Source organism: Gammaproteobacteria bacterium, assembly GCA_034522055.1.
GTDB lineage: Bacteria > Pseudomonadota > Gammaproteobacteria > JAABTG01 > JAABTG01 > JAABTG01.
Genome location: JAXHLS010000002.1, coordinates 3,591,411 through 3,647,431, shown reverse-complemented (window position 1 = coordinate 3,647,431; position 56,021 = coordinate 3,591,411). Strand labels below are relative to the sequence as shown.

The 56,021-nt window shown below is 65.0% G+C and carries 60 protein-coding genes, 1 tRNA gene and 2 pseudogenes (2 of these 63 cut by a window edge); 26 read left to right on the top strand and 37 right to left on the bottom strand.

Features of this window, described 5'->3' with window-relative positions; translation table 11 throughout:
- From U5S82_17695 to U5S82_17610, 18 genes and pseudogenes are all read right to left on the bottom strand, one after another.
- Positions 1-212: the 5' portion of a restriction endonuclease subunit S gene (locus tag U5S82_17695; GenBank protein ID MDZ7753420.1), read on the bottom strand. It extends 1,057 nt beyond the left edge of the window; only the first 212 of its 1,269 coding nucleotides appear in the window; the start codon lies at positions 210-212; its stop codon lies off the left edge, out of view.
- Positions 209-1,730: pseudogene (locus U5S82_17690) on the bottom strand (N-6 DNA methylase). The gene U5S82_17695 and the pseudogene U5S82_17690 overlap by 4 nt, the downstream one beginning before the upstream one ends.
- A gap of 97 nt (positions 1,731-1,827) precedes the next feature.
- Complete coding sequence (locus U5S82_17685; protein MDZ7753419.1) at positions 1,828-2,388, bottom strand: NAD-binding protein; 561 nt, start codon at positions 2,386-2,388, stop codon at positions 1,828-1,830.
- A gap of 31 nt (positions 2,389-2,419) precedes the next feature.
- Positions 2,420-3,391 carry a cation diffusion facilitator family transporter gene (locus U5S82_17680; GenBank protein ID MDZ7753418.1) on the bottom strand — a complete coding sequence of 324 codons (972 nt, stop codon included), beginning with the start codon at positions 3,389-3,391 and terminating at the stop codon, positions 2,420-2,422.
- 84 nt (positions 3,392-3,475) lie between these two features.
- On the bottom strand, positions 3,476-3,814 hold the full coding sequence (locus U5S82_17675) for a hypothetical protein (protein MDZ7753417.1): 339 nt from the start codon (positions 3,812-3,814) through the stop codon (positions 3,476-3,478).
- A gap of 42 nt (positions 3,815-3,856) precedes the next feature.
- Positions 3,857-4,891 carry an MBL fold metallo-hydrolase gene (locus tag U5S82_17670; GenBank protein ID MDZ7753416.1) on the bottom strand — a complete coding sequence of 345 codons (1,035 nt, stop codon included), beginning with the start codon at positions 4,889-4,891 and terminating at the stop codon, positions 3,857-3,859.
- The gene (locus tag U5S82_17665; protein MDZ7753415.1) at positions 4,875-5,363 is read right to left on the bottom strand and encodes a hypothetical protein; all 489 of its coding nucleotides are present in this window, start codon (positions 5,361-5,363) and stop codon (positions 4,875-4,877) included. Before U5S82_17665 ends, U5S82_17670 begins: the two co-directional genes overlap by 17 nt.
- 38 nt (positions 5,364-5,401) lie before the next feature.
- Positions 5,402-6,067, bottom strand: a complete 666-nt coding sequence (locus tag U5S82_17660) for an FAD-binding oxidoreductase (GenBank protein MDZ7753414.1) — start codon at positions 6,065-6,067, stop codon at positions 5,402-5,404.
- 15 nt (positions 6,068-6,082) lie between these two features.
- Positions 6,083-7,450 carry an NAD-dependent succinate-semialdehyde dehydrogenase gene (locus tag U5S82_17655; protein MDZ7753413.1) on the bottom strand — a complete coding sequence of 456 codons (1,368 nt, stop codon included), beginning with the start codon at positions 7,448-7,450 and terminating at the stop codon, positions 6,083-6,085.
- Between the two features lie 59 nt (positions 7,451-7,509).
- Positions 7,510-7,800, bottom strand: a complete 291-nt coding sequence (locus U5S82_17650; GenBank protein ID MDZ7753412.1) for a coiled coil domain-containing protein — start codon at positions 7,798-7,800, stop codon at positions 7,510-7,512.
- A gap of 66 nt (positions 7,801-7,866) precedes the next feature.
- The gene (locus tag U5S82_17645) at positions 7,867-8,187 is read right to left on the bottom strand and encodes a TusE/DsrC/DsvC family sulfur relay protein (protein MDZ7753411.1); all 321 of its coding nucleotides are present in this window, start codon (positions 8,185-8,187) and stop codon (positions 7,867-7,869) included.
- Positions 8,184-8,624 (bottom strand): Hsp20/alpha crystallin family protein, encoded by a 441-nt coding sequence (locus U5S82_17640; protein MDZ7753410.1) that lies wholly within the window; start codon positions 8,622-8,624, stop codon positions 8,184-8,186. Before U5S82_17640 ends, U5S82_17645 begins: the two co-directional genes overlap by 4 nt.
- 165 nt (positions 8,625-8,789) lie before the next feature.
- Complete coding sequence (locus U5S82_17635) at positions 8,790-9,560, bottom strand: Crp/Fnr family transcriptional regulator (GenBank protein ID MDZ7753409.1); 771 nt, start codon at positions 9,558-9,560, stop codon at positions 8,790-8,792.
- 90 nt (positions 9,561-9,650) lie between these two features.
- A complete protein-coding gene (locus U5S82_17630) occupies positions 9,651-9,878 on the bottom strand; it encodes a hypothetical protein (protein MDZ7753408.1) in 228 nt (75 codons plus the stop codon).
- A 3-nt stretch (positions 9,879-9,881) separates the two neighbouring features.
- Complete coding sequence (locus U5S82_17625) at positions 9,882-10,559, bottom strand: gamma-glutamyl-gamma-aminobutyrate hydrolase family protein (protein MDZ7753407.1); 678 nt, start codon at positions 10,557-10,559, stop codon at positions 9,882-9,884.
- Complete coding sequence (locus tag U5S82_17620) at positions 10,532-11,533, bottom strand: amidoligase family protein (GenBank protein MDZ7753406.1); 1,002 nt, start codon at positions 11,531-11,533, stop codon at positions 10,532-10,534. Before U5S82_17620 ends, U5S82_17625 begins: the two co-directional genes overlap by 28 nt.
- Positions 11,534-11,556: 23 nt before the next feature.
- Positions 11,557-11,895, bottom strand: coding sequence for a hypothetical protein (locus tag U5S82_17615; GenBank protein ID MDZ7753405.1), 339 nt, complete (start codon positions 11,893-11,895; stop codon positions 11,557-11,559).
- A 124-nt stretch (positions 11,896-12,019) separates the two neighbouring features.
- On the bottom strand, positions 12,020-12,643 hold the full coding sequence (locus tag U5S82_17610) for a DUF1028 domain-containing protein (GenBank protein ID MDZ7753404.1): 624 nt from the start codon (positions 12,641-12,643) through the stop codon (positions 12,020-12,022).
- Between the two features lie 341 nt (positions 12,644-12,984).
- Here U5S82_17610 and U5S82_17605 point away from each other — a divergent pair, with 341 nt between their 5' ends.
- The 5 genes from U5S82_17605 (at position 12,985) to U5S82_17585 (ending at position 15,983) form a co-directional block, all read left to right on the top strand.
- Positions 12,985-13,917, top strand: a complete 933-nt coding sequence (locus U5S82_17605; GenBank protein ID MDZ7753403.1) for a CHAD domain-containing protein — start codon at positions 12,985-12,987, stop codon at positions 13,915-13,917.
- Between the two features lie 20 nt (positions 13,918-13,937).
- On the top strand, positions 13,938-14,417 hold the full coding sequence (locus tag U5S82_17600) for a hypothetical protein (protein MDZ7753402.1): 480 nt from the start codon (positions 13,938-13,940) through the stop codon (positions 14,415-14,417).
- A gap of 123 nt (positions 14,418-14,540) precedes the next feature.
- Entirely contained in the window at positions 14,541-14,777 is a 237-nt protein-coding gene (locus tag U5S82_17595; GenBank protein ID MDZ7753401.1) for a hypothetical protein, read from the top strand.
- Between the two features lie 112 nt (positions 14,778-14,889).
- Positions 14,890-15,552 (top strand): biliverdin-producing heme oxygenase, encoded by a 663-nt coding sequence (locus tag U5S82_17590; GenBank protein MDZ7753400.1) that lies wholly within the window; start codon positions 14,890-14,892, stop codon positions 15,550-15,552.
- A 149-nt stretch (positions 15,553-15,701) separates the two neighbouring features.
- Positions 15,702-15,983 (top strand): DUF3623 family protein, encoded by a 282-nt coding sequence (locus U5S82_17585; protein MDZ7753399.1) that lies wholly within the window; start codon positions 15,702-15,704, stop codon positions 15,981-15,983.
- On the opposite strand, the gene U5S82_17580 is transcribed toward U5S82_17585, so the two are convergent.
- Positions 15,968-16,348: an HIT family protein gene (locus tag U5S82_17580; protein MDZ7753398.1), complete on the bottom strand. Its 381-nt coding sequence runs from the start codon at positions 16,346-16,348 to the stop codon at positions 15,968-15,970. The two genes, U5S82_17585 and U5S82_17580, sit on opposite strands and share 16 nt — an antisense overlap.
- A 184-nt stretch (positions 16,349-16,532) precedes the next feature.
- On the opposite strand from U5S82_17580, the gene U5S82_17575 reads away from it, so the two are divergent.
- The gene (locus U5S82_17575; protein ID MDZ7753397.1) at positions 16,533-17,219 is read left to right on the top strand and encodes a hypothetical protein; all 687 of its coding nucleotides are present in this window, start codon (positions 16,533-16,535) and stop codon (positions 17,217-17,219) included.
- Complete coding sequence (locus U5S82_17570; GenBank protein MDZ7753396.1) at positions 17,216-18,073, top strand: helix-hairpin-helix domain-containing protein; 858 nt, start codon at positions 17,216-17,218, stop codon at positions 18,071-18,073. Before U5S82_17575 ends, U5S82_17570 begins: the two co-directional genes overlap by 4 nt.
- 346 nt (positions 18,074-18,419) lie before the next feature.
- On the opposite strand, the gene U5S82_17565 is transcribed toward U5S82_17570, so the two are convergent.
- Positions 18,420-19,544, bottom strand: coding sequence for a Fic family protein (locus U5S82_17565; protein MDZ7753395.1), 1,125 nt, complete (start codon positions 19,542-19,544; stop codon positions 18,420-18,422).
- A gap of 488 nt (positions 19,545-20,032) precedes the next feature.
- Between U5S82_17565 and U5S82_17560 the strand changes: the two genes are divergently transcribed.
- From U5S82_17560 to U5S82_17550, 3 genes are read left to right on the top strand one after another with little or no spacing between them, the layout of a single operon-like run.
- Positions 20,033-20,527: a DsrE family protein gene (locus tag U5S82_17560; GenBank protein ID MDZ7753394.1), complete on the top strand. Its 495-nt coding sequence runs from the start codon at positions 20,033-20,035 to the stop codon at positions 20,525-20,527.
- A gap of 19 nt (positions 20,528-20,546) precedes the next feature.
- Positions 20,547-20,924 carry an alpha/beta fold hydrolase gene (locus U5S82_17555; protein ID MDZ7753393.1) on the top strand — a complete coding sequence of 126 codons (378 nt, stop codon included), beginning with the start codon at positions 20,547-20,549 and terminating at the stop codon, positions 20,922-20,924.
- Positions 20,925-20,942: 18 nt separating this feature from the next.
- On the top strand, positions 20,943-21,788 hold the full coding sequence (locus U5S82_17550; protein ID MDZ7753392.1) for a dihydrofolate reductase family protein: 846 nt from the start codon (positions 20,943-20,945) through the stop codon (positions 21,786-21,788).
- A gap of 2 nt (positions 21,789-21,790) precedes the next feature.
- On the opposite strand, the gene U5S82_17545 is transcribed toward U5S82_17550, so the two are convergent.
- Complete coding sequence (locus tag U5S82_17545) at positions 21,791-22,543, bottom strand: MBL fold metallo-hydrolase (protein MDZ7753391.1); 753 nt, start codon at positions 22,541-22,543, stop codon at positions 21,791-21,793.
- A 177-nt stretch (positions 22,544-22,720) separates the two neighbouring features.
- Between U5S82_17545 and U5S82_17540 the strand changes: the two genes are divergently transcribed.
- Positions 22,721-23,575: a dienelactone hydrolase family protein gene (locus U5S82_17540; protein MDZ7753390.1), complete on the top strand. Its 855-nt coding sequence runs from the start codon at positions 22,721-22,723 to the stop codon at positions 23,573-23,575.
- Between the two features lie 231 nt (positions 23,576-23,806).
- Entirely contained in the window at positions 23,807-24,820 is a 1,014-nt protein-coding gene (locus tag U5S82_17535) for an XdhC family protein (protein ID MDZ7753389.1), read from the top strand.
- Between the two features lie 29 nt (positions 24,821-24,849).
- Here the strand turns inward: U5S82_17535 and U5S82_17530 are convergent, their stop codons facing one another.
- Entirely contained in the window at positions 24,850-25,455 is a 606-nt protein-coding gene (locus U5S82_17530; GenBank protein ID MDZ7753388.1) for a nucleotidyltransferase family protein, read from the bottom strand.
- A gap of 136 nt (positions 25,456-25,591) precedes the next feature.
- On the opposite strand from U5S82_17530, the gene U5S82_17525 reads away from it, so the two are divergent.
- The 3 genes from U5S82_17525 to U5S82_17515 all read left to right on the top strand — a co-directional run bounded on the left by U5S82_17525 (position 25,592) and on the right by U5S82_17515 (position 27,801).
- On the top strand, positions 25,592-26,029 hold the full coding sequence (locus U5S82_17525; protein MDZ7753387.1) for a hypothetical protein: 438 nt from the start codon (positions 25,592-25,594) through the stop codon (positions 26,027-26,029).
- A 1,132-nt stretch (positions 26,030-27,161) separates the two neighbouring features.
- The gene (locus tag U5S82_17520) at positions 27,162-27,401 is read left to right on the top strand and encodes a CopG family transcriptional regulator (GenBank protein ID MDZ7753386.1); all 240 of its coding nucleotides are present in this window, start codon (positions 27,162-27,164) and stop codon (positions 27,399-27,401) included.
- Positions 27,382-27,801 (top strand): pilus assembly protein, encoded by a 420-nt coding sequence (locus tag U5S82_17515; protein ID MDZ7753385.1) that lies wholly within the window; start codon positions 27,382-27,384, stop codon positions 27,799-27,801. The genes U5S82_17520 and U5S82_17515 overlap by 20 nt, the downstream gene beginning before the upstream one ends.
- 210 nt (positions 27,802-28,011) lie before the next feature.
- Here U5S82_17515 and U5S82_17510 read toward each other — a convergent pair whose 3' ends face one another.
- Positions 28,012-28,242: a hypothetical protein gene (locus tag U5S82_17510; GenBank protein ID MDZ7753384.1), complete on the bottom strand. Its 231-nt coding sequence runs from the start codon at positions 28,240-28,242 to the stop codon at positions 28,012-28,014.
- Between the two features lie 762 nt (positions 28,243-29,004).
- Here U5S82_17510 and U5S82_17505 point away from each other — a divergent pair.
- The 3 genes and pseudogenes from U5S82_17505 (at position 29,005) to U5S82_17495 (ending at position 30,673) form a co-directional block, all read left to right on the top strand.
- Positions 29,005-30,171, top strand: coding sequence for a DUF3596 domain-containing protein (locus U5S82_17505; GenBank protein ID MDZ7753383.1), 1,167 nt, complete (start codon positions 29,005-29,007; stop codon positions 30,169-30,171).
- Between the two features lie 38 nt (positions 30,172-30,209).
- Entirely contained in the window at positions 30,210-30,620 is a 411-nt protein-coding gene (locus U5S82_17500; GenBank protein MDZ7753382.1) for a hypothetical protein, read from the top strand.
- Positions 30,569-30,673 (top strand): annotated as a pseudogene (locus U5S82_17495) (ATPase). Before U5S82_17500 ends, U5S82_17495 begins: the two are co-directional and overlap by 52 nt.
- Before the next feature lie 84 nt (positions 30,674-30,757).
- Here the strand turns inward: U5S82_17495 and U5S82_17490 are convergent.
- The 8 genes from U5S82_17490 to U5S82_17455 form a co-directional block, all read right to left on the bottom strand.
- Positions 30,758-31,753, bottom strand: a complete 996-nt coding sequence (locus U5S82_17490; GenBank protein ID MDZ7753381.1) for a site-specific integrase — start codon at positions 31,751-31,753, stop codon at positions 30,758-30,760.
- A gap of 88 nt (positions 31,754-31,841) precedes the next feature.
- Positions 31,842-32,690, bottom strand: a complete 849-nt coding sequence (locus tag U5S82_17485) for a site-specific integrase (GenBank protein ID MDZ7753380.1) — start codon at positions 32,688-32,690, stop codon at positions 31,842-31,844.
- Complete coding sequence (locus tag U5S82_17480) at positions 32,687-33,805, bottom strand: site-specific integrase (GenBank protein MDZ7753379.1); 1,119 nt, start codon at positions 33,803-33,805, stop codon at positions 32,687-32,689. The genes U5S82_17485 and U5S82_17480 overlap by 4 nt, the downstream gene beginning before the upstream one ends.
- A 286-nt stretch (positions 33,806-34,091) precedes the next feature.
- Positions 34,092-34,241, bottom strand: a complete 150-nt coding sequence (locus tag U5S82_17475) for a hypothetical protein (protein MDZ7753378.1) — start codon at positions 34,239-34,241, stop codon at positions 34,092-34,094.
- A gap of 389 nt (positions 34,242-34,630) precedes the next feature.
- A tRNA-Ser gene (locus U5S82_17470) sits at positions 34,631-34,720 on the bottom strand.
- Positions 34,721-34,850: 130 nt separating this feature from the next.
- Positions 34,851-36,368, bottom strand: coding sequence for a MarR family transcriptional regulator (locus tag U5S82_17465; protein ID MDZ7753377.1), 1,518 nt, complete (start codon positions 36,366-36,368; stop codon positions 34,851-34,853).
- A gap of 138 nt (positions 36,369-36,506) precedes the next feature.
- The gene (locus tag U5S82_17460) at positions 36,507-36,983 is read right to left on the bottom strand and encodes a L,D-transpeptidase (GenBank protein ID MDZ7753376.1); all 477 of its coding nucleotides are present in this window, start codon (positions 36,981-36,983) and stop codon (positions 36,507-36,509) included.
- Positions 36,980-38,512, bottom strand: a complete 1,533-nt coding sequence (locus tag U5S82_17455) for an ABC transporter substrate-binding protein (protein MDZ7753375.1) — start codon at positions 38,510-38,512, stop codon at positions 36,980-36,982. The genes U5S82_17460 and U5S82_17455 overlap by 4 nt, the downstream gene beginning before the upstream one ends.
- Positions 38,513-38,688: 176 nt before the next feature.
- Between U5S82_17455 and U5S82_17450 the strand changes: the two genes are divergently transcribed.
- From U5S82_17450 to U5S82_17440, 3 genes are all read left to right on the top strand, one after another.
- Positions 38,689-39,066 (top strand): hypothetical protein, encoded by a 378-nt coding sequence (locus U5S82_17450; GenBank protein MDZ7753374.1) that lies wholly within the window; start codon positions 38,689-38,691, stop codon positions 39,064-39,066.
- 84 nt (positions 39,067-39,150) lie between these two features.
- A complete protein-coding gene (glcE, locus tag U5S82_17445) occupies positions 39,151-40,215 on the top strand; it encodes a glycolate oxidase subunit GlcE (protein ID MDZ7753373.1) in 1,065 nt (354 codons plus the stop codon).
- 86 nt (positions 40,216-40,301) lie between these two features.
- Complete coding sequence (locus tag U5S82_17440; protein ID MDZ7753372.1) at positions 40,302-41,483, top strand: alanine--glyoxylate aminotransferase family protein; 1,182 nt, start codon at positions 40,302-40,304, stop codon at positions 41,481-41,483.
- Positions 41,484-41,604: 121 nt separating this feature from the next.
- Here the strand turns inward: U5S82_17440 and U5S82_17435 are convergent, their stop codons facing one another.
- The gene (locus tag U5S82_17435; protein ID MDZ7753371.1) at positions 41,605-42,213 is read right to left on the bottom strand and encodes a hypothetical protein; all 609 of its coding nucleotides are present in this window, start codon (positions 42,211-42,213) and stop codon (positions 41,605-41,607) included.
- A gap of 127 nt (positions 42,214-42,340) precedes the next feature.
- Here U5S82_17435 and U5S82_17430 point away from each other — a divergent pair, with 127 nt between their 5' ends.
- The 5 genes from U5S82_17430 to U5S82_17410 all read left to right on the top strand — a co-directional run bounded on the left by U5S82_17430 (position 42,341) and on the right by U5S82_17410 (position 49,721).
- Positions 42,341-43,489, top strand: a complete 1,149-nt coding sequence (locus U5S82_17430) for a tetratricopeptide repeat protein (protein MDZ7753370.1) — start codon at positions 42,341-42,343, stop codon at positions 43,487-43,489.
- A gap of 111 nt (positions 43,490-43,600) precedes the next feature.
- On the top strand, positions 43,601-44,593 hold the full coding sequence (galE, locus tag U5S82_17425; GenBank protein MDZ7753369.1) for a UDP-glucose 4-epimerase GalE: 993 nt from the start codon (positions 43,601-43,603) through the stop codon (positions 44,591-44,593).
- 22 nt (positions 44,594-44,615) lie between these two features.
- Positions 44,616-47,393, top strand: a complete 2,778-nt coding sequence (gene prsT, locus U5S82_17420) for an XrtA/PEP-CTERM system TPR-repeat protein PrsT (GenBank protein ID MDZ7753368.1) — start codon at positions 44,616-44,618, stop codon at positions 47,391-47,393.
- Between the two features lie 703 nt (positions 47,394-48,096).
- Positions 48,097-48,552, top strand: coding sequence for a hypothetical protein (locus tag U5S82_17415; GenBank protein MDZ7753367.1), 456 nt, complete (start codon positions 48,097-48,099; stop codon positions 48,550-48,552).
- 173 nt (positions 48,553-48,725) lie between these two features.
- Positions 48,726-49,721, top strand: a complete 996-nt coding sequence (locus tag U5S82_17410; GenBank protein MDZ7753366.1) for a transposase — start codon at positions 48,726-48,728, stop codon at positions 49,719-49,721.
- A 438-nt stretch (positions 49,722-50,159) separates the two neighbouring features.
- On the opposite strand, the gene U5S82_17405 is transcribed toward U5S82_17410, so the two are convergent.
- The 5 genes from U5S82_17405 to U5S82_17385 form a co-directional block, all read right to left on the bottom strand.
- Positions 50,160-52,067, bottom strand: coding sequence for an ATP-binding cassette domain-containing protein (locus tag U5S82_17405; GenBank protein ID MDZ7753365.1), 1,908 nt, complete (start codon positions 52,065-52,067; stop codon positions 50,160-50,162).
- Between the two features lie 241 nt (positions 52,068-52,308).
- On the bottom strand, positions 52,309-53,196 hold the full coding sequence (locus U5S82_17400) for a DUF6279 family lipoprotein (GenBank protein ID MDZ7753364.1): 888 nt from the start codon (positions 53,194-53,196) through the stop codon (positions 52,309-52,311).
- 336 nt (positions 53,197-53,532) lie between these two features.
- Positions 53,533-54,513: a sulfite dehydrogenase subunit SoeC gene (soeC, locus tag U5S82_17395; GenBank protein MDZ7753363.1), complete on the bottom strand. Its 981-nt coding sequence runs from the start codon at positions 54,511-54,513 to the stop codon at positions 53,533-53,535.
- A 1-nt stretch (position 54,514) separates the two neighbouring features.
- Positions 54,515-55,246, bottom strand: coding sequence for a 4Fe-4S dicluster domain-containing protein (locus U5S82_17390; protein MDZ7753362.1), 732 nt, complete (start codon positions 55,244-55,246; stop codon positions 54,515-54,517).
- Positions 55,247-55,316: 70 nt separating this feature from the next.
- Positions 55,317-56,021: the end of a molybdopterin oxidoreductase family protein gene (locus U5S82_17385; protein ID MDZ7753361.1), read on the bottom strand. It continues 2,187 nt past the right edge of the window; the window shows 705 of its 2,892 coding nt (coding positions 2,188-2,892); its start codon lies beyond the right edge, outside the window; its stop codon occupies positions 55,317-55,319.

The window sequence follows — 56,021 nt, the reverse complement described above, 5'->3', positions numbered from 1 at the left end:
ACGTCACCATCAGCAAAATACGTATAACTGCCAGAAACCGATCTAAAGGGTCGATCTTCTGTTGCGTTCAACCCTTTCTCCCGAATGCCAAGGTCACTCATCGGCACAAATGAGACCATGTCACCGGGCGATAGTAAGTCGCGGACCTGCTTTTTTGGCGGTTTTATTTGGCAGCAATCCCGAAGTGCACTGATCTTCCACCCCTCCCTCATAACATCCCCCTAATCCCTTCCAGGATCTCCTCGCTCTCCCGGTCCAGGGTCTCGATCTCGTTGATGATCACCTCGGGATCGCGCAGGGGGGCGGCCTCGGCCTTGTTGGGGTTCTTCACCGAGAGATCGACGCTGGCGGGGTCGATTGCGGCCACGTTCACCGTCCAGGAGTTATCCGACGCCTCGAACGCCGCCTGGCGGGCGACGAAATCGGCCAGGTCGTCGTCGTTGAGGGGGTTGGTCTTGCCCAGGCTGCGGCCGGGGTCGAGCTGGTAGTACCAGATGCTGCGGGTCGGTGGAGGCGCCCTTCTCGAAGAACAGCACCACGGTCTTGACCCCGGCGCCGAGGAAGGTGCCGCCGGGGCAGTCGAGGATGGTGTGCAGGTTGCAGCTGGCGAGCAGCTCCTTGCGCAGGGCGCGGGAGGCGTTGTCGCTGTTGGACAGGAAGGTGTTCTTGATGACGATGGCCGCGCGGCCACCGGACTTCAGGTACTTGATGAAGTGCTGCAGGAACAGGAAGGCGGTCTCGCCGGTCTTGATGTCGAAGTTATGCTGGATCTCCTTGCGTTCTTTGCCGCCGAAGGGCGGGTTGGCGAGGATGATGTCGAAGCGGTCCCGCTCCTGGACGTCGGCCAGGTTCTCGGTGAGGCTGTTGGTATGGAGGACGTTGGGGGCCTCGATGCCGTGGAGGATCATGTTCATGATGCCGATGACGTAGGGCAGGCTCTTCTTCTCCTTGGCGGTGAAAGTGCGGGTCTGAAGGGTTTCCAGATCCTGGGTGGAGAGCCTGGGTGATTTCATCCCCTCACCCTGGCCCTCTCCCGGAGGGAGAGGGGATTCTGCGTAGCGGCCATCGCCATAACGCTGGTAGTCGTAGGCTTCGCACAGGAAGCCGCATGAGCCCGCCGCGGCGTCGTAAATGGTTTCGCCGATCTTCGGGTCGGTTACCCGGATCATGGCGCGGATCAGCGGGCGCGGGGTGTAGTATTCGCCGCCGTTGCGCCCGGCGTTGCCCATGTTGCGGATCTTGGCCTCGTAGAGGTGGGAAAGCTCGTGCTTCCTGGCCTGGGAGCGGAAGCTCAGGCCGTCGATGAGCTCCAGGGCATCCCGCAGGCTGTAGCCGCTGGCGAACTTGTTGCGGATCTCGCCGAAGATCTCGCCGATCTTGTATTCGATGGTGTCCGGCCCCCTGGCACGCTCGCCGAAGCCCTCGAGGTAGGGGAACAGCTCGCCGTTGACGAAGGCGATGAGGTCGGCGCCGGTCAGGACCGTGTCATGGTCGAACTCACCATCCTCGGTCTTCGGCGCGGCCCAGTCCGACCAGCGGTAGGGCTCGTCGATGATGGGCCGGTAGGACCTGCCCACCAGCTCGGCCTCCTGGGCGCGCTGATATTCCAGGTCGTCCAGGTACTTCAGGAACAGCATCCACGAGGTCTGCTCGGTATAGTCCAGCTCGGTGGCACAGCCGGCCTCCTTCCAGAGCACGTCGTCGATGTTGCGAAAGGTCTGCTCGAACATGAATGCCTCCCGGCTCAGCCCCCCAACAGCCTGCGCTCGGCACGTTCCAGCGCCGTGGGGCCGCCCTCCGGCACCACGGCGTCGGCGCCGGCCCGGGTCAGGTCCTCGCAATCGCGGTCGCGCCGCGCCCGCACCACGGTATGGATGTGGGGGTTGACGTCGCGGGCGGTGGCCAGCGCCCGTTCCACCGCCTGGGGGTCGTCGAAGCTGATGACCATGGCCCGGGCCCGCTGAATACCGGCGGCGCCCAGCAGCCTGCGTTGGGCGGCGTTGGGCGGCATTGGGCGGCGTTGCCGAAGTATACGGGCTCGCCGGCGTCGCGGGCCTCGTGGACCACCTCGGCGTTGAGGTCCAGGGCCTCGTACTCCACGTTGAGGATGCGCAACAGGGCCGCCACGTTCTGGCCCATGCGCCCGAAGCCGGCGATGATGACGTGGCTCGAGCGGCCCTCGGTCTCGTGGCGCAGGGCGCGGGAGGCGCCGGCGCTATCCCGCAGCAGGGCCCGCGGCGCCAGGCGCCGGACGATTACGCCGTTGGCCCGCACCATCACGGCGGCGAACAGCATGCTGATGATCATGGCCGCCAGCAGGCCCACGGCGAGGTAGTCGAGGATGGGCGGCAGGTGGATACGCCGCGGCGCCGGGTAACGGCCCTCCAATGCTACAGGTGACGACCCCGGAGGGTGCGCCTCACCAATCATGGACCGGTCCACCGCCGTCCCCCGCAGGGCTGGTGCCGCTCAACCCCCGAATCGCCGTCACGGCGATGCGCTGGCCGTCCTCCTCCGGCTGCAGGGTGACGTGGTCGATGCCGAAGTCATGGTCGAGGTGCGCCCGCAGGCGCTCCAGCAGCTCCCGCCAGCCGGCCAGGGACCCCACCACCACATGGGCCGACAGGGCGACGCGGGTGGAGGAGATGGACCAGATGTGGAGGTCGTGGACCGAGACCACTCCGGGCTCTTCGGCCATGGCATAGCCGATCTCTTCCATGTTGAGGTGGGGGGGCACACCCTCCATGAGGGCATGCAGGGCGTCCAGCAGCACCCGTACCGCCGAGGCCAGGATCAGGACCACGATGAGCAGGGACAGCAGGGGATCGATGGTGGTCCAGCCGGTGGCGAGGATCACGGCGCCGGACACCAGGGCGGCCACCGAGCCCAGCAGATCGCCCATGACGTGGAGCAACGCGGCCCGGACATTGAGATTGTCGCGCCCACCCATCAGCAGCCAGGCGGCGGCCAGGTTCACCAGCAGGCCCACGAAGGCCACCACCATCACCCCGGCGCCATGGACCGGCTGCGGGTCGCCGAGGCGCTGCACCGCCTCGGCGCTGATGAGGGCCACCAGACCGATCATCAGCAGGGCATTGCCGAGGGCCGCCAGCACCTCCACCCGCCCGAGACCGTAGGAATGGCGTCGCGACGGCCCCCTCAGGGCCAACAGGGATGCCGCCGCCGCCACACCGAGGGCCAGGGAGTCGGTGACCATGTGCCCGGCATCGCCGAGCAGGGCCAGGGAGCCGGTCCACCAGCCGGCCACCGCCTCCACGGCGGCAAATCCCAGGGTCAGGACCAGTACCGCCAGCAGGCGCCGGTGGGAGCCCTCTACGGAATGGTGGTGATGATCATGGTCATGGTGGCTGCCCTGAGGATGGCTGTGCATGGCGCTTCTTGCGGGTCGTCGGCGGTCCAGCCGCAAAGCTACGGCGCGGCGCCCGCGCTTGCAAGCTCATGCCGCCTGCTTTCCTCAGGGCGGTGGGGGGCGTTGCATGGCGGGCTTGCGGATCTGCCAGCGCGCCAGATAGAAGGCGGGAATCAGGGACAGCACCGCCAGGAGCAGCAATAGTCCAATCTGGGCCAGGGCCTCCGGCCACAGCATGGCCGCCAGCCGGGTCAGGAGGGCGAAGAGGAAAAAGGAAGCGGCGCCGAAGATGGTGATGAAGATCAGATAGGCCGCCAGCAGATGCTGGTCCGGGTTGTGTACCCGTTTCACATAAGGGTAGGCCGCCGCCAGCGCGACCAGCCATAACAGAATGATGATGCCGTAGTGCATGGATGTCGTCCCTCGTCCGTCGTCGCCTGTCATGGGATGGGATGCCCATCCCCGTCCTGCCCCCGTACCAACAGACTATTCCCCGAGGGATCGTTCCTCCTCCTCCAGGTAGATACGATAGGCGTTGCCGCGATTGCTGGCATCGAAGGCCGGCAGGTCCTCCCAGGCCGACCAGTCGGTATTCGCGTAGGCCTCGTCGAAGGGCACGAAGTCCTGCACCGCCGCGGCCATGGCGTGCCGCACGTAGGTGATGTAGTCGCGGGTGGCGGCCACGGCCTGCTGGGGATTCTGCGACGCGCCACCGTGGCCGGGAATGATGTAGCGCACCTCGTCGCCCAGTCCGGCGATGTAATCCAGCCCGGCGAGCCATTGGTCGATGTCCGTCTCGGGGCTGTCCAGGAAGGGGATGCGGCCGCCGTAGATGACGTCGCCGGAGAATAATACACCGTGCTCCTGCACCAGCAGGGCGGCATCACCGGGGGCGTGAGCCGGCCCCATGTGCCGCACCTCGAAGGTGAGGCCGCCGAGGCGGAACAGGAGGCTCTTCTCGAAGGTCAGGTCCGGCGCCACCACGTAGGTATTCTCATCGACCCAGGGGAACAGGGCCTCGCGGCGCTGCTCGAGGCGCCGCCGGGCATTCTCGCCTTGGTTGGACGCCGCCGCCCCGCCCACATAGTCGAGGGCGCCCCGCTGGGCCCATGCCCGCGCGTGCGCCGCATGTTCCTTGAAGGCCTGCAGGCCGTAGATGTGGTCGGCGTGGTAATGACTGACGATGACCCGCCTCACGGGCTGCGCCGTCACCTCGCGAATGCGCTGCAACAGGCGGTAGCCCAGGGCGGGGGTGCCCAGGGCATCGAATACCACCACACCGTCGCCGGTGACCACGAAGCCGGCGTTGGAGGTGTGGCCCTCGTTGTCGGCGCCGGGGACACCCGAGAGGCCGATGACGTAGTAGATGGGGGCGTCCGGCACCTTGTACAGCTCGAAGGGCAGGCTCACCACCCCGTAGGGGGTGGCCATGGGTTGGGCGATGGGCTGGGCGACGGCCGCCAGGCCGTAAAGCAGCCCGGCCATGAGCACGCCCCAGCGTGCGTCAGCGCATATACGCATAATCATCCTCCCGTTGCAGTTTGATGATCTCCCCGTCCGCCATGGGCACCATGATGACGAAGCCATGGATGTCCCCGGGCTCATAGCCATGACCCCGGGCCGCCACGGCACACATGCGGAACTCGATGGGGCCTGCCAGGGTGAGACTATGGGCGCGGCGCATCAGCTCGCCGTGACGGGTCATGTTCTCGACCGCGAAGAAGGGTATCTCGTCGCCATGGAGCACCACCACGATGGAGGCCTCGAAGGGGTCGGCCTGGTAGAGATTGTTCAGATAACTCACGCGGTCCAGCACCGACTCCATGGCCCCGACGGAACCCACCGCCACGTCATAGACCACCTTCTGGGGCGCATAGTCGCCATTGGGTGGCGCCGCGCCACCCCACGGCGCCTCCTCGTCTGCAGCGGCGCCGCCAGCCGACAGCAGGGCCATCAGGCCCAGGAGCATCAGGGAACTCACGATTCGGTTCATGGTGTCTTTACCTCTTGGCGTGGCTGGATGACGGCCCGCTACTCCTCGAACACTAGCAGATCCGGCTTAGCCCCCAACGCCTTCAGGGCCTCGTTCACCGCCTCGTTGAAGGCGGGCGGGCCGCAGACGTAGAAGTGTTGACCGAAGTCCGCCACGTGCTCTTTCAGGAAGTCCCGATCGATACGCCGGTGCTCATAGCCCGGCGCATCCTCACCGGTGCAGGTGAGCACACAGCCATCACCAAGGATGTGACGGAACTCCTTCTCGCAGATGACATCCGCGGGGGTCTTGTTGGAGAACAGCAGGCTGTGCTCGGCGGCTTCGCCGTCCCGCGCCAGGCGGCGCAGGATGGCGATGAAGGGCGTCACCCCGGCGCCGCCGGCGATGAACACGCCCGGGCCCTTGTAACGGATGGTGCCGAAGGGCTCCGAAATCAGGAGTTCGGCACCGGGCGCGAGACCGTGCAGGGCCCGGGTCACGCCTTCGTGTTCGGGGTAACCCTTGATGACGAACTCGATGACCCTGTCTGTGGCCTGAGAGGTCGGAGTAAAGGGGCGGCCTTCGTCTTTCCAGTCGGGATGGTCGATGGCCAGTTCCACGCCCTCGCCCGGCTCGAAGCTGAAGCTCTCGGGGCGGCTGACGATGAAGCGTTTCACGTCGTGGGTGACGAACTCGGACATCAGCAGGGTGACATGGTGGTCCATGGGGCTCTCCCGGTGTTATGCGACCCAGAGGGTCTTGGCGTTGACGAACTCACGGATCCCGAGGCGCGACAGCTCGCGACCGTAGCCCGAGTCCTTGATGCCGCCGAAGGGCAGTCGTGGATCGCTCTTGACGAGGCCATTGACGAAGGTACTGCCGCAGGCCATGCGGCGCGCGAAACGTTCGCCGCGGGTGGTGTCCGCGGTCCAGACGCTGCCGCCGAGGCCGAAGCGGCTGTCGTTGGCGATGGCCAGGGCATCGGCCTCGTCGCGGGCGCGGATGATCGAGGCCACGGGGCCGAACAGCTCGTCGTGGTAGGCGGGCATGCCGGGGCCCACGTTGTCCAGCACCGTGGGGGCGTAGTACCAGCCCGGCCGATTGCTGATGGCAGCGCCGCCGGTGAGGACGGCGGCACCCGCCGCCACGCTGTCCGTGACCTGCTTGTGGAGGTCATCCCGCAGGTCTTCGCGGGCCATGGGGGCCAGGGTGGTGCCGGTATCCAGGGGATCACCGGCCTCGAGGGCGGTGGCCCCTTCCATGAAGCGGGCGATGAACTCCTCGGCCACCGCCTCCACCACGATGAATCGCTTGGCGGCGATACAGCTCTGGCCGCAGTTCTGGAAGCGTGACTGCACCGCCACCTGCGCCGCCGCAGCCACGTCGGCGTCCTCCAGCACCACGAAGGCATCGGAGCCGCCGAGTTCCAGCACCAGCTTCTTGAGGTGGCTGCCCGCCAGGGCCGCCACCTTGCGGCCCGCCGCGTCGCTACCCGTGAGGCTCACGCCATGGACCCGGGGATCGGCGATGACGTCCCCCGCCTGATCGCTGCCGATGAGCAGGGTCTGGAAGACGCCGGCCGGGGCCCCCACGTCGTCGAACAGTCCTTCGATGGCCAGGGCGCATTGGGGCACGTTGGAGGCATGCTTCAACAATACCGTATTGCCGGCGGCGAGGGCCGGCGCCGCACAGCGGAAAAGCTGCCACAGGGGGAAATTCCAGGGCATGATGGCCAGGACCGTGCCCAGAGGCTCGTAGGCCACCAGGCTGCGGCTGGCGTCGGACACGATGGTCTCATCCTCCAGGTAGGCCTGACCATGCTCGGCATAGTGGTCGCAGACCCAGGCGCACTTCTCCACCTCGCCCTCGGCCTCGCCCAGGAGCTTGCCCATCTCGCGGCTCATGAGGCGGGCGAGTTCTTGACTGTGCTCCCGCAGGTGGCCGGCCATCTTCGCCAGCAGGCCACCGCGTTCCGTGAAGGGCTCCGCCGCCCACCGCGAGGCGGCCGCGGCGCCCTTCTCCAGGGCATCTTCCATCTCGCCACGGCCCAGAGGCTCGAAGGCCTCCATCTGCTCGCCGGTGGCGGGATTGATCGATCGTTGGGTCATGATTACCTCTACTGAGTAGGTTGCCCCGCGAGCTCAATTCTCGGGCTCATTTCCCGGGCTCATTTCTCGAATTTCGCGGTGGCGGCCTCGAAGGCATCCTCCAGGTCCTGCAGGGCGGCCTCCAGGCCCGCCTTCACTTCGGCGAGGGTCTCGTCGCCGGCATCCCGCAGGAGGGCCAGTCGGGTCAGCACGGCCTCCCGGCGCGCGTCCAACTGGGCCGCCTGCTCCTCCATGCCGATGTGCGTGTCGGCATCGGCCTCCCGGGCCTTGGCCTGGAGGCGCCTTATCTCGGCCCGGATCCGCTCCAGTCGCGCCTGCACCTTCTGCTCGTATGCATTTCTGGATCCCATGGATTCCTCCGCTGGTTGCCTGTTGCCCGTCCCCTCGAGGACCCTGGCGAAAAGCGTTTCCCAGCTCTACTGGGCGGTCTCGAGGTAGGCCTTGGCCTCTTCCCCGGGGTCCGGCAGACCGGCAACGCGCCATGCGCGCAGGGGATTCACCAGCAACTCCCTGACACAGCTTTCCTCGAGTCCGGCGTCACGACACACGTGGCGCATGGCGGGCACATCACCCCGGTCCAGATAACGGTGGCGCAACTCCTCCAGTATCTTGACGTGATCCTGACCGAGGTTTCGTATGCCCTCGGCGGCAGCGATCTCAGTCGCCATCTGTGGCGACCACGCTTCCGGGTCCCTGAGAAAGCCCTCGCCGTCGAATCGGGAGTCTTTAACGCTCATGCGATCTCCACCTCCACGCTGTCTTCGGCCTCTCCCGTGCGCCATGGCACGGAGATGACCAACAGGCCATCGGCAAGCTCGGCCCGGACCGCCCGGACGTCGATGGCCGTGGGCAGGGTGAAGCGGCGCATGAATTCCCCGTAGCTGCACTCCCGCCGCGCAAGTCGACCCTGGCCCCGGGCCCGGGCCGCGGCATGCTTGTAGCCGTGGGCAATGAGCACACCGTCCGCGACCGCCACCGCCACGTCCTCATGGCGTACCCCCGGCACCTCCAGGCGAATGCGATAGGCATCCTCGCCGCGCTCCACATCGACGGCCGGGATCCAGTCCACCTCTTCCCCATCACCATGAGAACCGAGGGGCACCTCCACCTGCGACCGGTCGAGGGCCAACAGGGATTCCAGTTCATCGAGAGGGTGGTGTCGACCCTGAAACATCGTGCGGACCTCCGCTCGTAGTTGCGGATAGCTGAGAGTCAAGCGTCGCCGGGGCGATGCCCACCCAGCCAAGCCTTCAATCTTGGATCAGAGTATGGGGGCAGGCATCGTCGCCACGCTTTGACATTTGATAATGGCCGCCCTGGCGCCGCGCCCAAGTGCGGGTCAGGTACAGTTGGAGCCGACGTCGTGATCTGCCGCCACGTTGCGGGTCCGCTGCGGCACCTCCTGCTGCTCCAGGTAGCCGGCATCGAAACCGCCGCGCTTGGCCAGGAAGTCCGGGTCGAGGAGCCACACATGGCTGTTCCGGGCCTCGGCGGCACCGGCCCGCACCAGCTCGCGGAAACAACGATTGGCATGGACGTGGCTCATGCCCAGGGTCTCCGCCAGCATGACTTGGGTAAGGGGCAGGCGGCGGGCGGCTTCCTCGTCCACACCCACCCGCAGCAATCGCAGGTAGAGTTCGATGAACAGGTGCGCCATGCGCTCCGTGGCAGCGCGGCTGCCCACGCGAGTGATCTGCTCGTGCAGGAGCCGTTCGTCCTGGCCGGCGAGCCAGCTGAGGGCGAGGGCCAAGCGCGGGCAGTTCTGGAACACCGGCACCAGGCGGGCGGAAGGAAAGGCGGCCACTTCCAAGGCGGTGAGGGCCTCCACGCCACAGCGGGCGTTGCCGAACATGAGGGCGAACATACCGACGATATCGCCGGGCAGCAGGAAGTTGAAGATCTGGCGGCGGCCGTCGGGGAAATCCTTGAAACGGAAGGCCCAGCCGTCCAACACCACCGTGGTCTGTTCCATGGGATCCCCGTCCATCACCATGAGATCGCCTGCGGCCAGAGTGTGACGCCGGGAGAGCAATTCGTCCAGCATCTCGAAATCATCGTCTGCGAGAAAATTGAGGCGCGACAGTTCATGATGCAGGGCAGTCTCGGACAATCCAGTTTACCTCTGGGTGGGTTGCGGACAAGGGCGGGCGCGCGGTGCCCGGGGGGCCGGGGGGCCGGCGGCGCCTGCCCCCCGGGCACCTCACAAGGTGGTATAGAACCAGTTTACCAAACCGGGCAGGAAGACGTAGCGCATGCCCTCGCCGCAGCCCGTCAGGAGGATGAATACGTCGAACCTCACCTTCATGAAGCCGGCGACGAAGGTGAGGGCGTCGCCGCCAGCAGGCCGCGCGAACACCACTTCCGAATAGGCAGGCAACAGAGTGGCGGCCTGGAAGGACACCAGGAACAGGCCGGCATCGGCCTCCATGGATCAACCCCGGGCGGCTTCCACCAGGGCCTTGAACAGCCGCCGCTGGCGCGCTACGAAGATCAGGAACTCGGGATGCCACTGCACACCCATGAGCCAGGTACTGCGGGGAGCCTCCACGGCCTGGACGATGCCGTCCAGGTCGCGGCCCGAGACCACCAGACCTTCTCCCAGACGGTCGATGCCCTGGTTGTGGATGCTGTTGATGCGCGCCCGGTCGGCGCCCAGCAGGCCATGGAGGCGGCTGCCCTCCACCACTTCGAGGGTCTTGAGGGGCAGGATGGTGGAACGGTTGGAGGTGTGATGGCGCCGGGACCGCAGTTCCTGAAACAGGTTGCCACCGAGACGCACGTTGAGCAACTGTGCCCCGCGGCAGATCCCCAGCAGGGGCAGATCCCGCTCGAGGGCGTTGTCGATGACACGCGACTCGAAGGCGTCCCGCTCACTGTCGTAGCGCGGCCTCACCTCGGACTCGGCCGCGTAGAGTACCGGGTCCACATCATGGCCGCCGGTGACCACCACCCCCTGGTAGGGCTCCGGAGAACTGCTGCGCCGCGGGCTCAACTGCACCACCCGTCCGCCCGCCAGCCACAGCGCCAGGTGCACCAGCACCCGAGGCGCGGCACCGCCGCGGGTCGGCCCGGTGACGGCAATCAGGGGCCTGGTATGGACGGCAGCCATCGCTGTACCTGTCGGGCCCAGTCCTCGAACAGGGCACTCATGGGCCGCTCCAGGAAGGCCGCATAGTGGCGGCACACCTCGTCCAGCCGCGCCCCGTCATCCGCCAGGCGCTCCACCTCCAGCCAGTCACCCCAGGCCACGTGGATCCCCCAGCCGGGGCGGTCCACCTCGCAGTTGGGCAAGCGGTAGTGAAAGGCCGGCCGGGCCTTGACCCGGTCGTCGCCCACGACCCGCTGGACTCGCCGCTCGTCCAGGTGGGCAAACAGGGGCAGCAGGTCCAGAGCACGATTGCGGGTGGGATTGGCGAACAGGTAATCGTCCATCAGGGCATCGAGGTCCGGCTGGTAATCGAGGCTCACCACCTTCTGCACATAGTCGGGCGGGAAGGGGTCCACGTAGGCCGTGAGGCGCCGCGTCAGGTCTACTTCGGCGCGCAATTTGAGCCAGTCGTAGAGACACAGAAAGGCCTTCAGGAAGCGGGTCAGGGTGTCCGCATCGGTGGCGGGCACCTCGGGATTGAGCTGCATTCCGAAGGCGTTCACCAGCCCGTCGGTGGTACCGCGGGCGCCCGCCTCCCGCAGGCGCTCGATGAGCCCCTCCACCTCCTCCAGGCGGTCCATGGGCAGGGGCGGGCTGATCACCTCCATAGGCACCAGGCGCTCGGCGCCGGCCCGCAGGATCCCCTCGCCCAACTCATCGAGGTTGTCCAGCAGTCCGTCCGGGTGCCGGGGCTCCCGGCCCTTGCGCTTGAGCCAATCCCAGTCCAGTTCGATGAGCCAGGGGCCGGCCGGGTCGCCCTCCACCACCGACTCGTAGCGGCTGACGCTGTCCACCTGGCCCCCGGTCTCCCCGGCCACCAGGGCCGCCAGGGCGTCGATGGACAGGCCCGTGAGTTCCAGTTCCACGCCAAGGCGGCGCAGTTCACCCCGTTCAGTATGGGTTCGCGGCGGCAAAGGCAGAGGGGATGGACTCACGGTGGGGTATTCCTCATCCGGCATCAGGAGTAGAGGATGATGGTGGGACCCGGGCTGACGATACGTACCTTGAGACCCTCCTGCTCCACCAGTTCACGGACCGCGGCCAGCCCGTCGATGCCGGGCAGGTCCTCGATGCGCCGCAACAGCTCGGCGCCGCCCTCCAGCGCCACTTCCTCCACGGCCTCGCCGGTGGCCTGGGGATAAAGCCTGGCATACAGGGTGTGGTGTAGATCGGGAGGCAGCTGGAGTTCGACGGCCACCGATTCTTTGAGGGATGCCACCAGGCCGCGCACCTCCTCCACGGTTTGGCGGCCCTGCCACAGCAATTGGGTGGCGGCCGGAATGGACTTGTCCTGCATGGCTGTTGCCTCCGCTACGGGCCTCACTGACCAGATGAGCTATCGACCCGCCGGGGCGGGATTTCCGGGGCCGGTGACCCACCGGAAGGTTGACATGACGCACCCTCGGTCGCCAAGAAACGCATCAACGAAACTCTTCCCTGAAGATTCGATAGAGCCGCTGCAGTTCCTGCAACGGCTGTGGATGGTCATCCACCCGCAGATCGAGATTGATGGCCACCGGCTTGTCTTTGCGTCCCGGCTTCACCTTCACCGCCGCCGCCTGGCGGCCGCGGCTGTCGCCGCCCGCCGCCTCGCCAGCCTCCAGGGCGGCCATCAGACGCTCCCCGAGGGTGCGCCCGGCGCTGTGCTCGAAGGCCTCCACCATGCGGTCAACCACTACGGTGCTGGTCAGCCAGTTGCCGGCGGCCACGCAATCCATGCCCAACTGCTGGTGATAGTGGGGCCTGCAGTCGGAGCCCGACCACGCGCCGCGGCGCCCCGCCACATCGATGGCGATGATCTGGCGGGCATCGGCCCGAGCGTCGGTGCGCAGGATCCGCGCAAGGGCATCCTGGGGTGCGACCCCCTTCTCCATCTCGTCCAGCACCCGTTCCCCGAGGGTCAGATGGGCGTAGCTCTGGGTGTTCACCACCCCCACTCCCACCCGCGAATAGGCCACCGTGCCGCCCACCGCCACCGAGCGGCTGGCCACCGCGGAGCCGAAGGCCTCGGTGTCGCGATCGATGGCGACGATGGAAAAGGTCATGGCCGTTCGCCCCCCCGCCGGCGACGTTGCTTCGTGCCATTGCCCTTCATACCTTCACGGCGCCTGCACAGCCCGGTCTCGCACCCCGGCGGGTACCAAGCCCTCGATGTTACATCGACTATAATCCTCTTCATCCGCCGCCCTCCTCCACATTTGATGATCCCGCGGGACGATGATACCCGACGGTACACTCCATGGTCGCTTCCCAAAGGCTCCGGTGTGCTCGGGTGGTCGAGGCAAGGCGGGTCCGCTGCATTTGATCCACCCGCATGAAGGGCGAAGGATCGCCCCGGCGTTGACATGGCCCGGAATATGGGGTGTCCTCGAGATGTACACCGAACATGAGCGAGCTGACCCATGAAGCGTTTTCCATGCCCTACCACCTGAAGCGCAAGGAGTCCGTCGCGGACGGCGTTCGGCGTATTGCCCTGGAGCAGATGGAGCAGGCCCGGGACGAACTCGGCGACGAGGATATGGCGTCCGCGGCGGCGGTTCATCAGGCGCGCAAGCGGCTGAAGAAGATCCGCGCCCTGCTGCGCCTGGTGAGACCGGTCTTGGGCAAGGGCCGCTACGGGGCCGAGAACCGGCGCTTTCGCGACCTCGGCCGCGCCCTGTCTGGACCCCGCGATGCCGAGGTGATGGTGGCCACCCTCGAGGCCCTGCGCGAGGATCTGCCGGCGGAGCACGCGGTACCGCCCTTCGCCGGCCTGCATGGCCATCTGGTGGCCGCGCGGGATGCCGCCTACCAAAACAGTGGTACCCTGGACGACCACAAGGCGGACGTGGCGAAGGCCCTGGAAGAGGCCCGCCGGGCGGTCACCGAGTGGCCCCTCGAAGGGCATGGCTTCGGGATGCTGGGTCCCGGCCTCAAACGCGCCTACGGGCGTGGCCGCAAGACACTGGACGCCGCCATGACGGATCCCACCGATAGCCGTTTCCATGACTGGCGCAAACGGGCGAAAGACCACTGGTATCACAGTCGACTGCTCAAAAAGACCTGGCCGGACATCATGGGATGCCGCGCCCGTGTCCTCAAGGAACTGTCGGATCTGCTGGGAGACGACCACGACCTGGCCGTGTTCAACGCGATGCTGGACCATCTGCCCGATGGCGTGGCGACAACTTCAGAATTGGACCGCCTGCGCCACCGGGTGGCGGAGCGCCAGGCCACCCTGCGCCGGCAGGCCCTGGCCCTCGGCCGCCGCGTCTATGCAGAGAAGCCCGCCACCTTACGCCAGCGTCTGGGTGCCTACTGGCGGGTGTGGCGCACCTGACAACAGACGGCAACGAGACCATGATGAAGCTGCTCGACTACGCCAACGCTCTGGTCTACCTGCTGGCCAGCATCGCCCTGCTGCTCATCAGCCTGCTGCTCATCGGTTACGGCCTGTGGGAGGTGGGCCATGCCCTGTACCATGGGCGACCCTACATCGACGTCTCCCTCGATGCCATCGGTCTCATCGTCATCTCCATGGCGGTGTTCGACATCGCCAAGTACCTGTTCGAGGAGCAGGTGGTGCGGGACCGCGAGTTACGGTCGGCCCGGGAGGCCCGGCGCACCCTGACCAAGTTTCTGGTGATCGTCATCATCGCCAGCGCCCTGGAGGCCCTGGTATTCATCTTCCAGACCGGCACCACCAACATGACCAACCTGCTCTACCCCACCGCCCTCCTGGTGGCCTCGGTCTTCCTGCTCATGGGGCTCGGCGTGTTCCAACGCCTCACCGCCGGCAACGAACGGTTCCTGGAGGAGGAGGACGACAACGGCCGGTGATGGCCGCACCCGCCGCCCGTCACTGCACGGCGCGGAACAGCAGCAGGAAGCGCTTGGCCCAGGTCAGGTCCTCAAGGAACCTGCGGGGTTTTTCTTCTGCATGAGGGAATCCATGCCACCTTCATGTACCAGCAGGTGCTCACGGAGGCACCCTGGATCGATGTCATCGCCCGCGGCGAGGGCGCGAATATCATGGTCAACATCGCCGTCCTCGAGGCCAAGAAACGGGGCGGCCTGGTCTCCCTGGCACGCCGTGGCATCCTCGCCCTGCGGGCCGCCACGGTATTCGGCCGCCTGTATCTGCTGCCGGTGAAGCACAACGAGACTCCGGGACAGGTGCGCATGGCGCCCGCCTGGTAAGCTCCACCCGCCACCCGCACCCGCCATGCCCGGCCCAGGGGAAAGGCCGACCCAACCGCACCCTCTGCTATGCTGTACGCCATTCATCCCCGGCCGCCGGCGACCCCACTCCATGCCCGAGCCCAGCCCCGCAGCCCTGGTCAAGAACGGCCGTCCCCTCTCCCTGGCCCTGCGGGAAGCCACCCGCGACGTCCATAAACGGGCGGAACGCACAGGCGTCATCCGCGAATTGCTGGCGGGCACCGCCGGGCATGGCGCCTACCTGCTGCTGCTGCGCAACCTGGAGCCCGTCTACGCCGCCATGGAACGGCGCCTCGAGGCGGCCGGCGACGGCCCGCTGCGAGAACTGGCCCGCCCCGGTCTCTACCGGGCCGCGGCCCTGGAACGGGACCTTCGGCACTTGGCCGGGGCCCGCTGGCGCCACGAGATCCCCCTGCTTGAGGCGGGCGCCGCCTACCAACAGCGCGTCGAAGAGGTGTCCGCCGCCGGCCTCGCGGCCCATGCCTACGTCCGTTATCTAGGGGATCTGAACGGCGGGCGCATCCTCAGCCGCGTGCTCGGAGAGACCCTGGGTCTCACAACCCGGGAACTAGGCTTTTACCATTTCCCCGCCATCCCCGACGTACCCCGTTGCATCGCCGATTACCGCGCCGCCCTGGACCGCCTCGCCCCTGCGCTCGACACGGCGGAGATGGTGGCGGAGGCCCGCTACGCCTTCGAGTGCAACATCGCCCTATCCCAGTCGGTCGAGGAGGCCGCCAACCCTGGGCCGTAGTCATTCGCCGCCGGCGGCGTGGGCGCGGTAGCGATAGAGGCACTCCAGCAGCTTGGCCGTGCGCGCCACCGAATCCCCCACGCCGTGGTCAAGGCCTGGCCCACTCCGCCCATCGCCAGCAACGCCATGCCTCCGATGATCCAGAGTTCGTGCTGGCGACCATCACGGGTGAGGGTACCGGTGACTTCGAAAAGACCGCCACGGTCCTGGTGGCCACTCTACTGAGGCTTGCGATTCTCGAACACTTCTTCCTGGTGTTACCGGTGCAGGACTCGGCCCTGTGGAACTGGGCCCTGCGCCTGGCAGGCAATCCCGCACTTGGCCGTGAGGAACCGGGTGGCCTGAAGCCCAGGCGGGGTATCGCGGGGCAATCAGAGAACATCTGCTCGGCCTCTGCCTGGCCGACACCAAGGCCTCAGCTCTGCCAATAGCGGGCCCGGTCCGGGAGGATCCAGCGCACGCCGCCCCGGGGATCGGCGGTGTCTCCTTCGTAACGGGGGATCAGGTGAATGTGGCAGTGGGGGACCGTCTGCCCGGCCGCGGGGGCGTCGTTGATGCCGATGTTGTAGCCATCGGGGTGGTAGCGCTCCTCCACCGCCGCCTTCGCCACGTCCAGGGCCGCGGCCAGGGCGGTACGCTCCTCGATGGTGGTCTCGAAGTAGGAGGCCACATGGCGGACAGGCACCACCAGGGTATGGCCGTCCGTGAGGGGACGGCTGTCCCACATCACCCGTACCCGATCCGATTCCCAGAAGAGCCCGCTGGGGTCGGCCTTGCAGAAAGGACAGCTCGTCATGAATCCATCTCCTTACAGTAAACACACCAGGGTCGAGGCGGCCTGCGCCGCCGGAGCGCGCATTCTATAGGCGGAACCCGGGGGTTCAAGGGGCGGGCCGGGGCCCTGCGCCCGGGGCGCCGTGAGGTAAACTGGGCCTGGTAGCCCCAAACCACCTTCGACCAACGGATTGCCACCCATCACCATGGCCCGTATCCCGCCTTTGTTGCTGACCGCCCTCCTCGCCACCACTGCGGCCATCCCTCCGGCCATCGCCGGGACCGCCACCTACCGCGGCGACATCGACGCCGGGGCCAACCGCGCCTTCTTCGAGGGTGTCGCAGACAGGCCCGTGACCGAACTCGCCATCACCTCCATGGGCGGCTCCGTGGAGGCCGCCATCACCCTCGGGCGCTGGGTGCACGGGCACGGCGTCGACGTGGTGGTGGTCGGCCACTGCCTGTCCGCCTGCGCCAACTACGTGTTCCCCGCCGGCCGGCGCAAAGTCATCCGCCCCGGGGCAGTGGTGGCCTGGCATGGCAGCTACCGCCATCTGGTGGAGACCGGCTTGTGGCGGGACGACGCCGCCGCGCGCATGGCGCGGCACGGCGAAGACGCGGCCACCGCCCGGACCCGTGCCCGCGTCGCGGCCGAGCGCCTGGCGGCCCTGGAGGACGCCTTCTTCGCCGACATCGGCGTCGACGGCCACCTCGCCTGGGTGGGCAAGATGCCGCCCTACGAGGTCCCCGACTACTACACCCTGCCCGTGGCCGACATGGCCCGCTTCGGCGTCACCGACATCGAGGCACCTGCCGGCCACCCGCCCACCGACCTGTCCCGGGTGGATGCCCATATCACCCCCATCGAACTCGACGCCGGGCCGGTGCGGTGAGCCTGCCCTACAACGCCAGGGTGGCCATGCGCCTCATGGAGATGGCCGATGTCCTGGAGCAGCAGGGCGCCAACCCCTTCCGCGTGCGCGCCTACCGCCGCGCCGCGGACACCGTGGAGCACTTGGAGCGCGGCGTGGACACGCTGCTGGCGGCGGGCGGCGTCAAGGGCCTGGAGGCCCTGCCCGGCGTGGGCGCCGGCATCGCGCAGTCCATCTCGGAGATCGTCACCACCGGCCGCTGGGCCCAGCTCGACCGCCTGCGCGGCACCCTGGAGGGCACGAGGCTGTTCCAGACCGTGCCCGGCATCGGCCCCGAACTCGCCGAGCGCATCCACGACGAACTCCACATCGACACCCTGGAGGCCCTGGAGAACGCCGCCTGGGACGGCCGACTGCAACAGGTCCCAGGCATCGGCACCCGTCGCCTCACGGCCCTACGGGCGACCCTGGCCACCCTGCTCGGCCGCACCCGCCGCCAGACCCACGTGCCTCCGGTCCTCGCCCCCGGCGTGGATCTGCTGCTCGCCATCGACCGCCAGTACCGCGACCAGGCCGCCACCGGCCACCTGCCGCAGATCGCCCCCCGGCGCTTCAACCCCGAGGCCAAGGCCTGGCTCCCCATCCTCCACACCGAGCAGGACGGCTGGAACTTCACCACCATGTACTCCAACACCGCCCGCGCCCACGAGTTGGGCCGGACCGACGACTGGGTGGTGGTGTACTTCTACGACGACCACCACGTGGAGGGCCAGCACACCGTGGTGACGGAGACCCATGGACCACTGGAAGGGCAACGAGTGGTGAGGGGCAGGGAGGCAGAATGCCTCCGCCACTACGGCATCGGCACGGGATGACTCCCCGAATTCCTTTGAAACGGACGCCTGAAGACGGATGTCCTTGGAACGGGTGGGCGAATGGCCATGGAATACGCATATGGATAACAGACTTGTTTTCCATTGTAGATGGCACTTACAAGCGTTACTGTCGGGCTGAAGCCCGACCTACAAGTCCAACCTAGCGGTGCGAGGCGCCGCGCGTTCCTACGGCACGGATGTAGGTCGGGATTCATCCCGACATCCCGGCCCCGACGCCTACACCCGGCGCCGAGCCGGAACCCACCGCAGGCTGTCGGGCTGGGGCGTTAAAAGGGTGGCGTTGCGCGGCCCCTGGTTCCTGCTCAGGGGGACGGGTGTGGGTGAGTTAGATGGCCGTTGTTGGATGCGCATGGTGCAGGATGACCGAGTAGCTGGTGCTGCGACCACCACCAGGTTCCTTTTGCAGGGCCCCGCGCACGATCAAATCGAGGATGTCTCGATAGGCCGTGTCCTGGGAGCATTTCCCCAGCTTGGCCCACTTCGATGTCGTCAGCGTGCCTTCAAAGCCATCCATTACCCGGTTCAGCACTTTGATCTGCCGTTCGTTCAGCGGCGCTTTGGCAAAGCGCTCCCAAAATCGCGCCTTGGCCAGCACAGTTTCCATGATGCTGTCGGCCCCCTCTATGGCGCGCAGCAGGCAGTTCAAAAACCACGTCTGCCAAACCGTGACGTCACATGGGCCGTTTTGTGTGGTTTTCAGGATGTCGTAATAAGCATTGCGCTCGGTCCGGATCTGCGCGGACATGCTGTAAAAGCGTTGTCCCGTCCCTTCAGAGCGCGCCAGGGCCATATCGGCAATCGCCCGCGCGATGCGCCCGTTGCCATCATCGAACGGGTGAAGCGTCACAAACCACAAGTGCGCCAGTCCCGCGGCCAGGAGCGGGTCAATATCCTTCCCGGACTCGAACCAGCGCAGAAAAGCGGCAACCTCGGTCGGCAGCCGTTCAGCCGGGGGGGCTTCATAGTGGATCTGTTGTTTGCCGACCGGACCTGAGACCACCTGCATCGGACCATTGGCATCATCACGCCAATCACCGACAGTGATCTTGAACATTCCGCTGCGTCCCGTCGGAAACAACGCGGCATGCCAGCCAAACAACCGGTCTTCGGTGAGTGGGGCGGTATAATTGCCGGTGGCGTCCATCATCATCTCAACCACGCCTTCAACATTCCGATCGGCCGGGATGCTGCCCCCAATATCGACGCCAAGCCGCCGGGCGATGGACGAGCGGACCTGCTCGGGTTCGAGCTTCTCCCCTTCTATATCGCTGGATTGCACAACATCCTGGGTCAGGGTGCTCAAATGTGCCTCTGTTCGCAGGGCAAAACCCAGCGATTCCATCCGCCCCAGCAGACGGCCCTGCGCCCTTGAGACATGCGCAAGCAGCGGCGACAGGGCTTTGCAGTCCCCTATCAGCTTTGGCCAGTCTTTTTGTTCCCAGATATACATTCAAACTCCGCAACTTATAATAAGAATATCCGCCGTATTCTCCGCAGAGTCAAGACTTATTCCGCATACGATGCGGAGTAAATGCGGCAAGTTCTCCGCGGGTTCAAGCACAACCCGATGCCATCAGAGAGCGCGGGTCGGACCTCCAGAATCCTCATAGAAATAATCTTCCACCGACCACTGCGCCATTAACGTTGCCCTCTACGGCCCCCGCGGCAAACCCTGATGCATGACCGAGCTCGGTTTCGTAGCGGGTATCGCTGGGATGCATCGCCAGGCGTTCGAACTCCTTGTCGAGGACCGTCGTCCACAGGTCCTGGCGTGCGATGGGGTATTCGTCATGGAGGGTGGTGGCGGTGATGCCGGGCGTGCTTTTACCAGTCCCTCTTCACGGGTTCCAAGGCACTTTATACTGGCGCAGCGCTCAAACCCTGCGCTTCCTTGGGAAGCATTGGCCAACCCTTTTTCAAAACCGAAGGAGAACCGTCATGAGAATCCTCACCAGCCTCTGCCTCGCTCTCCTCCTGGCGGCCAGCCAAGCCACGGCCGCCGCCGAAACCAAGCCCGGGGATGACGCCGCGTTGCGGGGTGTCGAGACGGGCAAAGTGGTGTTCGATATCAACATGGGCGAGCCCGGCAAGCTGGCCCTCTATCTCGGGGTGATCCGGGAAACCATCGCGGATCTGCGGCGCCAGGATGTCGAGCCCGACGTCATACTGGCGTTTCGTGGGCCGTCGGTGAAACTCATCTCCGAGGATCGGGAACAGGCGGAGCTAACGGACTTCGAGCACCTGGACCGCGTCGCGGAACAACTGGCCGACCTCCAACGGGCCGGGGCCCGCATGGAGGCCTGCTCCGTGGCCATGAGACTGTCCAAAGTCGACAGCGCCTCCCTTCTCGATGGCATCGAACCCGTCGGCAACACCTTCGTCTCCCTCACCGGCTACCACGCCCAGGGCTACGCCTCCATACCCATCCAGTGATTGCCCGCGGTGGCGACTGATGCCGCCCCGCCCGGCATGGGAAGCCGGGCGGCCCGAGGCCCTGGACACCCGGCGCGCGGAGATCCGGTCGCCCCGGGCGGGGCGCATCGCCTACTACGCGGACGAGGGCCCGGCGGGCCACCCCCTGGTGCTCCTCCACAGCATCAACGCGGCCCCCAGCGCCTTCGAGATGCGTCCGCTGTTCGACCATTACCGCGGCCGCCGCCCGGTGTTCGCCCCCGAGCTGCCGGGCTACGGCCACTCGGAGCGCTCCCGCCGCCCTTACTCACCGGAACTCTACGCCGGGGCCATCGAGAACTTCATGACCACGGTGGTGAAGGGACCGGCAGACGTGGTGGCCTTCTCCCTGAGCGCCGAGTTCGCCGCTGCCGATTGACCCCGGAAGGGAAACACCATGAACCCATCGCACAAAGTGCTGAGACTGTATCCCGGGCCGACCCGGGAGTGTGCCCTCGAGGGCCTCTATCTGGAGCATCCCATGGACCATGGCGACGGCAGCGGGCGGCCCTTCGTCTACACCAACTTCATCTCCAGCCTGGACGGACGCATCGCCGTGGAGGACCCACGCCACGGCGGCCACAGCGTGCCCGGTACCATCATCAACGATCGGGACTGGCGTTTGTTCCAGGAACTGGCGGCCCGCGCCGATGCCCTGCTGGTGAGCGCCCGGTTCCTGCGCGACCTGGCCACCGGCAAGGCCCAGGACGTGCTGCCCGTGAGCCGCGACCCTGCCTATGGGGACCTCCATGAATGGCGCGCCGGTCAGGGGCTGCCGCCCCAGCCCGCCGTGGTGGTCCTCACCCGGACCCTGGACCCGGCCCTGGCGGAAATGTGCGAGGGCTATGAGAGGCCGGTGTATTTCGCCGTGGGGGCGGAGGCGGATCGGGCCGAGCTGCCGCGGGTGGAGGCCGCGGGAGTGCGGGTGCTCAGCGCCGGGCGCGGCACCAGCGTGGAGGGCGCCGTGCTGGTGGACCTGCTGGCCCGCGAAGGCCTGAGCCGCCTGTATTCCATCGCCGGCCCCTGGGTACTGGACACCCTGCTGCGGGACGGCGTGCTCCACCGCCTGTACCTGACCCACTTCCACCGCCTGCTGGGGGGCCGTTCCTTCGACACCATGCTGGAAGGGGACCCCCTCGATCCGCCCCCCTCCTTCGAGCCCCATGCCCTCTACTACGACCCCCGGGCCGATGACGGCGTGGGCCAGTTCTTCGCCGTCTACGACACCCTCATGGCGTCTTAGCCTCAGCCCTGGTCGCTGGCCACGCAGGGGCCGCGATACGCCTCCGGCACGTTGTCGGGACACTCCCCGCAGGCCTCGTTGCCCGGCACGGCGAAGTCGATCTTGCGGGGATAGGGCAGATCCAGACCGTTCATCAGGGCCACGAAATCCTCCTTGCCACGCCCCCCGCCGAGGCGCGGGTTACGAGCTTTCTCCTGGCCGATGGTGGAGATGAAGCGCTGCTCGTAGTCATGGGCCGGGTAGACCAGGGTCTCGTCCGGCAGGGTGAACAGCTTGTTGTGGATGCTGTTGTAGAGGGCGCCCGCATCCCCCGACTGGAAGTCGGTGCGACCGCAGGCCTCGATGAGCAGGGCATCGCCGGTGAACACCAGCTTGTGCACCGGGGTCTCCAGCAGATAGGCATGGTGATGGTCCGTGTGCCCGGGGGTGAACAGGGGATGCAGGGTGACGGAGCCCACCTCGAAGGTCTCACCCTCCTGCACCCCCAGGTCCGCGCAGGGCAGCTCCAGCATGCGCGGGCAGGCGATCCGGCAGCCGGTGCGCTGCCGCAGGCGGCGGGCGCCGGTGAGGTGGTCGGCATGGATATGGGTGTCCAGGGTGACCGCGAGCTCGAGGCCGAGATCCCCCAGCACCTGGAGGTCACGTTCCACGGTATCCAGGACCGGGTCGATGAGGACGGCCTGGCGTGTGACCTCGCAGCCGATGAGATAGGTATAGGTGGAGGAATCCACCTCCACGAGCTGTTTGAAGATCATGATTCTCGGTGTCTCCAGGGGATGGGATAGCCCCCACCATAGTCCCAAGGGATGGCGTGAAAAAAGGCCCTGCCAGGGGGGAAACGGTCCGGGAAACGCCCGGCGGGCCGCCGACTTGGCCCCGGAGCGGGGGTGTGCTAATGATTGTTCATGCTCACCCATCCCCGAGAAGCCGCCATGTCCCGCTCCATCCTGCTCTTGATATGCACCCTGCTGGCGGCCGGCCCCGCCGCCGCGACCGACCAGAGGCCCTGGTGGTGGGACGAAGCCTGGTGGAACGAGGGCGTGATGCGGGTGCCCGCGAATCACGAGGTGGTCACCACGGAGGTGACCTATACTAGCGGAGACGTGGCGGTGCCGGCCATGGTGGCCCGCCCCGCCGACGGTGAGCGCTACCCTGCGGTGCTGTTCCAGCACGGCCGCCGGGGCCTGGACGACCTGCTGCGCCGTCATGTGAAGCGCCTGGCCGCCCGGGGTTTCGTGGTGCTGGCCCCCGATGTCTATACCGCCCACTTCATCGGCACCCATCCCATCCGCCACGACTACGCCCTGGAGGCCGACGTGAACCGGGGCCTGGACGCCCTGCTGGCGCGGGACGACATCAGCAGCCGCCGCGCCTGCCTCTACTCCCACACCCGCGGCGGCTACTACACCCTCAAGGTGGCCACCACCTTCAAGCGTCAGGACGATGCCGCCGCCTGCTATGTCTCCTACTATCCCCACCTCCAGGACCCCAACGCCCCCGAGCCCCTGCAGGTCTACGGCTACGCCCCCGAGATGGAGGAACTGACCCTGCCCACCCTCATCTTCGTGGGCGCGGACGAGCAGTACCAGCGCAAGCGCGTCATCGAGACCGGCGTGGAGGTGATGAAGGAACGCGGCCGCGACGTGCGCCTCATCGAGTACCCCGGCGTCGGCCGCGGCTTCGACTTCCGCCCCCCCGACGTACGCACCTTCGCCGACGACCTGGCCTCCCGCGATGCCCTGCTGCGGGCGGCGGCGTTCATGAGGGAGGAACTTGGAAGATGGTGAATAGTTTGGAAGATAGTGAATGGTGAATAGTGAATAGTGAATAGTTATAACACCGTGCGAGGCTGATGGCTCCAAGAAATAGGCGCAGGGATCAGAGCCTCAAAACCATGCCGCAAATTCTGTTTTTACCATTCACTATTCACTATTCACTATTCACCGCTTTTCCACCATTCACCATTCACTGCCCTACCACTATTCACCAGCCTTTCCGCCATTCACCTCCTCTCCCCCATGCCCAATCCCACCCACTCCCTACTCGCCACCGCCCGGGCCTGGCTCCGGGACGGGCGACGGGTGGCGGTGGCGGTGGTCATCGAGACCTGGGGCTCGTCGCCGCGGCCGGCAGGGAGCCTGCTGGTGGTGGATCACCGGGGGGCCTTCGAGGGCTCGGTGTCGGGGGGCTGCATCGAGGCGGAGGTGGTGAGCGAGGCCCTGGACGTGCTGGAGGACGGTGCCCCCCGGACCCTGGACTACGGCATCGGCGACGACACCGCCCGGGCCGCGGGGCTGGCCTGCGGCGGCCGGCTGCGGGTCCATGTGCGGGTGCTCGAGGACCCTGCCGTGGTGGATGAGCTGCTGCGGGGCCCGCCGGCGGCCCTGGTATTCCGCCTGGCGGACCCGGGCCAGGCCGTGGTGCGGGGGGATAGTGGCACGGGATCCCTCGACCTCACCCCCCGGGAGGACACGGCGCTGGCGGCGGCCGTGGCCGCGGGGCACAGTGGCCTGCTGGCCGCACCCGCCGGTGACGCCTTTGCCCTGGTGGTGACGCCACCGTTGCGACTGCTCATCGTGGGAGCCGTGCACATCACCCAGAGCCTGGTGCCCATGGCCGCCCAGGTGGGCTTCGCCGTCACCGTGGTGGACCCACGGCCGGCCTTCGCCGCCCCCCGACGCCTGCCGGGCGCCGAGATACGCCAGGTTGCCACCGGCCCCGGCATCGCCGGCCTCGTCCCCGATGAACGCACGGCGGTGGTGTGCCTGACCCACGACCCCGAACTGGACGACCCCGCCCTGGCCGCCGCCCTCGCCTCACCGGCCTTCTACATCGGCGCCCTGGGGAGTAGACGCAGCCATGCGGGGCGCCTCGAACGGCTACGCCGCCGCGGCTTCGATGACGGGGCCCTGGCGCGCATCCAAGGCCCCGTGGGCCTCGACCTGGGGGGACGTCAGCCGGAAGAGATCGCCCTCGCCATCAGCGCGGAGCTGGTGGCCGCCCGCTACGGCCGGGTACCCGCGCGCCCCTGAGTTCGAGGGCCCGGCGACATCCGCCCCCCTCATCCGGCATCGGGCGGCAGATCCCCCGGCGCGTCGATGTCGCAGTGGATGGCGTCGTCGGGCATGGGCACCTCCCGCAGCCCCGGTGGACGGGCCGCGATGATGGCCCGCCCGCCCCGATCCCCCTCCAGGGCCATGAGGGCGGGGAACCATTGGCTGGACCACAGCACCGGATTGCCCCGCCGGCCGGCCCAAGTGGGCACCCACACGGAGCCCTGAGCCGTGCCGTCCCGGGCGGCCAGCAGCCGCTCCAGATGGCGAGCCTCGATCCATGGCATGTCCCCGAGGCACACCAGGGCCGCCGTCACGTCTTCCGGCAACGCCTCGAGGCCCCGGCCCAGCGAACCCGCCAGCCCGGTGGCGAAATCCGGGTTGTGCACCATCGTCACCGCCAATCCGGCGAGGGCGCCGGCCACGGCGTCGGCCTCGTGGCCCGTCACCACCACCACCGGATCGGCTTCGGAGCCCAGGGCCGCGGCGGCGACGCGCCGCACCATGGGCACGCCGGCCACCGGTAGCAACAGCTTGTTGCGCCCCCCCATGCGGCTGGAGCCGCCGGCGGCCAGCACCACGGCGCCACAGCGGCCCGGATGGTGGGGGCTCATGGGCACGAACTCCGCGCCGCCCGATGCCGAGCGCGGGACATGGAGGTGGTCAGGACCATGGCTGTCATTGTAGGGTTGAATCCTCCGGGGCGACGGGCAGCAGGCCAACGCGGCCCCGGCCATCGGGAATACCACCATGGCACATCCATTGATAGACCGGGTCCGGCAGCAGGTGGAGGCCGTCCACGCCTTCTTCGCGGCGTGGTTCGGCGGCACTCTGCCGGCCCGGGACGAGACCTTCCAGCAACAATTCCTGGACCACTTCCACCCGGGCTTCACCTTCGTCTCCTCCGCCGGAACGGTGCTGGACCTCGACGGCCTCGCCAGGGAGATCCGCGCGGCCCATGGCGCGAGCCCGGGGCTCGCCATCGCGGTCCATGACATCCGCATCCGCCATGTGACCGGCCAGACCATCCTCGCCACTTACGAGGAGTGGCAACGCCACGACGGCGACGTGGTGGGGGTGGTAGCCTCGGTGTGGCTCGAGCGGGCGGACACCCTGCGCTGGCTGCATGTCCACGAGACGCCCCTGAACGGCGCGCCGCCCGCGGACATGCCGTTGCCCTCATCTTGAGGACCGGGACGGCCCCGCCCGCCACCCGCCAGGATCCCGTCGGCTGCCAGGAGCAGCCGACCTACAAACACCCCCCCCCACCGCTCGTTCCAGCGGCACGAATATAGGTCGGGATTCATCCCGACAGCCCGGCCACGAAGACAAGACAATCGCCCCTTCCCGGGGCACGGATGTAGGTCGGGATTCATCCCGACATCCGGCCGCGCCCCATGCCCCCACGCCGGGTTGGAATTCCCATCCGCGAGCTGTCGGGCTGAAGCCCGACCTACAAACACCCCCCCACCGCTCGTTCCAGCGGCACGAATGTAGATACTCCGTTTCCTGTCAAGCAGTCTGTAGGTCGGTTGCTCTCGGCAACCGACATCCGCGCCCACAAACCGCCGAGTTTCCGTCGGCTGCCAAGAGCAGCCGACCTACGCCTCTTCCAATGACGTCGATGCGCGCAGAAACGTAGGGTGGGTCAAGCGCAGCGGACCCACCAGCTCGCCTCGTTATCGGGATGTAGGTCGGGATTCATCCCGACATCCGGCATTGCCCCATGCACCCACGTCGGGTTGGAATCCCCATCGGCGGACTGTCGGGCTGAAGCCCGACCTACAAACACCCCCCACCGCTCGTTCCGGCGGCACGAATGTATGTACTCCGTTTCCTGTCAAGCAGTCTGTAGGTCGGTTGCTCTCGGCAACCGACATCCGCGCCCACAAACCGCCGAGTTTCCGTCGGCTGCCAAGGCAGCCGACCTACGCCTCTTCCAATGACGTCGATGCGCGCAGAAACGTAGGGTGGGTCAAGCGCAGCGGACCCACCAGCTCGCCTCGTTATCGGGATGTAGGTCGGGATTCATCCCGACATCCGGCATTGCCCCATGCACCCACGTCGGGTTGGAATCCCCATCGGCGGACTGTCGGGCTGAAGCCCGACCTACAGCCCGACCTACAAACACCCCCCACCGCTCGTTCCGGCGGCACGGATGTAGGTCGGGATTCATCCCGACAGCCCGGCCACGAAGACAAGACAATCGCCCCTTCCCGGGGCACGGATGTAGGTCGGGATTCATCCCGACATCCGGCATTGCCCGCACGAATCAGCGCCGTGTAGTATTACCGTAATACATCAATACGAGGGTCAGCCAGTGGCTTTGTCCGTACGACTCGAACCGGCAATCGAAGCACGCATCGAGGAAGAGGCACACCGACTCGGAATCAGCAAATCCGAATTCGTCAAGGATGCGATCGAGCGCGTGCTGGGATTAAAAAATCCCGCCGAATTATTGCACCAGGTGCGCAGCAATACGCCACTTGGCACCAGCGATGCGTCTGAACAGGTATCCGAAAAGGTGAGGAAAAAGCTGCGTGAGAAGCATACTGATTGATGCTGGCCCGCTGATTGCGCTGTTCGCTGTCGACGACAGACACCACGACCATTACGACCAGCTAATCTCGGAGTTTTCCGCAAACGGGTTGCGCGTGCTCACGACTTGGCCTTGCATCGTCGAAGCCAGCTATTTGCTTGGGATGCCCCAGCGTTTTGAACTATTGCAGTGGATTGAACTGGGCGGCGTTGTCGTCTATCCATTCAGCCCCTACCACCTGGGAGACATGGTTTCCTGGATGAACACCTACTCCGCAGACAATAAACGCGAGATGGATTTGGCCGATGCGACGCTCTATTGGGTCGCGAACGAAACCGGGATACGCGAGATCATGACGACCGACATTCGTGATTTCTCACGTTACCGACTCCCAGATGGCCGGTCGTTCGCGATATTGTAGGACCGGAACCGGCGGTACCTACTCACTTAATACTCAACAGAATAAACCGCCTGTAAGGCTTTAATTATATGGTCGGAGCGGGGAGATTCGAACTCCCGACCCCCACAACCCCATGCCGGACTGCGGCTTCCGCCTCGAGGAACTGCCAACGGAAGGTCGGCGTGGCGTACTTCCGATAGACCCAGGCTGCTACGTCGCCCGAGTTCGCGGTTATTCCATTCGTCGCCAGCGCGAAATTGCGCCCCGGTCCACGGTGGTGGTCGCACACAAGGGACGGCCGAAGGCGACCCGGGCCAGCAGCTGGGTGGCCTCGCGGCCGTAGGGTTGATCGTGTTCCGAGGTGTCAACATCGGCGAGTCGGATCTTCACCGGCTGCGCCTGGGGACTCTCTGCCAGGTGAAGGGTGTCGCCGTCCACCACCCGGGCCACTTGGCCCCGCATATCGCAGTATGGGGCGGCGTGAGCCGCCAGGGTGAGGGCCTCGAGGACAAGGTTGGGCCCGATGCTGCGGCTGAACGTGGGCGCGCCTCCTTGCGTTGGCTATCTGACGACGTTGGCCGGTAGCCAGTTTGGTAGCCAGTTCAGTATTTTCTAATTTTCTTTTCCGTAACCCTTTGATTCTATGGTGCCGGTGAGACGAATCGAACGCCCGACCTACTGATTACGAATCTCCATACCTGAGCGTCCTTTCGACGCTCTTGGCCGGTGGATCGACTAGATTCAAGGCCAATAGCTGACTCTCCTTGGCCCGCTATCCAGAATTTTTCCCGACCCTGGATTAGATAGCATGAGTACGGTCAGCGTAGGCACTAAGCAGTCTACCTTCCGACCTACGCCAACTTCCTTGACTTTACTCTCGGAACCGCTGCCTTGCTGCAATACCTTTTAAAAATCAGATGATTAATGAATCCACCTCAAGCCTACCGTGAACGATTTAACCTTAGGACCGACCCGTCTCTACGAAGAAGGCGCCGTCCACCAACCCCCCCGTGAAGTGATATTTGTACCATCGGTACCGACTTTTCCATCGCTGGTGTAACCGGTGGCCGTGAACTGGGTTACAATTCGTAAATTCTCAGAGGAGACGGGGTACTCTGAGAATGCCATTCGCACCAAACTCAGGGACGGCGTATGGCTGGAGGGCCAGGTTTGGAGCAAAGCCCCGGACGGCAGAATTCTAATTAGCGTGGATGGATATCACCATTGGGTAGAAAGCCTCGCACGGGTGTCAGGGCAGTCAGCGCCTCGTCCATCGAGATCTCCTTCACCTATCAGGGAAAGCGTTGCCGCGAGAAGATCAAGCTCAAGCCCACCCCCGCTAACCTGAAGCGGGCCGAGCGCCATCGCGCTGCCATTCTAGATGCGATCGAAAAAAGCACCTTCGACTACGCGACCACCTTCCCGAAATCAAAGAGCGCACCGCTCTTCAGCGACCAGCCCGGCGCGACGATTGCCGTCGAGCGTTTCCTCTCCGATTGGTGGCGCGGTGAGGAAAAGGACTTGAAGGCCTCTACCCGCACCGTCGACAAGCGAATCGTCTTCAACCAGATCATCCCCGAGTTCGGTCAGCTCGCGCTCACGGATCTGAAGTGGCACATGATCCGCGACTGGGCCAAGTCCCAAGGCTGGAGCGGAAAGACCCAGAACAACAAGCTCAGCGTCCTGCGGCGGGCTCTCAACGAGGCTGTGGAACAAGAGCTCATCCACAATCACCCGATGGCGAACAAGGTCATTCGCCGCCGAAAGTCGCGGAGCGAATCGGTAGCCAGCACTAAGTCCAAGATCGACCCGTTCAGCCACGAGGAGCGTACTGCGCTGATCGGGGCCGCCAGGGGACAGCTCCAGAACCTGGTCCAGTTCGGGTTCTGGACGGGGCTACGGCTCTCCGAGCTGTTCGCCCTCAAGTGGGGCAATGTTGACTGGATTAACGATCGAATCTACGTGGACGGTGCGCTAACTCAGGACGCGGAGGAAATCGAGGACACGAAGACGGAAGCTGGCGAGCGCACGGTCAACCTCCTGCCACCGGCTCTTGCCGCCCTGAAGGCCCAGAAGGAACATACGTTTCTGAAGGGCGCTGAAGTTTTCCAGAATCCTCATACGCGAGAACGGTGGACAGGCGACCAGGCGCTTCGCACTCGGCAATGGAATACGCTTTGCCGGCGGGCTGGCGTCCGTTACCGGCCTCCCGGCCAGATGCGTCACACGTTTGCCTCGATGTCGTTGATGGCGGGCGAGTCGCCGCAGTGGGTTGCCGCGCAAATGGGTCATACGGATTGGACGTTCACGGCGCGAGTCTACTATCGGTGGATCCCGAAGGACGCTGGTGACGCTGGCAACAGGGTTGTAAGAAAATGGGCCAGCGACTGAAGAAGGAGTCCACGTACGATCGAGGGCTCGCTCCCTAGATGGCAAGCCCCTATTCCACAGGTGGCGGCGGCACGCACTTTGAAGCGCGCGTCGTTGCCTATTACTTGGCAGCCATACTCGGTGAATCACCGGCGCGAGGAGTTCCCGGCCAGTATGCAGTCCAGGCGCTTACCCCACGTGCTGCGTTCGATGACCCTCTTGACGACATTATCGTCACTGGACTTCTCGAGAACGGCAAACGCGGCAAGCTACATCTCCAAATTAAGAGCGACCTCAGTTTCACCCCAAACGATGCGGACTGGGTCGCCGTCCTCCACCAAGCATGGGACACATACGAAGGCACCTTTGATGCCGATATTGACCGCTTGGGCGTCGCGATCAACACCTACAGTGCAGCACACGCCTCGCGACCGGCGTCGCAACCCGTGAAGAGCTCCTCGCCTGCCTAGAACACCTACTCGCCGCCGCCGGCAACACCGGCCTCATGACCCAGGAACTGCGCCATCATGCCGACAACCGGATTATGCCGAATCGCGCTGCTGGAAAGCGGCTGGCGGCGCTCGGGCGGTGCCTCGAGTCGGCATAATCACAGGCTCTCGAGGAATGCCAGCAGCTGGTCGTCGGGGCGGTAGCGAGCCGGTTCGATCCCTCGGGGCGTGGTGCGAGACAGCGCCTGCTCCTTCAGGCGGAGGTCTGCATGGAGATACATCTGTGTCGTTTCCACGGACTCATGTCCCAGCCAGAGGGCAATCACCGATCGATCGATACCGTGCTGCAAAAGGTCCATCGCGGCGCTGTGCCTCAGGACATGGGCGGTCACTTTTTTGCGGCGCAGGGAGGGACAGCTTTGCTCGGCTATCTTGGCATGTTTTGCGACCAGGCGTTCGATCGCATCCCGGCTGAGTGGCCCGCCGCGGCTGCTGGGAAAGACTGGCTCTTGAGGCAAGCCGTTACGCTCTTGCAGCCAACTGCCCAACATGGCCGCAACTTCCTCACTCAGTGGTGTTGCGCGTTGTTTTCTGCCTTTTCCTAGGCATGTCACATGGGCCCCGGTTTCCAGAACGACGTCCTGACAGCGAAGTCCGATCAGTTCAGAAACCCGCAGTCCTGTCTGAACGGCCACGGTCAGGAAGGTTCGATCCCGGCGGCCGATCCACGTGGAGGGGTCTGGAGCGGCGATCAATGCATCGATCTCATCGCGGTGGAGAAACTCGATCAGCCGGCGCTCATGGCGTTTGTTCGGCATGGCCAGGACGCGCTGGCAAAGCAGCGCATGGGCGGGCTCCTCCAAAGCGACATATTGAAAGAACGAATGGATTGCAGCCAGGCGGGCGTTGCGGGTGCGCGCGCTGTTTCCCCGCTCCTGTTCGAGATGATCGAGGAACTGCCCGATGAAGGACGCATCGAGATCCTCGAGCCGCAGTTTCGAGGGCGCTGTGCCGAGGCGTTCTGCTGCGTAACGCAGAAGAAGACGGAAGGCATCACGGTATCCAGCGATGGTGTGTCCGCTGGCGCAGCGTTGCCGAAATAGGCGCTCCGTGAAAAAGGATTGAAGCATGGCGGGAAAGCTGTTGGCGATCATGAGCGGACCTCCTCGGCCTTCTCCATCAGGCGCTTGGTGGCCAACTGGAGGAGTTCCGGGACGGCCTCGAGATACCAGTAGGTCTCATTCACGTGAACGTGGCCAAGATAGGTGGCAAGCTTGGGTAACTCGTGCTCGACATCGACCCCCGCGCGGTACCATTGCAGTAACGTGCGGGCCGCAAATCGGTGGCGCATGTCATGAATCCGCGGTCCGCGCCCGTGACCCTTCGCGGCGCCGCGCAGGCCGATCCGTTGGGAGAGTTTCGCGAAGGTGTAACGCGCGCTCCACTCCGTGATGCGTCGACCACGCTCGGAGAGAAAGAATGCCGGTGTTTCCGGGCGGGAAACACACGCGTTCTTTGCGTGTCGTAGCTTTCCAGCGCATCGCGGGTTGAGCGATGGACTGGCACCAACCGTGACTTGCCGAACTTCGTGCGTCGTATGGTAAGGATTCCTTGCTCCAAATCGACATCCACACGATCGAGCATGAGTGCTTCGCTTACGCGCATGCCCGTGACGGAAAGCAGGCCGAACAGCGTCAAGTAGCTGCGGGCTTTCAGGCCATTGGCGGAAGGCAGCCCTGCGGCGGCGCCAAGGAGCCGCTCGATCTCCTCATCGGTGTAAATGTAAGGAGGGTTACGGTGGTAGCGGTAAGGCAAGAGGCCATCCGGTGGGATCTCGGTGCGCGGATCGGTCACGCTGCGCCAGCGGGCGAAGCGACGCACCACTCCCAGGCGCCCCGCCCATGTGGCTAGCTGCGCGTCGCGGGGTTGTTCGGCCCAGCGAATCGCCAACGCTCGGGTAATATAGGTCGCCTCGTTGGCTTCCAGAAAGGAGACAAAGTTATGTAGCAAGCTCGCCGGTATCCGCAGGCCAAATCCCAGGCTCCGGCGCACGGCAAGATACTCCTCCAAAGCGTCACGTAGCTGGTTCATTGCCCACCCCCTATGTCCGGCCACGGTGGGGCAAGGGAGCGGAGACCGGAGAGGTCGACTTTGGCGTAAATCTCCGTGGTGTTCGGGGAGCGATGTCGGAGCACTTGGCCGATCTCGCTCATGGATGCACCCCCTCGGAGCATCTCCGTCGCCAGGGTGTGGCGGAGTAGGTGGGCGCCCTTGGCAGGCGGTTGGAGACTGGCGCGTTCCAGAGCGCGCCGAACAATGGTCGAGACGGTTGATGGCCCGGCGAAGCCCGAATGGGGTGCCTTCATGCGAACGAAGACCCGGCGCGAGCGGGTCTCGGGACGATCCCGACGCAAGTAGGCAGCCATCGCCTCTCCCGGTTCGGTGAGCAACGGTAAGCGCTCATGCACGAAGCCTTTCCCGCGAATCATCACTTCGCCGGCTCGCCAATTGATGTCATCGATTTCGAGGGCGACGACCTCGCCGGCACGTAGTCCAAGGCGGGCGAGGAGGACCAGGACCGCATAGTCGCGTCTCCCTGTCGCTGTCGTGCGATCGCAGCCATCCAACAGGCGTTGGATCTCCTCCGCGGTCAGGAATTTGGGAACGGACGACAAGCGCCAATCCGCGACGGCCGGCACACAAGCGGCCAGATCGATCTGGGTCTTCGCCTCGCGCAACAAGAATCGAAAGAACGAGCGCAGTGCCGTGACTAGAAGCTGCGCTCTTTTTGCGCCTTGGCAGCGAGCGTGGGTAAGGACGTAGGTGGAGATGTCCGATCCCGTCAGCTCCTCGATACGCAAGGGGCCGTCGCCGAAATGATGGACCAGAAAACCATGGGCAGCGGGCCGGTAGTTCAACACCGTCGCCGTGGTCAGGCCGCGTTCGGTTCGCAGATAGCGCTCGTACCGGCGCTCGAGCTCGGCCAGCGGCGAGGTGTCACAAACCGGCTCAGGAAACGGAATGACCCCCTGACTCTGCAGATACGCAACAAACCTTAGGGTGGTCGGCCTTTGACCTCGCTGCAGCTGTCCCAGGCGCTGCAACTCCTTCAGGAACCGATCGACAATGTGCTCGCTGAGCTGCTCAGCTGTGAGCTGCTCCTCTTGCAGCCACCAACCAAATTCGACGACCCAGAGAAGCTTCAATCGGACTGTCGACGAAGCGTAGGCTTCCTCGACCAGTGAGGTCGAGAACGAATCGAAGGTGTTCCCGCAGCGGGTTACTGTGTAAGCGCTCGAGGAAATCGCCCTGTTTTAAGAACTCTTTGAGCATGTCTCTTCTCCTTCCTGACCCTATTGTCAGTCCGGAGAGATGACCGGATTATGCCGCGTCTGAAAACCGTGCTATGGCCGTAACTAGGCAAAACTAGGAGAGAAAAAAGCAAAGGATTGCCGATCACTCGGCATAATCCGGTTGTCGGCATGATGACGCTTATGCCGCGCGCGGCATAAGCGTCACACGCTCGCCGATCACGCCGCAGGCAACTACCGCATCTTCATCGGTATGGCCGCCGAACTGCTCATGGCCGCCGCGCAGCGCGACATCACCGTGCTCGACGAACAGCGCCCCCACGATAACCAACTGACCTTGCCCCTCGACCCCTCGTCCTGATCTGTGCGCGTGACCGCGGTGGCAACGCCACTGTCACCGCTGTCGATGGAACCATCACCAATCGTGAAAATCAGTCCATCAAATCGGGTGACCGCTCTCACGATGTGCTAGTCGACAACGGGGTACGCGGCGCGGGATCCCTTCTACAAGAACGTATGCGTTCGAGCGGAAGAGACAACGACCGTTCTTCGACGCCACTTAGCTCATGCTCCTCGTGTTGGAAGCCCCGCTGGTCGTCCGAACCTGGGGATGGCCGGTATGGCGCAAAATCGTGTCTGAAATCGTGTCTAACTCGAGCCCAAACTACCCCAAAACACCCCTAAAATTAGACACGGTTGACACCTAACCTATTGATTTATTGGCGGAGAGGGAGGGATTCGAACCCTCGGAACCCATGGGGTTCACTTGATTTCGAGTCAAGCCCGTTCGGCCAGCTCCGGCACCTCTCCGGTGGTGATTGGTACAACCCGCGACTGTGGACTGCGGGTCGTCGTGGATCGTGACCCGGCGGTTGGAGGCGCGGGGCGCGCATTATAGTACCTTACCACTGAAATCTTGGACAAGAATGCCAAGAAATTCTCATGCCCTGTCAGCACAGAGTGCAGGGAGAACACAATATTCACGCATCTTGAGTGATGCAGCCAGGACGCGACGCCCAAACTTTGTAAGGTAATACTTGTAGCGACGTCCCACTTTCTTGATCAGTCCGTGGGTTCGTAACCGTTTGAGTAGATAGGATGATTGACTGGGTGATAGATCGGGCATAGAGGCCCGCAGATCGGCGGCACGGAAGCCACTGATTGACCATTCGCCCCGCCCGATGGCGAGGAAGAGATGATAGTCCTTTTTCTGGAACAGATTGAAGCCACGGAATGAACGGCCCTGGTCCCTGGCGGGGCTGGACATTTTATCGATGTCCTTGAGTCCGGCGTCAGGATTGTCGATTGCCGCCATATAGGCGAGATAGCGCTCATTGGCGGCGTTCATCAGCTTGCGCAGATCGCGCAGGCTGTAGATATTTTTGCGTAGCGGTGCCAGTTTCCACTGTTGCCAGCCGTCACGTTGTTCCACCCAGCGGTGGATTTTGAAGAATGAGGCATCGTTGGTGGTGCATTCCACACGCGCCATGATGCCGGCTTTATCGTAGAGTTTGATGCTGGCCGGCCCCATCTGGTGGCGGATGCGTGTACCCTGGATACGGGTGCTGAAATCGTTACCGACCTCCCCTTGATAGGTGCTGGCGAGTTTACGGCCAAGGAAGGTGGCCACATTGTCGGCTTTAATGGCCTGTACCGCCGTGCGGGTGATGGACTCGTAGAGCGGCTGGAATTCGGCCTGCTGGTGGAAGATGACATCGGTGGCGAACTCCACCTGCATCAAGCTCCAGTGGTAACCGGAGCGAAAGCGCTGAGCTACCGGGCAGAACTGTTTGGCCCATCGATTCAGTCGTCGGTGAAGCTGTTTGGCATCCAGCCGGTCGGCAAGCGTCTGAGCCTGCTCGGGATCGGCAATGGACAGAAAGGCATTGTCCGCCATCGCGAAGGGAATGCCGGCTTTTTCCAGTCTGCGCGCCAGCCAGTGATGGCCGTTGAAGTAGACTTGCAGGCGGAACGGCGCCCAGGTGGGCACCCGCACGTAACAGAGTCCAAAGGCCTCATCGATGAAGTAGAAGTAGTAATGCAGGCATTTCCCTGACGTGGGTTTGAGCAGGGTATGGCCTGTGTTCTTGTCATGCCAGGGGCGATAAGCGGTGCAGGATTCCATGGCGGAGAAGATGTGGACCAGCCCGGGATGACCGCCGCGTTCCGCAATGATGGCCTTGATACGGTCTTCTTTGCGAAAGGCCTTGTGGCGCCGGATGAACTCGATCTCAATGCCGGCCTCGATGGCGAGTTGCTCGGCATGGTGGCGCAACTCATCGCGCAGGGGTTCTGCCCACCGGGGGTAGTCGAACAGTCGGATCTTATGGTAACTGAGGTAGCTCGCCATAGCGCCGGCATAACCGATATCAGGAAGGGTTCCGGTGATGACAACCCGGTCAAAACAGGAGAGCACACCGGCGATCTTGTTCTGGTGACGTTCAACGAACGGATTCATGGCCTGTCCCTCTTGTCCTGGATGGTGCTGTGGATAAGGATAGGCGATCCGAGATATTTTGGTTCCGGCTATGCCGGGTTAGGGCTTGTGGAGGCAAGTTGCGAAGCGCCGCCCAACCGCTGGGCCTGGCCGGTGGGCCTAGTCGATGATCTCCACCTCGGTACCCACGGGGACCTGGTCGAAGAGTTCCAGCACGTCGGCGTTGCGCATGCGGATGCAGCCGTGGGAACGGGGCTCGCCCATGGGCTCGCTGTCGGGGGTGCCGTGGATGTAGATGTAGCGCCGAAAGCTATCCACGGTACCCAGACGGTTGCGGCCGGGCTCGCGGCCGCGCAGCCACAGGATGCGGGTCAGGATCCAGTCCCGCGCCGGGTGGGCGCGGGCCAGCTCGGGAGTGTAGATCTCGCCGGTGGGGCGGCGGCCCACGAATACGGCGCCGAGAGGCTGCCCTGCCCCCACTTTGGCCCGCACGTAGTGCCGGCCCCGCGGGGTGCAGCCGCTGCCGTCCTCCTCGCCGGGGCCATTGGCGGCGGTGGAGACGGGGTAACGGGTCACCTGGCCATCGGCGTGGACGAGTTCCAGCCATTGCTCCGGCAGGTGCACCCGCAGGCTCACCACGTGGCCTCCACCAGGCTGTCGTAATTGCCGTCCGGCGGCACGTGGTAGCCCCACAGGCGTTTCGATGCCACCACCACATGGTCCTCGTACCACAGGGGCACGTAGGGCAATTCCACGTAAAGCAGGTGCTGGAGTTCGCGATACAGGCGCGCCTGCTCGGCCTGGGTGGCCGCCTGCTCGGCGGCCTCCATTAGGGCATCGGCGCGTGGACTGCTGTAACGGCCGCGGTTAGCTCCGTGCGGCGGCACCGAGTCGCTGTGGAACACGTAACGGAAGATGTCCGGCATCTTGATGCCTACCCAGGCCAGGCTGTACATCTGAAAGCGGCCCGCCTTGACGTCGCCGTAGAAGGTGCCCCAATCGTAGCTGTTCACGTCCACGTCGAGGCCCACCGCCTTCAACTGGTGCTGGATGACGGTGGCCAGGCGCACGCGAAAGGGGCTGCTGGAGGTCTTGTAGGTGATGCGCGGGGTGCTCCCGACCCTGGCGGCCACCCTTTCAATCAGCCTTCGGGCCGCCTCTGGATCATGGTCGTATCCCTTGAGATCGGCGCGACCCGCCCAGTGATCCGGCGGTAGCAGCGCTCCGGCGGGCCGCGCCGCGCCACCCATCACGTGGCTGATGATGGCCTGCCGGTCCACGCCGTGGGCCACGGCGCGCCGCAGCTCCCGCTGGCCCGTGAGGGGATCCTCCATATTGAACCCGAGATAGCTGAAATTGGTGCCCTTCTCGTGGCTCACCTGAAGCTCATCCCGGGCGGAGAGCCACGCCACCAACTCGGGGGGGAGGTCGCTCTGGAGCACGTCGAGTTCCCCCCGCAGAAGCTTGAGCACCCGCACCGTGGGATCCGCCAGCTTGAGGAAGCGCACCTCGGCACCATCCCGCCGCCGCAGCAGCCGGAGGTCCCCCTCCGCCGGCCAGGCCCCGAACACGAAGGGCCCGCTGCCCAGGGGCTCGCGCTGCAGCGAGCGCCCGGCGGCGATGGCCGCCGCGGGCACGATGCCCACCACCAGGCGCCCGGGAAACAGGGCATCGGGGCGGCTGAGATGAAAATCCACGGTCCGGTCATCCACCCGGGTAATGGCCTCGATCATGTCGAGGCCGCCGCGGTGGGGCGACGCGGACGCAGGGTCGAGGATGCTGTCGTAGGTCGCCTTCACATCCCGCGCCGTGAGGGGAGTGCCGTCATGGAAACGGTGGTCGCCGGGCACCAGGGTGAAGCGGTAATGCAGGGGCCCAAGCCGCTCCCAGCCGGCCAGGCCCGCCACCGGCCTGAGGTTGGCATCGAAGTCCACCAGGGACTGGTAGAGCAGGCGGGTGAGGCGGGTGGACACGGCATCGGTGGCGAAGCGCGGATCCAGGGTCACGGGGGCGGCGGCGAGGCCGAAGCGCAGGGCCGGATCCTCCTGGGTACCACAGGCCCCCAGCAGGCCGAAAGCCAGGACGAGGAGCAGTCGTCGCCACGGCCGGGCGGGGATCCCCGGGGATCGGGATGGGGAGAAAAAAACTCGCGGACGACAAGCCATGGGGCGCGGTGGGGGAAAGGTCCTGAAACGCCTGGTAGACCGCCAATATACCATCCCACGCCAGCCCCCCGTCGCCGGAGACCGGGCGCCGGCGGGGCCTGCCATGATGAGTGGCTGGAATGACGTGGGTACCCATGGTTCAATAACCGTTCAAGCGCCCGGGGGGAACCCAAGGTTTGGAAGCTGCCGCCACACTGGTCTCGTCCCTGGGCCTCTTTCCCTCGGCCGATGTCCTCGGCGCCGCCGCCGAGACGCGCCGCCGTGGCACGACGGCCCGGGCCGAAGACGCGGCCCGCACCACGCTCCGTCCCACCGGACAGACTGTCGATGACACGATACTGGTCGGTGAGCTGTTGTCGGCGGGACGCGCGGACCGGAATGGCGCCGATGCCGACCGCGACAGTGTGCTGGCCGGCAGCCCCCTTTTGCGGAGCGCCTTCGCCAACGGTGGCGAAGTGGATGGCCAGCGGGCGGTGCAGACTTACGAGGTGCAAAAACGGGCCGGCTACGTCCAGGAACTGCGGCAGTCCACCGCCATCGATCTCTACGTCTGACGCCCGGCACTGCCCCACCGGGTGTCCTTCACGGCATGGATCGCCCACACTACCCCCGTCCATGAACCCGCCCGCGCAGCACCCATGAGCCCCGACGAAGACCTCACCACCATCCTCCAGGAGGCCATCGAAAGCCGCTTCCATACCGCGAGCCCGGTGGAGATCCGGGGCACGGGCAGCAAGGCCTTCATGGGTCGGGAGGCCGCGGGGGAAGTCCTGATCACCGCCGGCCACCGGGGCATCATCAGCTACGATCCTACGGAACTGGTGGTCAGAGCGCGCAGCGGCACCCCCCTGGCCGAACTGGAGGAGACCCTGGAGGCCGCCGGTCAGTTTCTGCCCTGTGAGCCGCCCCGCTTCAATGCCGGCGGCACCGTGGGGGGCGCGGTGGCCTGCGGCCTCGCCGGACCGCGGCGGCCCTACGCCGGCGCGGTGCGGGATTTTCTGCTGGGGGTGCGCATGATCAATGGTGCCGGCAAGGTGCTGAACTTCGGCGGCCAGGTGATGAAGAACGTGGCGGGCTACGACGCCTTCCGGCTCCAGGCCGGGGCCTGGGGCACCCTGGGCCTGCTGCTGGACGTCTCCTTCAAGGTGCTGCCCAAACCCGAGGCGGAGCAGACCCTGGGCTTCGAGTTGACCGAGGATCAGGCCATCGACACCATGAACCGCTGGGCCGGCCAGCCCCTGCCCCTGTCGGCGGCGGCCCACCACGAAGGCCTGTTGCGCGTGCGCCTGTCGGGCACCACGAGGGGCGTGGCGGATGCGCGGCGGCGCCTCGGCGGAGACGAGGACGAAGACGGCTTCTGGGAGCAGCTGCGCCACCACGAGCTGTCCTTCTTCCAGGCCCCGGAGCCGCCCCTGTGGCGCATCACCTTGAGCCCCGCCACCCCGCCTCTGGAGCTGCCCGGACAGACCCTGGTGGACTGGGGCGGCGGCCAGCGCTGGCTGCGCACCGAACTACCCGGCGCCGAACTCCGCCGGCGCCTGGCGGAAACGGGCGGCTTCGCCCACCTGCTGCGTACCCGGGGCAGCCGGGACGAGGTCTTTCATCCCCTGGAGCCGGGCGTGGCCCGCCTCCACGAGGGGCTCAAGCGCGCCTTCGACCCGGCGGGGATCCTCAACCCCGGGCGGATGTACGAGGCGTGGTGAGCGCTCTGACAGACGGCGGGTTGTCCCCGGATCCCGCCTGACCCTATACTTGGCACGGAATTAATACCTGAGAGAAAGACTCAACAATGGCTATCACATCGTTCAATCCCCCCATTCGTACCCTCATGGGCCCCGGCCCCTCGGACGTCCATCCACGTATCCTGGAGGCCCTGTCACGGCCCACCATCGGCCATCTGGATCCGGCCTTCGTGGCCATGATGGACGAGACCAAGGCCCTGCTGCAGTACGCCTTCCAGACCCAGTACGAACTCACCATGCCCGTCTCCGCACCGGGCTCCGCCGGCATGGAGACCTGCTTCGTCAACCTGGTGGAACCCGGTGACAAGGTCATCGTGTGCCGCAACGGCGTGTTCGGTGGCCGCATGCTGGAAAACGTGGAGCGCTGCGGCGGCGAGGCGGTGATGGTGGAGGACGACTGGGGCCAGCCGGTGACCCCCGACAAGCTACGGGACACCCTGCGGGCCAACCCCGATGCCAGGATAGTGGCCTTCGTCCACGCCGAGACCTCCACCGGCGCCCAGTCCGACGCCGAGACCCTGGCGGCCATCGCTCGGGAGCACGGCTGCCTGACCATCGTGGACACCGTGACCTCCCTCACCGGCACCCCTCTCAAGGTGGCGGAATGGGAACTAGACGCCGTCTACTCGGGCACCCAGAAGTGCCTGTCCTGCGTACCCGGCATCTCACCCGTCACCTTCAGCCCGGCCGCCATGGAAAAGGCCACCAGCCGCAAGACCAAGGTGCAGAGCTGGTTCCTGGACCTCAACCTGGTCACCGCCTACTGGGGCAGCGGCGCCAAGCGCGCCTACCATCACACGGCACCGGTGAACGCCATCTACGCCCTCCACGAGGCCCTCGTAATGGTCCAGGAGGAAGGCCTGGAGAATGCCTGGGCCCGGCATCGCCGGATGCACCTCGCCCTGCGGGCGGGCCTGGAGGCCATGGGCCTGGAGTTCGTGGTGCCGGAGGCAGCCCGCCTGCCCCAGCTCAACGCCGTCAAGGTGCCCGCCGGCGTGGACGAGGCCGCCGTACGCAAACAGCTCCTGGAGCGCTTCGGCCTCGAGATCGGCGCCGGCCTCGGCAGCCTCGCCGGCAAGGTCTGGCGCATCGGCCTCATGGGCCACAGCGCCCGCCCCGCCAACGTGCTGCTGTGCACCAGCGCTTTGGAATCCGTGCTCGGCAGCATGGGTGCCGACATCCGGCGCGGGGAGGCCCTGGCGGCCACCGAAGCAGCCCTCGAAGCCTAAAAAAGCAATTTTGAATTGCGGTGCTCGCTGCGCTCGCGATTAATTAAAAAAATCGGCGCACAGCAGCGCCGGCTCGTTAATTCAAAATTAAAAATTCATAATTCAAAATTGGCGCGCGCCCCTACCCCACCACGACGAAGCACACCCCCGTGAAGTAAAGCGCTGGCGGCAGCGACCAGCTGCGGGGCGCGTCCCTGAGCGCGTGGATGATGAAATACAGCACCATGCCCGCCAGGGCGTAATGGGGGATCACCAGCAGGGAGGTGAGATGCCCCAGGTCCCCGGGGAAATAGTAAAAGACATACTGGCCGAAGATGAGCAGGAACAGGCCGTTGCCCAAGATCTCCAGCAGCGGCCCGTCCACCCCGGTCATGCCACCACGCACCACCGGCCCCTGGGCGTGCAGGCGCCGGGCGCTGAGGACCTGATCCAGCAGATAGAGGTGAAAGCCGTACCACGGCCAGGTGATGGGACCGAGGTCGGTGCCGTAGCCGTGATGATTGGGCAGGATGCGGTACTCCCACAGGCGCCAGCCCAGGGCCTCGGTGTGCATGTAGCCGAGGGATGCCTCCATGATGGCCATCACCAGGAAGGCCCCACTCATGTAGAGCAGCAGGGGGTAGGCCTCGATGGCCAGCCAGCGCCCGGCTAGGCGGCTATGGAGCAGGTAGAGGATGGGGATGGCAATGGCAGTCACCAGCGCCACCTTGCCCACGGTCAGGAGTATCATCCGCGTCAGGGGCCACAGTGGAAAGCCGCAATCTTAGGGCCGCGGCCGGCGCGGCGCCACCGGACAGCGGTGCCGGTGGTGGGTTACACTCCGTCGTTCGTGCCATAGACCACCGTTTCGGGCATTCATGACGCTTGGGATCTTCGCTTTGTCTTCGCGCCGGCAGCGGCTCACCGGGCAGCTCCGGGCCCCATTGCTGCGCCTCGTCCTGTTGCTGGGCATCGGCGTGCTCGGCGCCGTCCCTGCCCATGTGCGGGCCGCCAGTGGCGAGCTGGATGCCGCCCAGGAGGCCATCGCCGGGGGCCGCTTCCAGACCGCCATCGACATCCTCGAGCCCCTGATACGGCAACAGCCAGACAATTCCGAGGCCCGCTTCCTGCGCGGCGTGGTGTATGCCCAGATGGGTGACACCGACCGCGCCATCGCCATCTTCAGCAACCTCACCGAGAACTATCCCGATCTCTCCGAGCCCCACAACAACCTGGCCGTGCTCTACGCCGCCAAGGGGTCTCTGGAGAAGGCGCGGGAGGCCCTGCTGCGGGCCACGGAACTCCAGCCGGACTATCACACCGCCTTCGAGAACCTGGGCGACGTGTATACCAAACTCGCCGCCCAGGCCTACCAGCGAGCCTATCGCCTGCCGGGGAAGAACCAGCGCGCTCGCGACAAGTACGACGTGGTGAGCGGGTTGCTCGCCCGTCCCGAAGCGGGCACCGAGGGCCCGGCGGACAGCCTGGCGCCGGTACCCGTGGCCGGCGATGTCGAGGCCGCCCCCCCCCAGGCGGCCCCCCAGGCACCAGCAGCCGCGGCGGGCGGCGGTACACCCTGCCTCGCCCTCGGGCCCATGGACGCCAACACCCGGGGGAACATCGCCGTCTGGCTCGAGGAACAGGACATCGCTCATCAGACCCACTCCAGGGAGTCGCGCCGGCCCCGCGCCTACCAGGTCTACCTGGAGGGCGGCGCGAACCCGCGGGCCCTGCGCGACAGGCTTAGCGGCCAGGGGGTCAAGGACATCGCCCTGGTGACCAGCGGCGAACTGGCGGGGCAGTTGTCCCTGGGGGTATACCGCCAGGCCGACTCCGTCGAACGCCGGCTCGAGCGCTTCGCGGATCTCGGTTACGACGCCCGGGTGCTGACCCTCTACGATGAGACGGTCGAACACTGGCTGGTGATCACCCAGCAGGCCTTCGACGCCCCCGCCTTCAAGCGCATCTTCGGCCACCAGACACCCCAGCCGGTCGCATGCGACTGGCAGCCCCGGGAGCGTTCGTAGGCGTCCTTGCCTGGCGCTCCCCCGCTCATCATTCAAGTTGGGCACCTATATTCCGAAAACCAGTCAGGTCAACCGCACCTTTACAGAAACAGACCGGGGGAACCCCAATCAATGAATATCCTCGTCACGGGCGGCGCCGGCTACATCGGCAGCCATGTGGTACGTCAACTCGGAGAGGCCGGCCACCGGGTGGTGGTGCTGGACAACCTGAGCAAGGGCTTCCGCCAGGCCGTGCTATACGGCGAACTGGTGGAGGGTGACACCGGCGATGCCACCCTGGTCTCAAGGGTGCTGGCGGACCACGACATCGAGGCCGTGATGCATTTCGCCGCGTTCACCATCGTGCCGGAATCCGTGAGCGACCCCCTGAAGTACTACGGCAATAACACCTGCAACACCCGCAACCTGCTGGAGTGCTGCCAGCGCCACGGCGTCAGGTATTTCATCTTTTCCTCCACCGCCGCGGTCTACGGCATCCCCGAGACCGTCCCCGTCACCGAGGATGCTCCCCTCGCGCCCATCAATCCCTATGGGGCCTCCAAGCTCATGAGCGAGGCCATGCTGCGGGACCTGTGCGCCGCCGGCGACATGACCCACGTGGCCCTGCGCTATTTCAACGTGGCGGGCTCGGATCCGGAGGGCCGCATCGGCCAGTCCACCCCCGAGGCCACCCTGCTCATCAAGGTGGCATGCGAGGCCGCCGTGGGCAAGCGGGCCGGCGTATCGGTGTTCGGCACCGACTATCCCACCCCGGATGGCACCGGTATCCGTGACTACATCCACGTGGAGGACCTCGCCGACGCCCACCTGAAGGCCCTCGACTATCTGCACGATGGCGGCGAGTCGGTTACCCTGAACTGCGGCTACGGCCACGGCTTCTCGGTGCGCGAGGTGCTCGACGCCGTGGCCCGTGCCAACGGCGCCCCCATCGATGTGCGCGAAGAACCGCGCCGCGCCGGCGACCCCCCGGCCCTGGTAGCCGACGCCTCACGGATCAGGGAGCGCCTGGGCTGGACGCCCCGCTTCGATGATCTCGATACCATCGTCCGCACCTCACTGGCCTGGGAGCGCAAGCTGGCCGCGGCCACCCTGGAACCCAACTGAACGCTACGGAAGGATGACCCCTATGAAATCCCTCACGATCCTCCGCCTCCCGGCGGCCGGCCTGACGGCGCTGATCATCGCCGCCTGCGGTGGCGGCCTGAGCCCAGAGGAGGCGCGGGCCAAGGCCCAGGCCCACCTGGACCAGGGCGAGGTCAATGCCGCCATCATCGAGCTGAAGAACGCCCTCCAGGAGGCCCCTGACGCCGTAGCCACCCGGCGCCTGCTGGGCAAGGCCTATTACGAGGCCGGCGATCTGGCCGGGGCCCGCAAGGAACTGAGCCGGGCGGTAGAACTCGGCGAGCGGGCACCCGCCATGGTGCTCAATCTCATCGAGGTGTCGGTACGCCTCGGCCGCTTCGACGAGGCCCTGGAAGCCATCGAACTGCTACCGGCGGAGCGGCGCATCGAGGCAACCACCGACGAAGGCTTCGCGTTCCTCGGCCTTGACCGTCCCGATGCCGCACAACAGGCATTTGAACGCGGATTGGAGGCCAACGTGGCGCCTGCTCGGGCGTCAGTGGGGTTGGCCATCCTTGCCATGGAACGCCAGCGTATGGACCAAACCCACCTTCACCTGGACCGCGCCCTCGAGTTGGAGCCATCCCATCGGCAGGCACTCTTGCTCAAGGGCGAACTGCTGGTCGCGTCTCGGCAACTTGATGAGGCGGTGGGGGTCCTGGAGCGGGCACTGAAAAACTCGAAAGGCAACGATAAGGTCGCCCCTCATATCGGACTGGCCCGTAGCTATCTGGCCCTCAATGCACCGGATAAGGCCGAATCCCATGTGGCTGCTCTTAAGGACATAGCGCCCGATAACCCTCAGACCCATTACCTGTCCGGGGCCCTCGCCTATGCTCGTAATGACTACGCGGCGGCGGAGAAAAGCTTGCTGAGGGTCCTTCAGGTGGATCCGAACCATGCGCCTACGCTGCTGCTGCTCGGCAGCACCAAGTTCGCCCTGGGTCAGCTCGAACAGGCCCAAGAACACCTCCAGATCTATGTGGACAAGGTGCCCAATAACCTCCCGGCGCGTAAACTCCTGGCCGGCGTACTCCTTTCGCGAGATCAGGTGACCCAAGCCCTCGCAGTCCTCGTCGATAAGGAAGCACTCGGCCAAGAGGATCCCCAATACAACTCTCTGCTGGGAACCGCGCACATTCGGTTGGGAAACACCGAGCAGGCTACGGAGTACTTTGAGAAAGCTGCGCGCCTGTCACCAGACAATACCCGTATCAAGACTCAACTGGCCGTAAGTCAGTTGGCCACGGGGGCGGCCGAAAAGGCGATAGCCCACTTCGAGAATATGGCAACCGCCGATGAGGCCGGCATTCAGCCTGGACTTCTGCTGGTCGTTTCTCACCTGCAGGCACGCCAACTGGATGCCGCCCTCACCGCGGCCAAAGGCTTGGTGGAACAGCATGGCGACAGCCCCATCGCTCAAAACATGCTCGGTGCGGTATATCTGGTACGGGGCGAAAATAACGAGGCGCGTTCCGCTTTCGAGTCCGCGACAAAGGTTACACCGGGTTTCGTTCCCGCAGTCCTCAACCTGGCACGCATGGACCTCCGGCAACAGAAGCCCGACGTCGCCCGCCAACGTCTCGAGGCGGCACTGGAACACCAGCCGGGTCATCCGCGTCTACTGCTGAGGCTTTCGGAGCTGACCTTTGCGGCGGGCGACGCTACCCAAGGCGAGGCCTACCTGCAGCAGGCTCACGCCAATACACCGGAAGATCCTCAAGTAACCCTGTACCTGACCCGCCTGCGCCTTGCCCAAGGCAGGGTGGACGACGCGGCAGCACTGTTGGAATCCGTGCCCGAAAAACATCACCAGCATCACGCCTGGCTCCTGGAGCAGTCCCGCATCCAACTCGCACGGAGAGAATTCGGTGCCGCCGAGGCCACTCTACAGGGACTGCTGGATGGCAATCCCGGCAACCCTGCCCTGCGCACCCACTTGGCCCAGGCCAAGCTGGGAATGAACAAGCTTGATGAGGCCCGGGGCATTTATGAATCACTGCTCGAGGACGCCGATGACGATCCCGGCACCCCCCTCATGCAACTGGCCCGCATCGGCATGGTCCAGGGCCGGACCGACCAAGCCCTGGAGTACGTTCGTCGCCTCGAGAAGGCTTATCCGGACGCCGCCGAGGTCTCACGCTTGCGGGGCGACATCATGGTCAACGCCCAACGCTACGACGAAGCAGTGAACGCCTATCGCACGGCCCTTGAACGCGCGCCGGCGGGCACAACGCTGCTCCGCCTTGCCCGGGCGGTGGAACTGAACGGCGACGCGGCCACCGCTAACCGCCTGATGCGAGATTGGATCGCGGAGCACCCGGAAGATCAAGTGGTGGGACTGGCCCTCGCTGGCCGCCAACAGACCACCGGTGCCGATGAAGAGGCAACCAAGGGATACATGAAATTGCTGGAGCAGAATCCCGAAAACCCGGTCGCCCTCAACAACCTGGCCTGGATCCACCATGAGGCGGGGCGTACCGAAGAGGCACTGGAACTCGCCGTGCGCGCCGATGCTGCCGCACCCGGCAATGCCGCCATCATGGACACCCTGGGGTGGCTGCGCCTATCCGCCGGCCAGACTGAGCAGGCCTTGACCCTCTTGGAACAGGCCGCGGCCAAGGCCCCCGACAATGCTGAGATCCATTACCACTACGCGGTAGCCCTGGCCAAAGGCGGCGATCATGGGCGGGCCCGCGACATCCTCGAACGGGTGTTGAAGGACCATGAGGACTTCGAAAGCCGCAAGAAGGCTGAAGAGATGATGTTATGGCTGCGTTGAGATGCCTCCCTCGCACGCGGGCGCGCCTGCCAATGTGAGTGGAAATTAGGGAACACAAACCGGCAACCACCCCCTGAAGATATCGCCGCCAGAGATGGCATGGAGCGCCATCAAGGGCGGCCGGCAGCCAGTTCCCGGGGAGCGAGAACGCCCTATCCTCGCGGTTGGCGCTGTCATCCAGGGTGACGGTGGCCCCCAATCCGCGCAGGCGGTCCAGCACCTCCTGCACCAGCACCTCGGGTGCCGAGGCCCCGGCAGAACCTCCTCTCGCCGGACACCCATCGTCTCTCTCGCTGGACACCCACCGTACGTCTGCTCGCTTACGTCTGCTGGACACCCATCGAAACTCCCCACCGCGAAACTCTGGACACCCACCGTACGTCTGCTCGCTCGTTGGACAGCCATCGGCTGCTCGCTCGCTGGACATCCATCGCGACTATCGACGCCATGGGTCGTCACTCCGGAGTCCTTGCTCTGAACGCCTCTTCAACTCGCATCTCAGCGACTTATACACCCGCGCGGCAGGGCCCCCGTTACCGACTCGCGCGGCACTGCACGAGCTAACAGAAATCGGCAGGTGGAGGGCTTCACGACCATTTCACGGAACAAAGGACTCGCACCCTGAAGAGCGATATTTGAAACCAAATGGCCATTGTTCTATATTTGTTCTCTATCAGGACTGTTGCTAGCGAGGAGATTTCTCATGGAGTCGAGAGACCAATTACAGGAAGAACGGATCGCACGTTTCTGGAAACGCTACGTAGGGGCACTTCGGCTACGCCAAGTACCTGAAAACGCGGTACCTTGGTACCGAAAGCATGTGCAGGCCTTCATCGATTTCGCGCCTGATATACGGCTGGTGAACCGGCGGCCGGAAACCCTTGAGCAGTGGTTTGCCCATACGAGCCGCGAGCCGCGCTTGACGGGCTGGAAGCATCGCCAGCGAGTCGATGCTCTGCGTTTGCTCTACTGCCTGCTGGTGAAGTCCGAATGGGCTTCAGGGTTCGACTGGGCGGGTTGGGCAGAATGGAAACCTGCATCGGGAAGATTCCAAAACGCGATTGACCATAACTACTGGAGGCCGGGCGGCGAAAAGACCAGCACACGATGCAGCATGCATACGCCTCAAACGCCGCGTGTGACTGCCACACAGCACTGAGCGGCCGCCCGTCGATGAGTCCCTATCCCTGGCACAAAATCACCCGACCCACTCGATTGCCGCCGTGCCCCGGATGCATTCTCGGGGTTTCAACTCGACGGCCCCAAACTTGGAACTCAGTCAAGTTGATTTGAAATTCGAATTCAGCCGTATCGAAAAAAGGAGCCGATATCATGCCCAAACCACGGAAAACCCTGGTGAGCCTCGATGCCACCCCATATTACCACTGTGTCTCACGCTGTGTCCGCCGGGCATTCCTGTGCGGCATGGACCCGCATACAGGCCAATCCTTTGAGCACCGCCGCCTCTGGATCCAAAATCGCATCATCAGGCTCGCCGACATCTTTGCCGTCGACGTGTGTGCCTACGCCGTGATGTCCAATCACGTCCACGTGGTGCTGCACGTCGACCGGGAAATGGCGGCGGGCTGGACGGTACACGAAGTCACCAGACGCTGGAGTGGATTGTTCCCGGGCAACTCCCTGGCCCAACGCTTCCTGGCCGGCGAGGTACTGTCGAAGTCCGAACATGAGATATTGGAGCATTGCGCCCGCGATTGGCGTTATCGCTTGACCGATATCAGTTGGTTCATGCGTTGCCTGAACGAACCCATCGCCCGGCGGGCCAACCAGGAAGACGATTGCACCGGACGGTTCTGGGAAGGAAGATTCAAGAGCCAGGCCTTGCTGGATGAAAAGGCCCTCATCGCCTGCATGAGTTATGTGGACCTGAACCCATTGCGCGCCGGCATGACCACGCGCGCCGAATCCGCCGATTTCACCTCGGTGCAAGCACGGATAGTCAAAGCGCACACCTCCGATGATCCCAACGACCCCCACAACCAGCCCCGGGAATTGATGCCCTTCGTCGACAATTCTCACACTTACGCCACCAAGGGTCTCCCCATGCCTCTCAATGACTACCTGGACCTGGTGAACTGGACCGGTCGCGCCATCATCCAGGCCCGTGACGGGGCATATCCGGACGAAGTGCCTCCCACCCTCAAACGTCTCCATATTGAGCCCGAACACTGGCTTTACATGGCTCAATACTTCGAAAGCCGCTTCAAGGGCCTCGTGGGTGCTGCCCACACCCTGAAAGCCGTCTGCAAAAGACTCGGCTATCACCGAACACCTTCCCTCCGTGCCTGCACTACCCTGCTAACCTAGGCCGCACACCAAAGCCGTATCGCGCCGGGCTCCTGAACATACCAAGAACCCCGGCAGCATGATCTGCTGCCCATGTCCGTAGACGCACGTCCGGGCTGGCCACCGGGATTACTCCTGTCCACCCGAAACCACGAGGAAGCGTTCTCCCTCGCTTAAATGAGTTGAGTACGACTTCCTGCTGCCCTTCCAAGCTGGGAGTAGTGTGGGTGTCCAGGTAAAGCCTCTTCCAAGCTGGGAGTAGGTGGGTGTCCGGGTAAAGCCCTCGAGTAAAGCCCGGGAGTAACGTGGGTGTCCGGGTAAAGCCCTCGAGTAAAGCCCGGGAGTAACGTGGGTGTCCGGGTAAAGCCCAGGTGTCCGGGTAAAGCCCCTCCGGGTAAAGGCGCGGAAAAGGCGCGGGTAAAGCCGGGGAAAGGGGTAAAGTGCGGGTCAGGTCAGGTATCAGTCTTTGTAATCCAGGGCCTCCCAACGCTCAAAGGCGACTTCCAATTCCTGCCTCACGGTCGCCAGGCGTTCAAAAGTATCATCTACTTGGTTCTTGGTCTGTTGATAGAATCCAGAATCACAGATGGTGGCTTCCAGGCTCGCCTGCTCGCTTTCCAGCGCCTCAATACGCCCAGGCAGGGCCTCCAACTCGCGCTGGTCCTTATAGGATAGTTTGGGTGTGCTGGATTTAGCCTTTGGCTGGCCCTCCCTGGAAGCCGCATTCTTCAACGGAGCAGCGGCCTGGATCGCATTGTCGACTTTTCGCGCAGCGGCCTGGCGCTGCCAGTCGGTGTAGCCACCCACGTAGTCCATCACCCGGCCACCACCTTCGAACACCAGGGTGCCGGTGACTACATTGTCCAGAAAGGCCCGGTCATGGCTCACCAGCAGGAGGGTACCGGGATAATCGATCAGGAGTTCCTCCAGCAATTCCAGGGTTTCCACATCGAGATCGTTAGTGGGCTCGTCCATCACCAGCAGGTTGGCGGGCTGGGCGAACAGGCGCGCCAACAGCAAGCGATTGCGCTCGCCGCCCGACAGGGTACTCACGGGTGAGCGCAGGCGCTCGGGTGGGAACAGGAAATCCCGCAGGTAGCCCGCCACATGCTTGTCGCGACCGTTTATGGTGACGGTCTCCCGGCCATCGCCTACCGAGTCCATGACCGAGACCTCGGGGTCGAGAACGGCGCGCTGCTGATCGAAGTACGCCACCTGCAGTCGAGTGCCGCGCTTGATGGTGCCGTCCGTGGGCTCGAGATCGCCCAGCAACAGCTTCAGTAGCGTCGACTTGCCGGCGCCGTTGGGGCCGATGATGCCGATACGGTCGCTACGCAGCACGGTGGTGGTAAGCCCGCGGATCACCGGATCACCGTCTCCGTAAGCGAAACTGACATCCTCCGCCTCCGCCACCATCTTGCCCGAACCCTCTCCGGCTTCCAGACGCAGTTTGGCGGTGCCGCTACGTTCACGGCGGCGGCGGCGCTCGTCACGCATGGCCTCGAGGGCACGCACGCGGCCTTCGTTACGGGTACGCCGGGCCTTGATACCCTGACGGATCCACGCCTCCTCTTCGGACAACCGTTTGTCGAAGCGAGCGTTTTGGCGCGCCTCCACTTCGAGTTGCTCGCTTTTGTGCCGCAGATAGTCATCGTAGCTGCCGGGCCAGGAGCTTAGGGTACCGCGGTCCAGTTCCACGATACGGGTGGCCAGGCGGCGCACGAAGGCGCGGTCGTGGCTGATGAACAGCAGCGCACCGGCATACTCCGTCATGAATTCCTCGAGCCAGGTGATGGCCTCGATGTCCAGATGGTTGGTGGGCTCGTCCAGCAGCAGCACCTCGGGATCGCAGGCCAGGGCGCGGGCCAGCATGGCCCGGCGGCGCCAACCGCCCGACAGGTCACCCATGGGCGTGTCGCCATCCAATCCCAGGCGTGACAGCACCGCCTCCACCCGCTGTTCCAACTGCCAGGCATCCGCCGCCTCGAGGCGATGCTGCAGATCTTCCAGGCGCTGCATGTTGGCCGCGGACGGGTCATGGGAAAGGGCAGCGGCGGCATGATGGTAGTCTGCCAGCAGCCGGCCCTGCTCCGGCAACCCACCTGCCACCACATCGAACACTGCGTCCTCTCCGTCGAAAGCCACTTCCTGATCCAGCCAGGCCACGCGGGCCCCGGGACGCACGAATACGGTTCCCTCGTCCAGATGCACACGCCCGGTTATGGCCCCCAACAGCGAGGACTTACCTTCACCGTTACGGCCCAGCAGGCACACCCGCTCACCGCGACGCACCTCCAGGTCCACGTGGTCCAGCAACGGCCGGTGGCCGAAGGCGAGGGAGGCCTTGTCGAGGCGTATCAGGAGCATGGCAGAGGTTACTCGAGTAGAAGGCACGGTACGGTGTGCACCGCAGTGCCGAGTATAACGGCATGGCCCCTCGGTGCACCAAGGCCATTGGCAGGGGAATCGAGAGGACATGGGGTATCGATATTTACCACAGGCATGCCCCTTTCTTTGTAAGGACACCCACTTTAGCGCTATCAGAGAGTGCTATCAGGACACCCACTTTTGTGTCCTCTAATCTCGCGGTCCTTTCCTGAGCGGCCCTTCAACGCACCACCGTGGGCGTCCCTCGGCAAGACCCGGCCAGCAGGGACTCGGGGCCCGTCGTGAGGCCTGCCAGGTCGGCACGCAGTTCCGCGATACGCGCCGCAGTGCGGCGATGCTGTGCCGGCTCCATGGCGTCGTAAAGGCGAACCAGCATGGCCAGGAAGGAGCTCCGGGTGTCATCGGTCGCCCGTATCAGGGGCCGCGGCCGGGCTGCGCCCTCCACCCACCAACCTGAGAGGAATTCCGCCACCTCGACGGCATCGGCACCTGCGCGCAGCAACTCGAGCAGTCGCTCCTGGCGCTCCTTGCGATAATCGAACCAGGGCTGCGCGAGATCCGGCATGGCGACGACCTCGGCCTCCACCATCGCCCGCTGCTCGTTGGTCAGCCGGCCAGTCCACCGAGTGATGCGTTCCAGAATACGTTCCACACGGGCATCCCGGCGTTGTTGCGGGTCCGCGGCCAGATACTTGTCGCGGTAGTCCTCATTGCGAGCGGCCATGGCGGCCTCCAGATGGTTCACCTGGGCCGGATCCAGCCCGGCAAGCAACGGCGCGCCCAGTTCCACGGCTATGCGACCATGACGCCGCGCCAGCGCATGACCCTCGTCTACGAGACATTGCAGCGTTGCCTCATCGAGACCGTCGCGTACGGCGGCCTCAATGGCCGTCAGCAAGCCCACCACGTGGGGCAGCTCGATACGCCGGTGGAGGGCGTGAACCCGCTCCAGGTCTTTCTCCCACTCTTCGCGCTGGCGGGGCGCAAAATCGATATATTCCTTCACCCGCCGATCGATCAACCAGTCGACGTTGTTGTAGGCGAGCCGCGTGGCGCTGCAACCGGCCAGAGCCAGCGCAAGCAACAGGATGCAAGACAATCGCAACACGATGGGCCTCCAGAGATCATCCACGAGGATCAGAGTACTTGGGCGAGCCTTCGTTCGGCCAGCATGGAGGCTGGGCTCGATTGAATGTATTTCAAGTGTCGGAGCGAACCCCGCGATGGGCCACGCGGGGACCTCTTACCGTGCCGCTTCCCGAATTCGGCAGGGATGATGGATTCGGTGGGTGTCTCGGTAACGTCTTGAGATGTCGGATCCTGTGGGTGTCTCTGTAGTGGGTGTCTCCGTAGTGGATCCTGTAGTGGGTGTCTCCGTAGTGGATCCCCTCGAGTGGGTGTCTCTGTAGTGGGTCCGCTCGAGTGGGCGTCTCCGTAGTGAGTCTCAGGAGATGTGCTGGTAGTAGAGGTTCTGGGGATGCCTGGCCTCGGCGAAGAAGTACCAGCGTTCGGCGACAAGGCCTGCGTACTGCAGGGCGAAGGCGACCATGGGCAGGGTCCCGGATTGTATCTGGTAGGCCACGCCCAGCAGCAGCACCGGCAGGGGGAATACCATGAGCAGAAAGAACTGGCGGATGGTCCTTAGCGCCGCCGGGCTGCGGCCATGGAAGAACTCACGGGTATTGAAGGAACCCCCCATGGCCCCCTGAGCCTTCTGCTCGATATGGCTGTGGCGCACGCCGATGGCCGTCTGCAGCGATGACTTATGGCGCAACCGCCGGTTGCGCCGCAGCGACCAGCCCCGGGTGATGAAGCCGGCGAGGGTGAGGATCACCGCCCAGGTGCCGTAAAAGCCCAGCAGGCCACCGCCCGTGTAGGCCGAGAAGGCTGCGGCCAGGGTGAAGCCCGAGGCGCCGCCCAGCAGGATGAAATTGAACACGGTGAGGGGGCTGTGCCACTCCTGCAGGAACTTCAGGCAGGCGTAGATCATGGCGGTGGTTACGAACAGCAGGAACGCCGTCAGGGTGCCCACGGCGCCGATGATGAGGCTGGCATCCACCGGAAGGGTGTCCGACACCACGAACAAGGGCTGGGTCCAGCCCAGGTAGTGCACGGCACCGTAGGCGGCCACCAGGACCACGAACAGGGGCAACACGATGATCTCCCGGGACAACCACGAGGTGCGCCACTGGCTGGCGGCGCGCCAGCCCCGTTCCGGCCGCCCCAGGTGGAAGATGGAGGCCACCAGCCCGGCCGCCAGGAACACCAGGGCGATGAGGCTGCCCACGGCGTAGAACCGGGGGTCATGCTGCGGTGGCAGCAGGTTGGCCAGAGTGTAAAGCTGGCCGGTGTAGAGGGCCAGGAACAGGCCCTGGCCGACGCCAATGAGGGTAGTGAGGAAAATGACTGAAAAGGCTGGATGCATGTCACCAACTCATGACGTCGTCGAGGCTCTGGGCGCCGGGCTCGGGCTCGGGCAGCGGGCCCTCCTTGCGCAGGGGGTTGTCGGCCCGCGCCAGTTCGTCCTCGTGGAGCTTGATGCGGGTCTTACGCCGCGGCAGGTAGTGGTTGGCCGGCCGCGTGCCCCACTCGGGCATGAGGGCGTAGCCACCCTCCTCGCGAATGGCCACGGACACCGCAGAGTCGGGGTCATGGACATCGCCGAACAGGCGCGCGCTGGTGGGACAGGCGAGCACACAAGCGGGCTTGCGTTCGGCCTGCGGCAGGTTCTCGTCGTAGATGCGATCGATGCACAGGGTGCATTTTTTCATCACCTTCTGCTGCTCGTCCACCTCCCGCACGCCATAGGGGCAGGCCCAGGAACAATACTTGCAGCCGATGCACTTGTCGTAATCCACCAGCACGATACCATCCTCGGCACGCTTGTAACTGGCGCCGGTGGGGCACACGGGTACGCAGGGCGGATCCTCGCAATGGAGGCAGCTCTTGGGAAAGTGGATCGTCTCGGTGTTGGGAAATTCCCCCACCTCGAAGGTCTGGACGCGGTTGAAGAAGGTGCCGGTGGGGTCCTTGCCATAGGGATCATGGTCCACCATGGGCCCCGCCACCCCGGAGGTATTCCAGGACTTGCAGCTGGTGACGCAGGCATGGCAGCCCACGCACACGTTGAGATCGATAATTAACGCCAACTGAGTCATCTATTCACCAACCCGATTCACTATTCACCAAAACCGCCATCAGCCAGGCCCGATCACCTTCCCGCCATCCTCAGCGCCTGCCGAACAACCCCGCCACATAGGCCTGCCATCGTGGCCGCCGGTGGGTCTGGCCCGGCACCGGCTTGACGGCCTTGAAGCCAGGCCAGGTGGCCTTGTCCTCGCCGGCCTCGGCCTTCCTGATGCGTACCCGCAGGTCGTACCAGGCGGCCTGGCCGGTGACGGGATCGGAGTTGGACAGGTGCTCATCCAACTGGGCGGCAGGCAGCTCTTCACTGATCAGATGATTGAGCAGAAAACCCTGCCGGGCCTCGTTGGCCTTGGGGTGCAGACCCCATGCCCCGGGCGACTTGCCGATGGCATTCCAGGTCCACACCGTGCCCGGCTCCACCGCCTCGCTGTAGCGGGCCATGCATTTCACCTTGCCGTGGGCCGATTCGACCCACAGCCAGTCGCCGTCGGCGATGCCCTTCTCTCGGGCCACCCGGGGATTCACCATCAGATAATTGTGGGCGTGGATCTGGCGCAGCCACGCGTTCTGGGAGTCCCACGAGTGATACATGGCCATGGGGCGCTGGGTCACGGCGTTCAGCGGAAACTCCTGGGTGTCGATGCGCTGGGTCTCCAGGGGCTCGTGGTAGAAGGGCAGCGGGTCGAAGTAGGTCTCGACGCGCTGGCGCAGGTGGTCCGGGGGTTGCTTGCCGTCCCATTTACCCTGGGCCGCCAGCCGAAAACTCTGCAGCACCTCTGAGTAGAT

Bases quoted from the DNA above. Each gene is read 5' to 3' on its own strand.
- U5S82_17680 (MDZ7753418.1), bottom strand. From the start codon at position 3,391: ATGCACAGCCATCCTCAGGGCAGCCACCATGACCATGATCATCACCAC.
- U5S82_17675 (MDZ7753417.1), bottom strand. From the start codon at position 3,814: ATGACAGGCGACGACGGACGAGGGACGACATCCATGCACTACGGCATC.
- U5S82_17670 (MDZ7753416.1), bottom strand. From the start codon at position 4,891: ATGCGTATATGCGCTGACGCACGCTGGGGCGTGCTCATGGCCGGGCTG.
- U5S82_17665 (MDZ7753415.1), bottom strand. From the start codon at position 5,363: ATGAACCGAATCGTGAGTTCCCTGATGCTCCTGGGCCTGATGGCCCTG.
- U5S82_17660 (MDZ7753414.1), bottom strand. From the start codon at position 6,067: ATGGACCACCATGTCACCCTGCTGATGTCCGAGTTCGTCACCCACGAC.
- U5S82_17655 (MDZ7753413.1), bottom strand. From the start codon at position 7,450: ATGACCCAACGATCGATCAATCCCGCCACCGGCGAGCAGATGGAGGCC.
- U5S82_17650 (MDZ7753412.1), bottom strand. From the start codon at position 7,800: ATGGGATCCAGAAATGCATACGAGCAGAAGGTGCAGGCGCGACTGGAG.
- U5S82_17645 (MDZ7753411.1), bottom strand. From the start codon at position 8,187: ATGAGCGTTAAAGACTCCCGATTCGACGGCGAGGGCTTTCTCAGGGAC.
- U5S82_17640 (MDZ7753410.1), bottom strand. From the start codon at position 8,624: ATGTTTCAGGGTCGACACCACCCTCTCGATGAACTGGAATCCCTGTTG.
- U5S82_17630 (MDZ7753408.1), bottom strand. From the start codon at position 9,878: ATGGAGGCCGATGCCGGCCTGTTCCTGGTGTCCTTCCAGGCCGCCACT.
- U5S82_17625 (MDZ7753407.1), bottom strand. From the start codon at position 10,559: ATGGCTGCCGTCCATACCAGGCCCCTGATTGCCGTCACCGGGCCGACC.
- U5S82_17615 (MDZ7753405.1), bottom strand. From the start codon at position 11,895: ATGCAGGACAAGTCCATTCCGGCCGCCACCCAATTGCTGTGGCAGGGC.
- U5S82_17610 (MDZ7753404.1), bottom strand. From the start codon at position 12,643: ATGACCTTTTCCATCGTCGCCATCGATCGCGACACCGAGGCCTTCGGC.
- U5S82_17605 (MDZ7753403.1), top strand. From the start codon at position 12,985: ATGAGCGAGCTGACCCATGAAGCGTTTTCCATGCCCTACCACCTGAAG.
- U5S82_17600 (MDZ7753402.1), top strand. From the start codon at position 13,938: ATGATGAAGCTGCTCGACTACGCCAACGCTCTGGTCTACCTGCTGGCC.
- U5S82_17595 (MDZ7753401.1), top strand. From the start codon at position 14,541: ATGTACCAGCAGGTGCTCACGGAGGCACCCTGGATCGATGTCATCGCC.
- U5S82_17590 (MDZ7753400.1), top strand. From the start codon at position 14,890: ATGCCCGAGCCCAGCCCCGCAGCCCTGGTCAAGAACGGCCGTCCCCTC.
- U5S82_17580 (MDZ7753398.1), bottom strand. From the start codon at position 16,348: ATGACGAGCTGTCCTTTCTGCAAGGCCGACCCCAGCGGGCTCTTCTGG.
- U5S82_17575 (MDZ7753397.1), top strand. From the start codon at position 16,533: ATGGCCCGTATCCCGCCTTTGTTGCTGACCGCCCTCCTCGCCACCACT.
- U5S82_17565 (MDZ7753395.1), bottom strand. From the start codon at position 19,544: ATGTATATCTGGGAACAAAAAGACTGGCCAAAGCTGATAGGGGACTGC.
- U5S82_17560 (MDZ7753394.1), top strand. From the start codon at position 20,033: ATGAGAATCCTCACCAGCCTCTGCCTCGCTCTCCTCCTGGCGGCCAGC.
- U5S82_17555 (MDZ7753393.1), top strand. From the start codon at position 20,547: ATGCCGCCCCGCCCGGCATGGGAAGCCGGGCGGCCCGAGGCCCTGGAC.
- U5S82_17550 (MDZ7753392.1), top strand. From the start codon at position 20,943: ATGAACCCATCGCACAAAGTGCTGAGACTGTATCCCGGGCCGACCCGG.
- U5S82_17545 (MDZ7753391.1), bottom strand. From the start codon at position 22,543: ATGATCTTCAAACAGCTCGTGGAGGTGGATTCCTCCACCTATACCTAT.
- U5S82_17540 (MDZ7753390.1), top strand. From the start codon at position 22,721: ATGTCCCGCTCCATCCTGCTCTTGATATGCACCCTGCTGGCGGCCGGC.
- U5S82_17535 (MDZ7753389.1), top strand. From the start codon at position 23,807: ATGCCCAATCCCACCCACTCCCTACTCGCCACCGCCCGGGCCTGGCTC.
- U5S82_17530 (MDZ7753388.1), bottom strand. From the start codon at position 25,455: ATGAGCCCCCACCATCCGGGCCGCTGTGGCGCCGTGGTGCTGGCCGCC.
- U5S82_17525 (MDZ7753387.1), top strand. From the start codon at position 25,592: ATGGCACATCCATTGATAGACCGGGTCCGGCAGCAGGTGGAGGCCGTC.
- U5S82_17510 (MDZ7753384.1), bottom strand. From the start codon at position 28,242: ATGCGGGGCCAAGTGGCCCGGGTGGTGGACGGCGACACCCTTCACCTG.
- U5S82_17500 (MDZ7753382.1), top strand. From the start codon at position 30,210: ATGGCAAGCCCCTATTCCACAGGTGGCGGCGGCACGCACTTTGAAGCG.
- U5S82_17490 (MDZ7753381.1), bottom strand. From the start codon at position 31,753: ATGATCGCCAACAGCTTTCCCGCCATGCTTCAATCCTTTTTCACGGAG.
- U5S82_17485 (MDZ7753380.1), bottom strand. From the start codon at position 32,690: ATGAACCAGCTACGTGACGCTTTGGAGGAGTATCTTGCCGTGCGCCGG.
- U5S82_17465 (MDZ7753377.1), bottom strand. From the start codon at position 36,368: ATGAATCCGTTCGTTGAACGTCACCAGAACAAGATCGCCGGTGTGCTC.
- U5S82_17455 (MDZ7753375.1), bottom strand. From the start codon at position 38,512: ATGGCTTGTCGTCCGCGAGTTTTTTTCTCCCCATCCCGATCCCCGGGG.
- glcE (MDZ7753373.1), top strand. From the start codon at position 39,151: ATGAGCCCCGACGAAGACCTCACCACCATCCTCCAGGAGGCCATCGAA.
- U5S82_17440 (MDZ7753372.1), top strand. From the start codon at position 40,302: ATGGCTATCACATCGTTCAATCCCCCCATTCGTACCCTCATGGGCCCC.
- U5S82_17435 (MDZ7753371.1), bottom strand. From the start codon at position 42,213: ATGATACTCCTGACCGTGGGCAAGGTGGCGCTGGTGACTGCCATTGCC.
- U5S82_17430 (MDZ7753370.1), top strand. From the start codon at position 42,341: ATGACGCTTGGGATCTTCGCTTTGTCTTCGCGCCGGCAGCGGCTCACC.
- galE (MDZ7753369.1), top strand. From the start codon at position 43,601: ATGAATATCCTCGTCACGGGCGGCGCCGGCTACATCGGCAGCCATGTG.
- prsT (MDZ7753368.1), top strand. From the start codon at position 44,616: ATGAAATCCCTCACGATCCTCCGCCTCCCGGCGGCCGGCCTGACGGCG.
- U5S82_17415 (MDZ7753367.1), top strand. From the start codon at position 48,097: ATGGAGTCGAGAGACCAATTACAGGAAGAACGGATCGCACGTTTCTGG.
- U5S82_17410 (MDZ7753366.1), top strand. From the start codon at position 48,726: ATGCCCAAACCACGGAAAACCCTGGTGAGCCTCGATGCCACCCCATAT.
- U5S82_17405 (MDZ7753365.1), bottom strand. From the start codon at position 52,067: ATGCTCCTGATACGCCTCGACAAGGCCTCCCTCGCCTTCGGCCACCGG.
- soeC (MDZ7753363.1), bottom strand. From the start codon at position 54,513: ATGCATCCAGCCTTTTCAGTCATTTTCCTCACTACCCTCATTGGCGTC.
- U5S82_17390 (MDZ7753362.1), bottom strand. From the start codon at position 55,246: ATGACTCAGTTGGCGTTAATTATCGATCTCAACGTGTGCGTGGGCTGC.